Origin of the sequence: Rhizobium sp. NFR12 (assembly GCF_900108545.1) — a bacterium.
Taxonomy (GTDB): Bacteria; Pseudomonadota; Alphaproteobacteria; order Rhizobiales; family Rhizobiaceae; genus Neorhizobium; species Neorhizobium soli.
On record NZ_FNWM01000001.1, the window covers coordinates 903,059 to 959,317 of the forward strand.

A 56,259-nucleotide genomic window follows, 5' to 3' on the forward strand; every position below is an offset into this window, starting at 1 on the left:
ATGCCGCCGATCACGGCGATTGCCATCGGGGCGCGGAACGATCCGCCTTCGCCGATACCCATCGCCGAGGGCAGCATACCGGCCGACATTGCGATAGACGTCATGATGATCGGGCGGGCGCGCTTGCGGCCGGCTTCAACCATGGCGTGAACACGCTCCAGTCCGTGGCGTTTCATCTCGATGGCGAAATCCACGAGCAGGATGGCGTTCTTCGTGACAATCCCCATCAGCATCAAAATACCGATCAGAACCGGCATCGACAGCGCGTTCTGGGTGACGATCAGCGCCACCGCCACGCCGCCGATCGCAAGCGGCAGCGAGAACAGGATGGTCAGCGGCTGGATGACGTCCTTGAACAGCAGGATCAGAACGACCAGAACCAGAAGCAGGCCCATCAGCATGGCGTTGCCGAAGCTCTGGGTCATTTCCGCCTGCACCTTGGCGTCGCCGCTTTCTGCCAGCCGAACCGATGGCGGAAGGTTGGTTTCGTCGACGATGCGTTTGAACTCGGCCGACGACGTGTCGAGTGCCGTGCCGAAGGGCACATCCGAGCCGATCGCCACGACGCGGTTGCGGTCGTTGCGCGTGATCGAACTCGGGCCTTCCGAATAATCCACGTCGGCAACACTGGTGAGCGGCACCGTGGCACCGCTTGCGGTCCTCAGCTTCAACGCCTTGATCGCTGCTAGATCACGCCGCACATCGAGTGAGGTCTGGACACGGATCGGGATCTGCCGGTCATCGAGGTTGATCTTGGCGAGATTGGCGTCGATATCGCCGATGGTCGCGACGCGCACGGTCTCGGAAATTTGCTGCGGCGTAATGCCGAGGCGCGCGGCTTCCGCCATGCGCGGACGGATCTGCAGTTCCGGCCGGGGCAGGGCGCCGTCGGAGGAAACATTGGCAAGGATCGGCGAAGCGCGCAGGCGCGATTCCAGGAGCCCGATCGCATCGTTCAGGTCCGCCTCGTTGTCGGAGAGGAAGTTGAACGCCAGTTCGCGCTCGGCGCGGTCGTTGACCTTCGAGATACGCACGTCCGGGATATCGCGGATTGCGGCAAAGATGTCCTTTTCCACGTCCCATTGCGGACGGGTACGGCCATGTTCTTCCATTTTCGGCAAAGAAGAGCCGATCAGCGGCAGGCTACCCAGCCCCTTGTTGACCAGCGTCTTGATCAGCGAATGGTCGATGTTTTCGAGGATGACACGAACGGTCGAGCGGCGCAGTTCAAGATCGCCCTTGGGCGATGCGCCACCGAGCACGAAGACGCTTTCGACGCCGTCGATATCGCGAACCGCGCGGTCGATCTTTTCAGACGTCTCGGCGGTCTCTTCCAGTGTCGCATTGGGCGGCAACTCGACGGAGAGAACGACGCGCGAGGAATCGTCGGGCGGCAGGAAGCTGCCGGGCACCTTGCTCAGCAGGAAGAGCGAGCCGGCGAGGAAGGCGATGGCGCCAAGAAGCGTCGCATAGCGCCAGTACCATTTGCGGGTCGTGCCGGTGACGAGGCGCGTATAGGCGCGCATGATCCAGCCGTCATTGTCGTGATGGTCTTCCATCCCGTCTTCGGCGCGCATCAGATAGGCTGCCATCAGCGGCGTGATCAGGCGCGCGACCGCCAGCGAGAAGAAGACCGAGAATGCAACGGTGAGGCCGAACTGGATGAAATACTGGCCGGGAACGCCCGGCATGAAGGAGACGGGCACGAACACGGCAATGATCGTGAAGCTCGTTGCGATGACCGCGAGCCCGATCTCGTCGGCCGCCTCGAGTGCGGCCTTGTATGGCGTCTTGCCCATCTTGATATGGCGGGCGATGTTTTCGATCTCGACGATCGCGTCATCCACCAGAATGCCGGTCGCAAGCGTCAGCGCCAGGAACGACACGAGGTTGAGCGAGAAGCCCATCAGGTCCATGACCCAGAAGGTGGGGATAGCCGATAGCGGCAGGGCGACTGCTGCAATCAGCGTCGCGCGCCAGTTGCGCAGGAACAGCATGACGACGATGATGGCAAGGATCGAGCCTTCCACCAGCGTGTGAAGGGCCGCTTCGTAATTGCCGTAGGTGAAATAGACGGAGTCGTCGACCATGGCGATCGCGACATCGGGATGCGCCTTGCGCACGCCATCGAGGCTTTCCGCCACGGTTTCGGCGACCGAGACTTCGCTCGCACCCTTGGCGCGGAAGACGGCAAAGGTGACGGCCGGCGTGCCGTTGAAGCGCGAGAAGGACTTCTGCTCCTCGTAGGTATCGGTGACGGTGCCGAGCTCCGACAGCCGCACGAAACGGTTGTTGGAAAGGCTGATCGACGTCTCGGCCAGTTGCGCCACATCGCGGGCATCGCCAAGCGTGCGGATCGTCTGTTCGTTGCCGGCCACCTGGCCGCGGCCGGAGCCGAGATTGACGTTGGTGCCGCGCAGCTGCTGGTTCACGTCGGCCGCCGTGATGCCATAGGCATCGAGCTTGGCGGGATTGAGCGAGACGCGCACTTCGCGATCCGAGCCGCCGTAACGGTCGATCCGGCCGATCCCGGCCTGGCCTTCCAGCGCCCGCGTCACCGTGTCATCGACGAACCAGGAGAGTTCCTCGAGCGTCATGTTGGGCGATGAGACGGCGAATGTCTGGATCGCCTGTCCTTCGACATCGACCTTGGTGACGATCGGTTCCTCGATGCCGGCCGGCAGGTCGCCGCGGATCTTGTCGATCGCGTCCTTGGTATCCTGCACAGCTTCGGGCGTTGGCTTTTCGATGCGGAAGACGACGACCGTCTGCGACTGGCCATCGGTGATGGTGGACTGGACTTCGTCGATGCCGCTGATCGAGGCAACGGCATCCTCGATCTCCTTGGTCACCTGTACTTCCAGTTCGGCAGGCGAGGCGCCGGACTGGACGACGGTGACGGAGACGACGGGCACGTCGATATTCGGGAAGCGGGTGATCGGCAGCGCATAGAAGGACTGAATGCCGACGTACAGCAACAGGGCAAAGCCGAGAAGCGGCGCGATCGGGTTGCGGATGGACCAGGCGGAGAAGTTCATCTTCGCGTCCTCAATTCGAAACAGCGGCGGGCGGGGCCCGGTCAGCTTCGGCCTTGTCGGCGCCAGCCTTTGAGCCCGGCAGGACCGGGTTGATCTTGTCGCCGTCGCGCACGAAGGCGCCGGCCTTGGCGACGACCCGGTCGCCCTCGGCAATGCCACTGACGATCTGGATAAAGCCGCCATCCTGGATGCCGGTCTCTATCTTGACCTGCTTGACCGTGTCGCCGTCCACCTTGCGGGTGACCGAGCCCGACGGCGCCGTGGTCACGGCCGAGAGCGGCAGGGCCAGCGCCGTCGTTTCGGTGATGACGATCTCCGCACTGCCATACATGCCCGATCGGGCACCACTTTCGTCATCCACGACGATATGCACGGCGCCGAGGCGGGTGGTCGCATCGACGGAGGGCGAAACGATCCGCACCTTGCCTTCGATCTTGCGTGTGCCGCCGGCAATGGTGATGATCGCCTTCTGGCCGAGCTTGACCTTCTGGATGTCTGTTTCCGAAAGATCGGCCACGAGTTCGATCGCGCCGTCCTTGATGATGGTGAAGAGCGGTTCGCCGGCGCCGGCGGCAATCGCGCCGATCCGCGCATTCTTGGCCGTGACGACGCCATCAACCGGGCTTTTGACGCCGGTGCGGGCAAGGTTGAGGTCGACGTCCTTGATCTGCGCATCGACGACCTTGACGTCGGCCTCACCGACGGAAACGGCCTGTTTCGCCGCGTTCAGCCGTGCTTCGGCGACTTCAACCTGGGCCTGCGTCTGTTCGACCTGGCTCTGGCTGCTGGTGCCGTTTTGTCCGAGTTTTCTGGTGCGGTCGCGCTGGCGGATGGCGTCGGCCAGATTGGCTTCGGCCTCGATCACCTGCGCCTTGTATTGCGCGACGCCGGCCTCGGCCTTGGTCCTGTTTGCCTCAAGCTGGCTTTTTTGCAGAATGAGCGAGTCGTCGTTGAGGGTTGCGAGAACCGCGTCCTGCTTCACCTCGTCGCCGACATCGGCATCGACGCTGCGGATAGAGAGACCGTCGACCAGAGGCTGGATGTAGATTTCCTCGATCGGGCGGATCGTACCGGTCGCGATGACCCGATCGGTCATCGGGCGGGTTTTGGCCTCGGTCACGATGATCGACGGAAGGTTCTTCTGCGGTGCGGTCGGCTGTGCTTGCTGCGCCAATGCCGGAAAGGCGAGGAGCGTGATCAGGGCAGGGGCGAGGGACGCCGCCAACAACGCGAGCTTTGACGAAATGCGAAACATGCGACGACTTCCGATGCACCAGAGGGTCTTTATTTCGCTGTCCGGGATCCGCGCCCCTCCCTGCGCAGTTCCTGATGAGGTGGTGACGACCCAAAGCCGCCACAAGTCCGTCACCCGACAAATTCATGTCCCGTGTTTTTACGGCTTCCGTCGCCGCAAATCAATCTGCTCGCGGAAATGCCAAGACCAAGATCAGTGATGGTTACCGCCCCATAAAATATGCCCGGCAGCGCGCCGGGCATATACTGTTTTCGGCAGGTTAGATCGGCTCGATCAGGCCCTGCTTATTTAAGAGCGGCGGTCGTTACATCGGTCGTGTAGCCACCATCCGGCTGCTTGGTGATGATCTTCTGGTCGAGCAGCGCCTTTACCGTGCGCTCGTAGGTCGACATGTCCAGCTTGCCGTCGCCGATCAGCTTTGCCACTTCGCCCATCATGCGCTTCTGGTGGTTCTCGTCCTGGCCGCCATTGTCCATGACGATCTCTGCGGCTTCTTCCGGGTTCTCGATCGCGTATTTCCAGCCCTTCATCGAAGCGCGCACGAACTTGACCATGTTCTCCTTGAACTTCGGATCGGCCAGCTTGGTATCGAGAGCGTAGAGCCCGTCTTCCAGAAGGTCGTTGCCGAGCTTGGTATAGTTGAAGACGACCAGATCTTCGGCCTTGAAGCCGGCGTCGATCGCCTGCCAGTATTCGTTATAGGTCATGACGGAGATGCAGTCCGCCTGCTTCTGGATCAGCGGCTGGACGTCGAAGCTCTGCTTCAGAACCGTCACGCCATCCGTACCGCCCTCGGTCTTCAAGCCGATCTTGTTCATCCAGGCAAAGAACGGATACTCGTTGCCGAAGAACCAGACGCCGAGCGTCTTGCCCTTGAAATCGGCTTCCGTCTTGACCGGGCCGTCCTTCGGGCAAATCAGCTCGAGACCGGACTTGGCGAAAGGCTGGGCGATGTTGGTCAGCGGTACGCCCTTTTCGCGGGCAACCAGCGCGCCGCCCATCCAGTCGACGATCACGTCGGCGCCGCCGCCGGCGATCACCTGTTCCGGAGCGATATCGGGACCACCCGGCTTGATCGTCACGTCGAGGCCTTCCTCCTCGTAGAAGCCCTTGTCCTTGGCCACGAAATAACCGCCGAACTGGCCCTGGGCGACCCATTTCAGCTGCAGCGTCAGCTTGTCGGCGGCGAATGCATTGGATGCGGCAAGCGAGAACGCTCCCGCCATCAGTGCCATGATCATCTTTTTCATTGTCGTTTCCCTCTTTTGTTGCCGCCCCCGTTTTCGGGATGCGGATCGTCAGCGACTAACCCCCACGGTTAGACGGATGCCAGAATGTCGTTGCTCTCTCGGCAAGGGCGACGACGCCATAAAAGAGCGATCCGGCGAGCGCCGCAACCGCGATTTCGGCCCAGACCATGTCGACATTCATGCGCCCGATCTCGGTGGAGATGCGAAAGCCCATGCCGACGATCGGCGTGCCGAAGAATTCCGCGACGATGGCGCCGATCAGCGCCAGGGTGGAATTGATCTTCAGCGCGTTGAAGATGAAGGGCATGGCGGCCGGAAGCCTGAGCTTCATCAGCATCTGCCGGTAATCCGACGCATAGGAGCGCATCAGGTCACGCTCCATCGTTCCGGAGGCGGAAAGCCCGGCCACCGTGTTCACCAGCATCGGGAAGAAGGTCATGATCGTGACGACGGCGGCCTTCGACTGCCAGTCGAAACCGAACCACATGACCATGACCGGTGCGACGCCGATGATCGGCAGCGCCGACATCAGATTGCCGATCGGCATCAGTCCTGCGCGCAGGAAGGCGAAGCGGTCGGCCAGGATCGCCACCACGAAGCCCGCGCTGCAGCCGAGGATGTAACCCGCCAGCACCGCCTTGAAGATGGTCTGCTGCACGTCCGCCCAGAGGATCGACAGCGACGCTGCAATCCGCAGCCCGATCGAGGAGGGCGGCGGCAGGAGGATGAAGGGCACGCCGAAGCCGCGGGTGAGCGCCTCCCACAGGATCAGCAGCCACGCGCCGAAGATCGCCGGGATCGCGAGACCCAGAAGCCCATCCGCAAACCTGGAACGGGTCCGGATCTCCGACAACAGGCTGACGCAGCGCCATGCCAGCAGCCAGTTGGCGGCGATCATCAGGAAAAACGCGGTTGCCGCCTTGCCCTCGTTTCCGGAAAGGCCTGAAATCAGGATGCTGGTCGACAGGTGGCAGAAGACGAAGATCGCTGCCGCGAGAAACAGGGGCGGGAGCGGCAGAAACGAAACGACCGCGCCTGCAATCGACAGAGCGAAGATCGCAAATAGTGCCATCGGTGCAAAACGCGCCACCGCATCGGGATCGAGGAGCGGAAGGGTCGCAAGTGCGGCGAGCGACAGCGCCAGGGACAGCCAGCCCTGCCATGACGTGAGGAGGGAGGTTCGCATCAGCGCGCTCATGTCGGCTTTCCTCCCATGTTGCGGTTGACGATCTTTCCGGCGATCCCGACGACTGCGACCAGAAGCGATGCCAGCACCGAGCCCGCAACCAGCGCCGCCCAGATATCGATCGTCTGGCTGTAATAGGCGCCGGCGAGAAGCTTCGAGCCGATGCCGGCGACAGCACCGGTCGGCAGCTCGCCAACGATGGCACCGACCAAGCTTGCGGCAATCGCCACCTTCATCGAGGTAAACAGGAACGGCACCGAGGCGGGGACACGCAGCTTCCAGAAAGTCTGTGCGGCGCTGGCATGATAGGTGCGCATCAGATCGAGCTGGATCAGTTCCGGCGAGCGCAGGCCCTTCACCATACCGACTGCGACGGGGAAGAACGAGAGGTAGGTGGAGATCACTGCCTTGGGCACCAGACCGGAAATCCCGATCGCGCCGAGCGTGACGATCACCATCGGCGCGACGGCAAGGATCGGCACGGTCTGCGACGCGATGATCCACGGCATCAGGCTGCGGTCGAGCGCGCGCACGTGGACGATGCCGACCGCGATCAGGATGCCGAGAAGCGTTCCGAAACCGAAGCCCGCAAGCGTCGAGGAGAGCGTCACCCAGGCGTGATAGACGAGGCTGCGGTTGGAGTTGAGCTTGCGCAGAAACGTGTTCTCGAAAACATTCGACGCCACCTGATGCGGCGCCGGCAGGATCGGTTTCGGCTGCGACATCGTCTTGCCGAGGAATTCCATCGGCGTCGAGGTCACACTGGCGCGCCGGTCGAGATCGCGCTGGAACGGCGCATTCATGAAATAGGCGCCGACATACCAGACCGCGACGATGACGAGCACGACCGTTGCGACGGGCAGGATGCGGGATTTCAGTGTGTCCTGGGTGGTCATGTCGGCGGCCTTTCCAGAAAAGGCGCGATTAGAGCTTCGATGGTCGTGAAGACGTAATCCGGTCCGTCAATGACCTGATGGTTATCGAAACGCATGACAGTGAAGCCCTGTCCCTTCATGAACGCATCGCGCCGCACGTCGTGAGCCCGACCATGATCGGTTTCATGACTGTCGCCATCCACCTCGATCACGATTCTGGCGGAAAGCCACGCGAAATCAGCAATATAAGGACCGATTGGAGTCTCGCGCCTGAAGCGCGCGCCAAACTGCCGGAAGTCGCGGAGCATAGTCCACATCGCGGATTCGGCTTTGGTCAGTTCGCGGCGAAGCCGTTTGGCGCTTCGTCGTGTCCTGGGATCGATGTTGGAATGCGGCATGCGAATTCCTTTCTCGAAAAACGACAAGACCCCGGCGACATGCTGATGTGATCGGTAAAAGAAAGACCCCCTCTGGCCTGCCGGCCATCTCCCCCACAAGGGGGGAGAGACTACGCTGCACCGCTCAGTCCATATTCCACTGCAGAGACGGTTTTTGGTGAGGGCGCGGCAAGTTAAGCCCTCCCCCTTGTGGGGAGGGTGGGGAGGGGTCTTTTTGCTGACGCAGGTCTTATTCCTCATAGCTGTGCCCTGCGCGTAGACCTTCGCGGACCCGGTGAGCGATCGCCAGGAATTCCGGCGTCTCCCGGATATCCAGCGGGCGCTCCTTCGGCAGGGTCGAGGTGATCACGTCGGTCACCCGTCCGGGCCGCGGCGACATCACCACGATCTTGGTGGAAAGATAGACCGCCTCGGGGATCGAGTGGGTGACGAAGCAGATGGTCTTCTGCGTCCGCTCCCAGAGTTTCAGGAGTTGCTCGTTCAGATGGTCGCGGACGATCTCGTCCAGTGCGCCGAAGGGCTCGTCCATAAGAAGGAGATCGGCATCGAAGGCGAGGGCCCGGGCGATCGAGGCGCGCTGCTGCATGCCGCCGGAAAGCTGCCAAGGATATTTCTTGCCGAAGCCCGAGAGATTGACGAGATCGAGCGTCCGTTCGATGCGGCTTGCGCGTTCCGCTGCCGAATAGCCCATGATTTCCAGCGGCAGGGCGATGTTGTTCTCGATCGTCCGCCACGGATAAAGCGCCGGCGCCTGGAAGACATAGCCATAGGAGCGGCTCTTGCGCGCCTCCTCCGGCGTCATGCCGTTGACGAGGATTTCGCCCGAGGTTGCCCGTTCCAGATCCGCGATTACCCGCAAAAACGTCGTCTTGCCGCAGCCGGAGGGGCCGATGAAGGAAACGAAGTCGCCCTTCTTCACGTCGAGATCGACATCAGACAGCGCATGAACGGGCCCGTCGCCGGTCTCGAAGGTCAGGCCGAGCTTTCGCGCGGAGACGACGGAGTAGGTCATGGGCGCGCTCCGTCGCAAGCGTGGCTGATCGTTTGAAGGGCCGGGTTTTCTGGTATCATGGAGCTGCACATCCGGCCGTCGGCGCCATGAAGGCGGCCGCGGCTCCGCTGGAGAGGGGGAATTTCAATGGACACGTCATCAAGACCGACCTGCCGTATCGTCAGGCCCGATGCCGCCTATGACGGCAAGCAGGGTCTCACCTATGTGCAGGGCATTTCCGCCGAAACGGTCGGCTCCATGGGCATCTGCATGCATCTTCTGACCATTCCGCCGGGGGCAAAAGCCAAGGCCCATCTGCACGAGACCCATGAGACCGCGATCTACATGCTCTCCGGCTCCGCCGACACCTGGTATGGCGACCGGCTGGAGAACCACGTCGTGCTGCATGCGGGCGAGCTGATGTACATCCCGGCCGGTGTTCCGCATCTGCCGGCCAACCGGTCGGGCACGCCCTGCACCGCGATCATCGCGCGCACGGATCCCAACGAGCAGGAAAGCGTGGTCCTGCTGCCGGAACTGGACGCTTTGGTGGACTGAGCCACCGGCCTCCGCCTCATCGGGTATCGCTGTCATCAAGCCGCTCATACGCCTGATGCCGGGATGCCGGAGCGTTCCACCTTGCGCGGCGCGGTGATTTCCTTCCAGGCCGACAGCGCCTTGCTGACGGCAGGGAACGGCGGGCGGGAAACGAACTTGCCGTCGCCCGGCTTCGTGCGGATCTCGTCATTGGCATAGGCGACATTGCCGCGCGACAGCGTGAAGCGCGGCAGGCCGGTCACCTGCTTACCCTCGAACACGTTGTAATCGATCGCCGATTGCTGGGTTGCGGCGGAGATCGTCTTTGAGGCCTTCGGGTCGAGCACCACGATATCCGCGTCGGCTCCAACAAGGATCGCGCCCTTCTTCGGGTAGATGTTGAGGATCTTGGCGATATTGGTGGAGGTGACCGCAACGAACTCGTTCATGGTGATGCGGCCTGTCTCGACGCCGTGCGTCCACAGCATCGGCAGGCGGTCTTCAAGGCCGCCGGTGCCGTTCGGGATCTTGCGGAAATCGCCGCGCCCGGTACGCTTCTGCTCCGTGGTGAAGGCGCAGTGGTCGGTCGCCACCACCTGCAGCGAACCGGACGCCAGGCCCGCCCAAAGCGAATCCTGATGGCGCTTGTCGCGGAACGGCGGCGACATCACGCGGCGGGCTGAGTGATCCCAGTCTGGATGGGCGTATTCGCTCTCATCGAGCGTCAGATGCTGGATCAGCGGTTCGCCATAGACCCGCATGCCGGACTGGCGCGCGCGCCTGATCGCCTCATGCGCCTGTTCGCAGGACGTGTGCACCACATAGAGCGGCACGCCCGCGGTATCGGCGATGATGATGGCCCGGTTGGTCGCCTCGCCCTCGACGGAAGCGGGGCGCGAATAGGCATGCGCCTCTGGCCCGTCATTGCCCGCATCCATCAGCTTCTGCTGCATGGCGGCGACGATATCGCCGTTTTCCGCATGCACGAGGGGCAGGGCGCCAAGCTCGGCGCAGCGCGAGAACGAGGCGAACATCTCGTCGTCATTGACCATCAGCGCGCCCTTGTAGGCCATGAAGTGCTTGAACGTGTTGATGCCATGGTTGCGCACCACCGCCTTCATCTCGTCGAACACCTGCTCGCCCCACCAGGTGATCGCCATGTGGAAGGAATAGTCGCAGTGCGCGCGGGTCGCCTTGTTGTCCCAGCGCTTCAGCGCATCAAGCAGCGACTGGCCCGGCTCGGGCAGGCAGAAATCGACCACCATCGTGGTGCCGCCCGAAAGCGCCGCGCGCGTGCCGCTATCGAAATCGTCGGCCGAATAGGTGCCCATGAACGGCATTTCCAGATGCACATGCGGATCGATCCCGCCCGGCATCACGTAGGCGCCCGACGCATCCAGGACTTCCTCGCCCCGGAGATCCGGCCCGATCTCGACGATACGACCACCCTCGATCTTCACATCCGCCTTGTAGGTGAGGTCGGCTGTCACGACAGTGCCGTTCTTGATGATGGTGGTCATGGCTCGCTCCCTTATTTTATTGTGGCGATTGGCAGCACCGATTGCCGCAGGCCGATAATACTGATCAACGCACTCTCAAGTCGCTGCATCTCGTCGTCACCGAGATGCCCAATGATCTGACGGATCGACGCCTTTCTAAGGTGGGTCATCTTGTCGGTCATGATCTGGGATATTGCCTGCAGCCCGTTCGATGCTGAGGGCGTCAGGGTCGGTCGAAAATCCGGAGAGTCAGAGAGAAACGTCGTCAGCGGGCATAGGAGAAGCGTGACGTGGCCCTCGATGAACTCGTCGGCGTGGACGATGACCGCGGGTCTTGGCTTGCCAAGGACACCCTGAAACGCCGCCGTGACCATGTCGCCTCTTTTCAGGTTCACGGTTTCTCCCAGTCGTCAGCAGGGCTTTCGTCAGTGAATTCTATGATGCCAGCGTTGCGATCCGCCTCTGCCGATGCCTTCGCCTGCAGGGCCGCCCGCAATCGATAGACCTCGCTGGTAAAGTCCGGCACCCAAACCTCGATCGGCCGGTAGCCCTTGCGGATCAGCTCGGCGCGTTCTTCCTCAGAGACTTCGCGTGGCCTGCCCATGTCATCGCCTCCTGTCACTGATGGCGCGATGCCGCGCTATGGACGAGTTTTCCGGATCGGGCGGCAGGTGACGGCCGGCACGCTGTCAGACCCACATTTCCGCGTCGCGCTGACGGCGCGCAGAGGCTCGAAATCAGGGTTTTCCGGTGCTGTTGACATGCGGCTGGCTCCGCTTTTGCTGCCGGCGCCGAGTGTAGCTCGGATCGGCTCACGCCACAATCTCCGCCGTTTCCAGCACCGCGTGCAGCAGCACGTCGCAGCCGGCTGTCGCCCACTCCTTGGAGATCTCTTCGGCCTCGTTGTGCGAGACGCCGTCGACGCAGGGGCAGAAGATCATCGTCGAGGGTGCCAGTCTTGCCGCCCAACACGCATCGTGGCCGGCGCCGGAAATGATGTCCAGGTGGCTGTAGCCGAGCTTGACCGCGGCATTGCGCACCCGGCCGACCAGAACCGGATCGAAGGTGACCGGATCGAAATGACCGACGGCTTCCACCGCGCAGCCGACGCCGAGCGCTTCGCAGATCTCGATTGCGCCCGCCTCGATCTTTTCCCGCATGCGGTCGAGCTTTTCCTGCGTCGGCGTGCGCATGTCGACGGTAAAGACGACCTTGCCGGGCAGCACGTTGCGGGAATTGGGCGAGAAGAATGCCTGGCCGACGCCAGCGACAGCGCCCGGCTGCTCCGCCATCGCCACGTCCTGCACCAGTTCCAGAATGCGGCCGAACGCGAGCCCCGCATTGCAGCGGCGGTCCATCGGCGTCGAGCCGGTATGCGCTTCCTTGCCGGTCAGCGTGAATTCCAGCCACCACAGGCCCTGGCAGTGGGTAACGACGCCGATCTGCTTTTGCTCGGCTTCGAGGATCGGGCCCTGCTCGATATGATATTCGAAATAAGCATGCATCTTGCGGGCGCCGACCTCTTCGTCGCCCAGCCAGCCGATCCGCTTCAGCTCTTCGCCATACGTCTTGCCGTCCGGATCCTTGCGGCTATAGGCGTAGTCGAGCGAATGAACACCGGCAAACACACCGGAAGCGAGCATGGCCGGCGCAAACCGCGCACCTTCCTCGTTCGCCCAGTTGGTAACGACGACAGGATGCTTCGTCTTCACGCCGAGATCGTTCATCGAGCGGATAACTTCGAGCCCCGCCAGGACACCGAGCACGCCGTCATATTTGCCGCCGGTGGGCTGGGTATCGAGGTGGGAGCCGATATAGACCGGCAGCGCATCGGGATCGGTTCCGGCGCGGGTCGCAAACATCGTGCCCATCGTGTCGGTGCCGACTGTCATGCCGGCGTCTTCGCACCAGCGCTTGAACAGGTGGCGGCCTTCGCCGTCCTCGTCGGTCAAGGTCTGGCGGTTGTTGCCGCCGGCAATGCCGGGGCCGATCTTTGCCATCTCCTCCAGCATGTCCCACAGCCGGTCGCCGTTCACACGCATGTTCTCGCCCGGTGCTGCCGCCATCATCTTGTCCTTACCCGTTATGCCTGCAAGAGCCGCGTTCCAGACCCACGTTTGGCCAGATCTGAAACATCGGCATTGCGTTTGTTTTGTCTGTGATCGATAATTTGACCGACTGGTAAAACATACAATTTCCCGACCGCCACTCAAGCCGTAAATCACGAAAAATACTCGCCTATTTTCGCGCCAGATGCCTTGAAAATGGGCCTTGTGACACGAGCCTGGATCAGCGTTTGGGAAGGCAAGGCAGGACACGGATGGCCATTCCACGAGCGGCGAAAACGCAGCGGCGCACCCGCATCCAGGAGGAGAAGGAAGAGGTCATTCTCGAGGCCGCACTTGAGGTGTTTTCGGTCAGCGGTTTCCGCGGCACGACGATCGACCAGATCGCCGAGGCGGCCGGCATGTCGAAGCCGAACCTGCTCTATTATTTCCGCACCAAGGAAGCGATCCATCGCCAGCTGATCGACCGTGTGCTCTCCACCTGGCTGGAGCCGCTCCGCGCTTTCGACGCCACAGGAAATCCGGCATCGGAAATCCGCTCCTACATCCGCCGCAAGCTCGAAATGGCACGGGATTTCCCCCGCGAAAGCCGGCTTTTCGCCAACGAGATCCTGCAGGGCGCGCCGCATATCGAGGACGAACTGAAGGGCCCGCTGAAAGACCTGGTCGATGAAAAGGCCCGCGTCATCCGCGCCTGGTCAAAAGCCGGCAAAATCCGCACCTGCGACCCCTATCACCTGATCTTCTCGATCTGGTCCACCACGCAGCACTACGCCGATTTCGACGTCCAAGTCCGCGCCGTCCTCGGCCGGGACCAGGACGGCGAGGGCCGTTTCGAGGACGCGGCACGGTTTCTGGAGGGGCTGTTTCTGGAGGGGCTGAAGGTTTGAGGGCTTCCTGGAGGGCTTTGCGTCTTAGGCGGCAGCCGATGTTGCATCTCCGGCGGCAGCCGTCTTGGTGAGGCGTCCCTCACACACTCCCTCATTCCTGTGCTTGTCACAGGAATCCAGTCAGCCCAAGTCCTTGGGCTGAGAATACCTTTCCGCGCCGCGGACGCGACGCTACTGGATCCCTGTGGTGAGCAGAGGGATGAAGTCGGAGAGGGCCGAACTCGGGTGGCCGTGCCGGGAGAGGCTCACGTTCAGAACACACAAACGAAAAACGCCGGCGCGAGGCCGGCGTCTTCGTTGTCCTGGGAGGACGTCTGTCCTTGGGAGGACGCTTTGTTTAGGCGGCGGCCGACTTCGCGAGCGGCACTTCCGAGATCGTCTTCAGAACCTGCGAGGCGATCGCGTAGGGGTCGCCCTGGCTGTTCGGACGGCGGTCTTCGAGGTAGCCCTTGTAGCCGTTGTTGACGAAGGAATGCGGCACGCGGATCGAGGCGCCACGGTCGGCAACGCCGTAGGAGAACTTGTTCCACGGCGCCGTTTCGTGCTTGCCGGTCAGACGCAGGTGGTTGTCCGGGCCGTAGACGTCGATATGGTCCTGCAGGTTCTTGTCGAACTGCGCCATCAGCGCCTCGAAATAGTCCTTGCCGCCCACTTCGCGCATGTACTTGGTCGAGAAGTTGCAGTGCATGCCGGAGCCGTTCCAGTCGGTGTCGCCGAGCGGCTTGCAATGGAACTCGATGTCGATGCCGTACTGTTCCGTCAGACGCAGAAGCAGGTAGCGGGCCATCCAGATCTGGTCGGCGGCGCGCTTGGAGCCCTTGCCGAAAATCTGGAATTCCCACTGGCCCTTGGCCACTTCGGCATTGATGCCTTCGTGGTTGATGCCGGCTGCGAGGCACTGGTCGAGATGCTCTTCAACGATTTCGCGGGCAACCGAACCGACGTTCTTGTAGCCGACGCCCGTGTAGTACGGACCCTGCGGAGCGGGGTAGCCGCTTTCCGGGAAGCCGAGCGGACGGCCGTCTTCGTAGAAGAAGTATTCCTGTTCGAAACCGAACCATGCATCTTCGTCGTCGAGGATGGTTGCGCGGCTGTTGGACGCGTGCGGGGTAACGCCATCGGGCATCATCACTTCGCACATGACCAGCGCACCGTTGGTGCGGGCCGGATCCGGATAGATGGCGACCGGCTTCAGCACGCAGTCGGACGAACGGCCTTCGGCCTGATTGGTCGACGAACCGTCGAAGCCCCACAGCGGCAGCTGTTCCAGCGTCGGGAAGGTGTCGAATTCCTTGATCTGCGTCTTGCCACGCAGGTTCGGGACGGGGGTGTAACCGTCGAGCCAGATGTACTCGAGCTTAAACTTGGTCATATTTTATCTCTCAGGCCGTGGTGTTCATGGTTGAGCCATCCAGAGACTGCGACGCGAAAGCGCTGCATCCCGGGCATGAGACATAGAACGCACATACCGTGCCAGTTTTTGTCGTCGCCCAAAAATCCCGATAAAAAAGTCGTATGATTGGCCGGGCTTACATGTCTGTTGGTGGCGACTGTAACGCCATCATCCCAGCCCGTTTGAAAATCAACCGATTTTTCGCGCACCCACCGGGGGTCTTGAAACAAGGAATTCTGCTTCGCGTCTGAGTTCCGCCGACGAAACTATATCGCCCTGAGCTCGTTTGCTTTCATTCGTGCCTAGCGCGGAACAGGCAAATGATGTAAAATAGTGCAGAAAGCACAAAAAATGTGCATATCTCTGGTTGGTATGCGTTTGAGTGCGCATTGAGGAGGAGGCGATAGGATGGTTATTGGCATCCATCGTGAGACAGCGCAGATCCTGCAATTTCCATTGACGCCACGGATCCGTCTTGAGAACGGCGCCACGGTGCCGGTCGGGACCTACCCGGTCGCGGTGCAGGACCACTGCTGGTATCATGAAGAAGCAGTAAGCAGTGCGCTGGTCGACACCAAGCCGGAACAGGGGCCGAAACCCTGCTGAGCGTTGCGGGCCATCGCCGGATGGCCGATCCGAATTGAAAAATCCCGAGAGCATCGCTGCCCCCGGGATTTTACGGTCTGATTGTCCAGGCTTTTATCAGGCCGCGCGCATCCGGCGTGCCATGCCGCCGAGATCGCTGCCGCCTTCCAGCTTGAAGTTGGAAAGAAGCGCCTGAAGCTGCCGGCTTTCGGCTGCAAGCGTCTCGCTCGCCGCCGTCGTTTCTTCCACCATCGCGGCGTTCTTCTGGGTCATCTGGTCCATGTGGTTGACCGAGGAGTTGATCTCGGCCAGCGCCGTCGACTGCTCGCGGGCAGCCGTGGCGATGGATTCCACATGTTCGTTGACCTTGTTGACCAGGCTTTCGATCTCGACAAGTGCTGTACCGGTCGAGCGCACCAGCGAAACGCCGCCTGCGACTTCGGAAGCCGAGGCGCTGATCAGCGTCTTGATTTCCTTTGCCGCATTGGCGGAGCGCTGGGCGAGCTCACGCACTTCCTGAGCGACGACGGCAAAGCCGCGACCGGCTTCGCCAGCGCGGGCGGCTTCGACGCCGGCGTTCAGCGCCAACAGGTTGGTCTGGAAGGCAATCTCGTCGATGACGCCGATGATCTGGCTGATCTTCGTCGAGCTGTCTTCAATGCGGCTCATGGCGGTGACGGCGCTGCGAACAATTTCGCCCGACTTTGCCGCACTCTGCTTGGTCTCATAGACCATGTCGCGGGCTTCGGTGGCGCGGGCAGAGGCGGCACGCACCGTCGTGGTGATCTCGTCGAGGGCGGCTGCCGTTTCTTCAAGCGCTGCAGCCTGCTGCTCGGTCCGCTTGGAGAGGTCGTTTGCCGCCGAAGACAGTTCGGCGGAATTGTCATTGATCGTGCCGGCTGCGCCGCGCACGTTGCTCATCGTGGCGCTGAGACGGTCCATCGTCGAGTTGACGTTGGTCTGAAGCTCGGCAAATGCACCCTGGAACTGGCCGTTCATGCTCTGGGTCAGGTCGGCATCGGCAAGCGCTGCGATGACGCGGCGAACTTCCGTGACGGCATTGTCGACGCTTTCCACCAGCTGGTTGACGCCCGAAGCGAAGCGGTTGAGGTCTTCGTTCTGGTAGTCCTTGCGGATGCGGCCGGAAAAATCGCCGGCGACAGCGGATGCGACAACTTTCGAAATCGACGTCTGCAGGTCGCTGGAACGCTCGTGAAGGGCTGCTTCCTGTGCCTTGAGGTCGGTCATGGCGACAGCGTTGGTATGGAATACCTCGACGGCACGGGCCATCGCGCCGATTTCGTCGCCGCGGCTTGCGTCGACGCCATCGATGTTCATATCGCCCTTGGCAAGGCGGGTCATGGCTTCGGTCAGCTCGCGGATGGGGCGAACGATGCCACGGCGTGCGACGATCGTGCTGATCGTGGCGCCGATGATGATGAAGGCGAGGGCCGACAGCGCCGAAACCAGCATGGCGGTGGTCGAGGACGCAACGGCTTCTTCGCGGGCCACAGCCAGTTCCTTGCCCGAATAGGTGCTGTAGACCTTGACGGAGTCGGTGACGACCTTCTGGCCATCCAGCGCCTTTTTCAGCGCAGCCGAGATGGCGGCGGTGTCGGCTGCATTCTTTTCGGCGGTGTCCACCATGCTGCGGATCGAGACGAAATAGCTGTCGAGGGCGGCTCTCACCGTCTTCAGCTGATCCTGTTCGGCAGCGTCTGCGGTTGCTTCGATCTTCGGCAGGCGCGCCAGCATTTCGCCGGCGCGCTTTTCGGCGTCGATGCGGAAATCCTTGGCTTTGTCCGGCGCCGCGGCCAGCTGATAGGTCATGCGGCTAATTGCGATAATGTCGACCCGAAGATCCATCGCTTCACGAGCGACTTCTTCACGCGCGCCGACTGAAATGATTGCCTTTTGCAGGCCATAGAGCCCGCTTCCCGCAACGCCTGCAATAATAAGAGAAGAAAGGCCCATTACGACGGTAACGAGGCCGAGTTTCTTCGAAATAGCCATATCCCGAATTGCCATAGTGCACACCACTTCAACTTGCCCAACAATACATCCCAACCCGCCAATTCTCGGCATGCGCGAGGACGCCCACCTAACCTATTGCCGTAATTGCGCTAATCGCTGGTTAAAATAGCGGGCGAATATTTGTCCGGACTTGGGCGAAAACTGACAGTACACGCTAGGGTTTGAAATTATTCTCGGTTTTGAGCAAATGCTCAGTATAGGGTACGCTAAAACTGCTGTGAATCCCGAGGCTTCGTTGATCGAGCTGTAAGCCGACGCCGGCCTGCCCTATCAATGCCCCTAAAAACCACGGTCCGCTACCATACGCTACGTGAGCAGAAAAACTGCCATTCGGCGCGCGTGTCGGTCGAAAACGACGCGGGCTGCGTCCCTGAATTAATATGAGTGAAAGAGTCGACTTTAATCTTTACTCTCAAATTCAAGTTTCATATGGTGCGCCAACGACGGGGTTTGCCCCGAATTATTCCGGGCCAATACGGAGAGCATCATGGCGAAGAAACAGAAGCGGAAAAACACGAGTGGCGGCAATGCCGCATCCGATGCTGCGGCATCCTCGAACCGCAGCGCTGCCAATGGCGCCTCCGGGATCGGCGGGGAAGTGGTCGACATCCGCAGCTTTCTCTATGTCGGCGGCCGGGACTGCCAGGTGGCCCATCTGCGCGCCATCGCCACCCGCCACGGCGCGGAACTGATCCATCACGACGGTGGGTTGCGCGAGGCGGTTTCCCGCATCGATACGGTGCTTCCCTCGGTTGACTGCGTGTTCTGCCCGATCGACTGTATCAGCCACGATGCGTGTCTGCGGGTAAAGACCGGATGCAAGAAGTTCGGCGTCACCTTCATCCCCTTGCGCAACGGGTCGAAGTCAAGCCTTGAGCGGGCGCTGCAGACAATCAAGGATCGCAATGATGAAAACAGGTTATCCTGATCAGCCTATTCTCGATCGCGAGGGGCGGGATCTCGACGCGATGGCGGTCCTGCACAAGCTCGCCGAACAGAGCGGCGACGGCATGGCGACCGAGCTTTACCGGCTCGCGATGGACCGCTCGCAGGATACGGCTTTGCCGAGATCGATACCTTCGAGCAAAACCCGGACGTTCTAGCGCCGGGCCTCGGCGCGCAAAAACGCTCCGATCGCGATTGCGAGCCAGCCGAGAATCATAAGATTGCCGCCGAGCGGCGCGGCAAACGGAAAAAGTCGGCTTCCGAGATAATGACGCGCCACCAGATCACCCGCAAACACGATCGTCCCAAGGCCCAGAATGAGACCGGCCAGCGTCGCTGTGCGGATCTGCTGATGTCCGAGATAAACAGCGAGCAGCACCGGCGCGTGCGCCAGGCACATCATCGAGGCAGACCCGAGCAAAAGCGTATCGCCGCCATGACTTGCGGCAGCCGCAAGGCCTACGCCGCAGGCGCCCATCAGACCGCTCGCAAAGAGAATGAACGGCCGCAGTTTATCGAGTCTCGCCAAGGCTCTATTCCCTGTTTTGCATGTGATGAGCCAGCCGCTCGATCGGCGGCCAGATGATGTCGCGCAGGGCCGGGCTTGCGATCGTCTCGTCCATGGCGCGGCGGAAGCACAGCAACCATTCGTCGCGCTCCACCGGTCCGATCTCAGCGCCGAAATGGCGCGAGCGAAGGCGAGGGTGCCCGTGTTTTTCCACATAGACGGGCGGGCCGCCGAGATAGCCGGTCAGGTAGTCATAGAACTTCGCTTCACTTCCCGTCAGACTTTGCTGATGAACGGCTCGGCAGCGGGCAGCTTCCGGCAGCGTATCCATCAGGGTGTAGAAGCGCGCCGCAAGGGCCCGAACCGTCGCATCACCCCCGATCGCCTCGTAAAGAGTAATCGTTTCGCCGGATGTGGTCTGCCTGTCCTCGTCTGCCATCACGGTTTCCATGCCTCACCCATCCGGCGTCTTAGACGGATCAAGGGTGGTTGATCGTTCAAGGCTTGGTAGGCCGGAGCAACCGTCAGGGCAAGACCCGGAATAGGGCCTGAGGCGCAGCGCGATGCCGGGCGACTGTCAGGGAGTATCTTTGCATCGATGGTGCCGCCGACGCGGGGTCGGCGGGCACGATGGAGTGCAGCGGCCTTTTTCAGGCGAGCATTCTGACCTTTTCGGTCACGCCTGCATTCGCATTCGACTCATGGGTCGAATTGAGCTTGCGGGCGACGATGTCGTGGTTGAGCCACACGACAGGACCGGTCGGGTTCGAGGTTTCCGCAAAGATCAGCTGTCCGGTTGCCTCGACGACCAGGGTGCTCAGCAGATCGCTGATCAGAACCTTGCTGTCCTTGTGCATCTGCGTGATCTCGGCCGAGGTGCCGATGGTGAGATCGGACTGTCCCTGGCTGTTTGGCATCGGCCAACGCTTGAAATCGTAGAAGGGCTGCATGACTTCGTCTGCCTGAAGATCGATGATCTTCTGCAGCGTGTCTTCAACCGTGTAGCCGTCTGCCAGGCGCTCCTGGCAGGCCTGCCACAGTTCTTCAGCCCAGGCGCCGCCGCCTTCCTTCTTCAATGCGAGAAGGAGAGGGATGAGCGGCAGTTCGATACCGGCAAACACGTCGGAAGAGTTGGTCCGGATTTCCGGGCAGTTGTAGACGGTCGCCTTGATGCCATCGGCCCAGGCCTTGCGCGCTACATCCTCAAGCCGCATCTTGGCATAGCCCTGCGTGTAGTTGGTATAGGTCTGCCAGCGATATTCGTCGCCGATCAGGATGCCGGTGCCGTGATATCCATAGGCCGTGTAGCGCACCTGGTTGCCCGCTGCTTCGATCCGCGTGCGGATGGCGCTGCTGAGCTCGATCAGGTGGTGATAGGTGTTGGCGGAAACCTCGTCGAAGTTTGCAAGGATCAGCTTGCCCATGTCGCTGTCGAGCAGCGTCTGGGAGGACATGTGGCGGGCGCCGCGGCCCTTGTAGATCCGGTTGGCGATGACGAGAAACGCCTTCGCCTTGGGAATGCCACCCGCCATCGTATGAGCAAAGAAGACATTCTTGCCGGCCGGGATCATGTCTTCGAGGATCGCCATGACTTTCGTCAGCGAATCCCGGAAGCGCTCCACGCCGACTGTGCGGCATGCCTCGATGTGATCCCAGTCCAGTTTGTCGGTCTGCCAGCTTTCGAGCGTCATATCGGCCAGAAGATCGGTCGGGGTCGGCGTGCCGGCCGGTGAGTCGAGATCAAAGCCCCCCATCAGCGGAACGTTGATGATCTTGCCGCCGAGCTGCGTTTCCGCAGCCTGCAGTTCGTCATCGGTCAGCGGACGCAGCGCGTTGTTCTCGTCGCGGCGCCCGACGGTGATGCCGACGATCTTCATGCCCGCACGCTTGGCCTCTTCGATCAGCCCGGTCGCGTAACCGCGCCCGAACAGCTCGCCGAACAGAACAAACACGTCACCTTTGCGAAAGACGACATTTTGGGAAATGCGTTTCAGGGGGATCGGATTTTCCATGGCGCAAACTCTCTCAAAAAGGACCGGAATCGATCCCTCGAATATCTTTGAGACCTAGTGCACCATAAAAACGCGAAATGGGAACTCATTTTGCATGTCCAAGTATGTCGATTCGTGAACTGACGCGGTGATCAGGGCGGTTGTTAAGGCCGATCGTCCGCCTAACAGCTGTGCCGAGACCGTATTCTGATGGCAACCCCTCCGTCTTCCACGACCATCCGCGCCGTGCACAGCGCAACGCCGGCACGTGCGCGAAAAGGCGCGTTGCATCAGATCTTATGAGTTCAGTCTTGGAAGAATCCTGCTGCCGCAGGGCCTATACGCGCTGCATGCGCTCCTGAAGCGCATCAACGACGGCCTGCAGGAACGCCTTGCGCCGCTCGTCCGTCGTTGCGTCAGCCGTGACCTTGAGCGGCCCGCGGATATTGTTCATGAAACCGGAGTGGTTGAAACTGTCGGCGGCCACGTTGACCTCGACCTCGTCCATGTAATGCGACAGCAGGGGCGCCAAAGCGAGGTTGGTGTCCTTCTGGTACTGGTGGGCCATCACCTGAGCAAGCTTACCCATCTGCACGTACGGACCGAATTCGGCGCTCATCTGTCATCGTCTCCTTCAATTCATGGCCTAGGCGCCTAAGGTAGGGTGAACGCGTCGCAACGCAAATGTCGATCGGGGATATGCCCGCGTTTTCCGAAATGGTCGCGAAAAGTTGAACGAATTGGCGCCGTTGCGTGCCACGGATACCCCAACCTCGTCCGAGGTCATTCAGCCTTTTCCGCCGCGGCGCATCGGCATGCGATCGATCAGGTCGAACATCTCGACGTCGCTGACGACCGTATCGCTTTTCAGCTTCACGCCGCCATCCTTGCCGACAAGGACGACATGAAACGCACCGTCCGCAATATTTGCCTCCGCACGCAGCCTGCGCGCGTCGATCCGGTCGGCGTCGCCATAGATCGTCTCCACGACATCTCCGGTAACCTGCAGCACAACCATGTCGCGCTCCGCCAATTCCGCCTTTTGCGATGTCAGGATGCCGACCTGTCTTGCAATCGATGCATCGCCCTTGTCACCGAAAAGGATGAGGACACGCTTTTTCCATTCGAGGTGTGAAAGGCTGTCCATGGCAAACACCTGCGAGGTTGCGAGCGAGAGGGCGAAGGCGATGAGTGTTCGTTTCATGCGGTCATCTCCAGATCTACCGAAGGAACGCAACAAACGCGTGATGGTTCAGGTGCTTCCTGTCTGTACGCCCTCTCTGGATTCTTGAGCTAGTCGCTCCCATCTTATGATCATCAACTGAAATAGGGAGGTTGCGATGGCAGATACCTCTGCGCACGCACGCGATGGCAACGTCATGGAAATTCTGTCTCCCACCCGGGTCGCCGGCCCGGGCTCGCCCATCTGCGACTGCTGTCGACAACCAAGATCCGTGGAGGAGTTCGATCAGGATTGCTGCGGGATCTGCATGACCTGTCTCGAGTGTGACGACATGCTGGTGGATGTGGAGCCTGAGGCATCGCCTCGTACGGCGAGAGGGCGTCCGGTGCCGTGAGCGGCCAGATGGTGGCAATGGTGTAGGGCAGGGTGGTCTCGATACGCGCCACAGCGGAAGCGCGGTGAACCACCGAACGCCTGGTCATGACGATGTCGACCAGAGAATGAAAGGAGGGCTGGATCCGTGAAAGAACTTCGGCCAGCGCTCCAGGTGCGTTCAGGAGTTGAAGAGCTGCATAATCGTCTCGCTGCTGCTATTGGCGATCTGCAACGTCTGAACGGCAAGTTGCTGCTGCGTCTGGATTGCGGACAGCCTAGCAGAGGCTTCCTCCATGTCCGTGTCGACAAGGCGGCTTACACCGCTTTCGATATTGTCCATGAGGGTTGAGTTGAAACTTGTCTGCATGTCGAGACGCTGCTGGAGCGAACCAAGGAACGCGGCGCCGTCGACAACCCTCGATTTCGCGGTTTCGATGTAGCTCAGATAATTGTCGATATTGTCGGGGTTCTCTTCGATGTCGATAAAGTCGAGCGCCGGACGAGGCTCGTTGCTGACGCGGATTTGGCTGAACGTTATGCTTGTTCCGCTTCCCCATTTCCGATCGACTGCGGGATCTGACTTGATGGTGACGTGGGTGGCATCCGTCGCCTCGATGACTAGGTTTGGCCAATCGGCGTCGAGCAGCGAGTGCAGCAGAGTTTCCATCTCCTCTGCGGTCGCGACCGTACCGTCGGTCTTGTTCAGCAGCGTATTCACATAGGTGCGATCAAAGGAATAGGATTTCTGGGACGCACCATTGACCGCGAAATTGAAGTTGATCTCGATACCGTCTTCGTTCTCGCCGTCATTGTATAGAGTGAAGTCTTGGAACTCGAGGCTTAAGCTCGACCCACGTAAGCCATAGGCAGAATTCTCTTTCAAACCACCGTTGCTGACGCCAGTGCTACTCAGGTTCGAGATGCCGACATAGGATCCGTCACCATTTTTCTGGAGCGTCATGATGCTCATTTTCTTGGGATCGTGGACGCGATTTTTTGAATCCGGGGGATCGTACATGAAGGAGTCGGCTGAAACCAAGGCGCCGAGTGGATTCAACTGCCTGTTGAGGACGCCTGCGAACTGCGTGTTGGTCGATATGACTCCACCAAGACTGGCATCATAGGCGTCCACGTCAGCCTTGGTGATTGTGATCGTAGTGCTCACTCCTCCAAAGTAGGGCCCGGGAAGCTGGCTTGGGTCCTCCACTTCCTTGTCAAGCAGGAGTGTGAAGCTGATGTTCGAACCGGCCGTGTTGAAATCGAGAGGCGCTTCATCGGGAAAATTGTTCAGAGCGAAGAGGCCGGCACTGCCGGTGGATCGTTCCGGGGTCATCCAATCCATAGACCCGTCATCGGTATAGTATACCGTCGAGTCGGAGTAGCTGGAATAGGAGGTCGGATAGCGGATTCCGCCGACCGTATAGGCATCGCGCGCATCGGCTTGAAGCAGGCCGCCACCGGTGGTGTTGAACAGAGAAATCGATGAGAGATCAGATTCCATTTTCTGAACTGATACCCCGGATGCAGTCCGGGTGAAGCCTGACACCACGGACGACTTGTTGATCGTGTTGTCATAGATGTCGGCAATGTCGGTGTTCAGCCAGTTTTCTCCGCTGAAACTCGCGCCGTTGGCGATGGAGACGACCTGCTCTTTCAACTTGTCCAATTCGAGCTGGATCTGCCCCTTGTCGACGCTGGTCTCTTTTGCGGTGACGAGTTTGGCTTTGAACTCATCCAGAACATCGATCACGGCCTCCATGCCCTGATAGGCAGTGTCCACCTTGGCGGTGCCGAGCCCGAGCGCATCGCTGGCGGCTGCTATGGCGTCGGTGTCGGACCGCATCGTCGTCGAAATGGACCAGTACGCGACATTGTCGGCGGCGGTCTGAACCCTTAGGCCCGAACTGACTTGCTGTTGCGTGCGCTCCATGTTCGAATTCAGTGTGCGCAAGGTCTGAAGCGCATTTGTTGCAGCGATGTTGGTCAAAATACTGGTCACGTAGAGCCCCACAAGCATGGGCTAGCGCTTCGAACTGCGCCGCAGATCGATGAAAGACTAGCAATGATCGGATCACGTTTACGGTTAACCCCCTCAGGGTGCCTGCCATCATGGCAAGACCGTCCCTATGCCGGAGAGGCTAGGGCTGCTCGAGTGTCGTTATTACAATCTTAGATCGAGCACTTCAGGTATCTATGTGCCGCAAACTTGACTAACGTCAAGTTAATGGTTGTAAAGCAAAACGAGATTTTCACCATAGGCTGGTGGTGACCGATTGCTTCTCATGTGGAGGAACTCAAAGAGAAAATGGCGCACCCGACAGGATTCGAACCTGTGACCTTTGGAATCGGAATCCAACACTCTATCCAGCTGAGCTACGGGTGCATGCCGAAAAGCGATGACTCGCTTCGTCCGATGAGACGGTTCTTAACCCAGGATGCTTGCGGCATCAATTGGCAAAATCGGGAAATCGCAGCCTGTGGGCAAGATAGCGGCCGTGGGCGTCCCGCGGGGCTGCGTCGGGGAGAGGGAAAGTGGGAGTGATCCCTTGCAATTTTCGCTGGGGACAGGGATATCGTCGGGGAAGGGCCGTATCTGGCCGCGAGGGGAGCAGGCACGCATGATCGATCCGAACCACCCGTTTTATGGGCCGCTCTGGCGGCGGATCCTCATTCCGGCGATCTGCTTCGGCTGGGCTGTGTTCGAGCTTTATGCCGGTTCGGTCACCTGGGCGGTCATTTCCGGGGGTCTCGGCCTTTATGCGGCCTACAAGCTGTTCCTCGAAAAGCGGCCGGCTGCACCGGTTACGATGGCCGAGCCTGCACAAGACGAGGATGCGCCGGCCGATGATGCGCAGGTGCGCAATGCGCCTGAGCGGCCTGCCGACAGGACGTTCGACAAGACCTGAACTTTAAAATCAGCCGAACATCCGCGCGTGGATTTCCCGCGCCCTGATCGCCTGGTCGATCAGCAGGTTGGCGATCTGCATCCGCGTGGTCGCCGCCGGACGGAACCGCTCGGCCACGCCGTCCGGATGGTTGGTCTTGGCAAACCGTCTTCGCTTGTCGTTGAGCGTGGCTTCCGTGTCGACGTCGACAATAGCAAGTTCGCCGGCAATCTCATCCGTCGTCAACCGGGTCAGGTGTACAGGTATAGACGGTTCTACCGGATCGACCGGCTGCGGCTGCGGGGGTTCGGATGTGAAATCACCTGGCGAAGGCGGAGCTTGCACCTCCATCTCTTGCTGCGTGCCGGCTCCCGGTTCCAGTTCCGAGATGTCGGCGAGGTCTGCGAAATAGGCGTTGGTGTCGCCAGTCGCACCTGTCTCGGGTTCCTCGTCGGTCGTCGAGACGACGAAACCCGTTCCAAGGCCGCGGACGCGGAAATCCGCTGCCGCCTCGACAGGTTGTTCGTCGTCGCGCTCGCGCTTCAGCCGTGTCAGCACCGACTGGAAGATCGATTGTCCCAGCAGCATTTCCGCTCCCTTGCTATCGGCGCAGACAATCATGCCTGGATGGTGCCGGGCTTGCGGGAGAGTCGGTTAAATTTACGTAAACAACGACGGCTGTCTCAGGCAGCCGATCCTGATGTCACGACTGGCTTTGACCTTGCGTGGTCTGGCTCTGCCCGCCCTGAACCTGGCTCTGTCCACCTTGGCTTTGGCTCTGTCCACCGCTCTGGCTTTGAGAACCCTGGATCTGTGAGCCTTGAGCTTGAGTCTGGCCCTCATCCTCCACCGTCAGCGACACCTTGAGGTTTTCGCCGAACGTCTCGGAGACCCGGCCGATGCGCATGCCGGATATTGGAGCTGCGTCGCGGTAGTCGAGGCCGGTGGCGAGCCGCACATAGCGCTCGTCCGGGCAGACGTCGTTGGCCGCATCGAAGCCCACCCAGCCGAGGCCCGGAATATGCGCCTCCGCCCAGGCATGCGTCGCCACCTGTTCGGTCGTGCCCTCCATAAGCAGATAGCCGGAAACGTAGCGGGCGGGGATATCGCGCAACCGTGCGGCGGCCAGGAAGATGTGGGTGTGGTCCTGGCAGACGCCGGTCTTTGCGGCAAGCGCCTCTTCGGCGGTGGTCTCCGTCGTCGTGGTGCCCGGCGTATAGGCTACGGTCTCGTGGATCGTTTCCATCAGCCCATGCATGCGGGCAAGTTCGCTGTCGCCGGTCAGGCCTTCTGCCAGCGCCTTTACCAGCGGGCCGGCTGCCGTGCGCGGGGTTTCGCGGAGAAACAGCCAGAGCGGGCAGAACCCCTGATGGGTGCCGAAAACGCCGGCCTTGTCCACGGTTTCCACTTCGCCCGAGGCGACGATGCGGATCGTGTTCTCGCCGCCTTCCGACGACACCAGTTCGACGCGGTTGCCGTACTGGTCGGCATAGCCTGCCTCAACCGTGGCGCCGTCCACGCTCACCGTCCAGTTGATGATTTTCTGGGTGGATCCTGCGGTCGGCGTCAGGCGAAGCCGCTGCAGCGAGTAGGGCAGCGGTTCGTCATAGGTATATTCCGTCGTATGGGAAATCTTCAGGCGCATTGTTTCAAATCCTCAAGGGACGCCACTCGGCCCGTCCTACTGGTAAAAGCGATAGCCTTGCGAAATTTCGGCGCTCAACTGGTTGTTGCGCGATACGAATTCCTCGAGAAACTCATGCAGGCCGTGATCCATGATCTCGGTGATCGAGCCCCGCGTCAGCGTCGCGCGGATCGCGTCGGCCGTGTCGTGGGCCGTGTGCCGCTCTGCGTATTCCCGCTGCAGGTAGCCGAGATTGCTGACGATCTTTTCGTAGCAATAGGCAAGCGAGCGCGGCATCTGAACTTTCAGGATCAGGAAGTCGGCGATATTGCCGGCCTGATAGTCGCCGTCATAGACCCAGCCATAGGAGCGGTGTGCGGAAACCGAGCGAAGGATCGATTCCCACTGGAAATTATCAAGCGCGCCGCCGACCTGGCTGACGGAGGGCAGAAGCACGTAATATTTCACGTCGAGAATGCGGCTCGTGTTGTCGGCCCGTTCGATAAAGGTGCCGATGCGCGAAAAATTGTAGAGATCGTTGCGCAGCATGGAGCCGTGAAAGGCACCGCGGATGAGGGCGCAGCGGTGCTTGATGACGTCAATCAGTTCCGGCAGTTCGGTGGCCTTGAGGTTGCGCGCAAGCCGTGCCTTGAGATCGAGCCAGGCTTCGTTGGTGGCCTCCCAGGTTTCGCGCGTCAGGGCAGTTCTGACCATGCGGGCATTGTTGCGGCCCGATTCGATGCACGACAGGACGCTCGACGAATTGGCCGTGTCGCGCAGGAGGTAATCCACAGCGTCGGCTGCCGTCAGCTTGGCATGTACCTGCTTATAGGCATCGCGCACGCCCGCACTTTCCAGAACGCCGTGCCAGTCCTCGTCGGAGGATCCGGCCCGCGTCAGCGAGACGCGCAGGCCGGCATCGACGAGTCGGGCGATGTTTTCGGCACGCTCGATGTAGCGGAACATCCAGTAGAGGCCGTTTGCAGTTCTTCCCAGCATGTTTTACGCCCTCAATCTTCCAGTACCCATGTGTCCTTGGTGCCGCCGCCCTGGCTGGAATTGACCACAAGCGAACCCTGTTTCAGGGCCACGCGTGTCAATCCGCCGGGAATGATCTTCACCTTGTCGGACACGAGGACATAAGGGCGCAGATCGACGTGGCGGGGGGCAACGCCCTTGTTGACGAAGATCGGCACGGTGGACAGAGCCAGCGTCGGCTGGGCGATGTAGTTGGTTGGTCGCGCCTTCAGCTTTGCGGCAAACTCGGCGCGCTCGGCTTTCGTCGCGGTCGGGCCGACCAGCATGCCGTAGCCGCCCGATCCATGCACTTCCTTGATCACGAGTTCCTCGAGGTGCTCGAGCACGTATTTGAGGCTGTCGGCTTCCGAGCAGCGCCAGGTCGGCACGTTTTCCAGAAGCGCCTTGCGGCCGGTATAGAACTCGACGATCTCAGGCATGTAGGAATAGATCGCCTTGTCGTCGCAGATGCCGGTGCCCGGCGCGTTGGCGATGGTGATGTTGCCGGAGCGGTAGACATCCATGATGCCGGGAACGCCAAGCGCCGAATCCGGCCGGAATGTCAGCGGATCGAGGTAGTCGTCATCGACGCGGCGGTAGAGCACGTCGATCGCCTCGTAGCCGCGCGTGGTGCGCATCTTCACCTTGCCATCGATGACGCGAAGGTCGGATCCCTCAACCAGCTCGACGCCCATCTGGTCGGCCAGGAACGAGTGCTCGTAATAGGCGGAATTGTAGATGCCGGGTGTCAGTACCGCGACACGCGGCCGTCCCTTGCAGCCGGGCGGGGCGAGCGAGGCCAGCGACTGGCGCAGCTGGCGCGGATAATCCTCGACGCGCTGCACCTTGTTCAGGGTAAACAGCTCGGGGAACATCTGCATCATCGTTTCGCGGTTCTCCAGCATGTAGGAGACGCCGGACGGGGTGCGGGCGTTGTCTTCCAGCACGTAGAACTGGTCCTCGCCGGTGCGCACGATATCGGTGCCGACAATGTGCGTATAGACGCCGCCCGGCGGCTTGAAGCCGATCATTTCGGGCAGAAAGGCCACGTTCTTCTCGATCAGCTCGCGCGGAATGCGGCCGGCCTTGATGATTTCCTGCTTGTGGTAGATGTCGTCGAGAAAGGCATTAAGCGCCACGACGCGCTGCTCGATGCCTTGCGCGAGCTTGCGCCATTCACGGGCGGCAATGATGCGGGGAATGATGTCGAAGGGGATGAGTTTTTCGGAACTGTCGGCGTGACCATAGACCGCGAAGGTGATGCCGGTCTTGCGGAAGATGTTTTCGGCATCCTGCGTCTTGCGGATCAGATGCGCCGTATCCTGGCTGGCATACCAATCGTGGTAGGTCTTATAGGGCAGACGCGGCTGGTCGTCCGCGGTTAACATTTCATCAAATGCCAAAGGTATGTTCCCCATTTTTGGTCATAAGAATACAACGGCATTGGCAATGCAAGAACCATGCTCAGTTGCGTATGACAAATATACGACCCGTCCTGATGCGGTGAGATAGGGCCTGAACGACGATCAAAAAGGGCAACTGCCGATGGAATTAGCGACGGCTCATCTTCGGTCGTAGAAAGACCGCTCGTCAAAACAGCAACTGCCTCATCGCTGATCACACCGGAGACCGGATCTTAGTCGCACACCGTCAGATGCGCTGATGGGAACGGTGAGTATTTCTACTTTGACCGCGTCGCCGCCACAGCCTAATCAGACGCCGGATCATTTCCCGTCCACTGGCCTTGTCAAAGCCACTCTCCGGAACATTCCGATGCTCGACCGTCTGGCTCCGGCCGTTTTTGTTTTCCTGTGGTCGACCGGGTGGATCGTCGCCAAATATGCGTCCGCCCATGCGGACCCCGTGACTTTTCTGGCCGCCCGGCATGCACTGGCGGCCGTCGTCTTCCTTTGTCTCGGGCTTGCTCTGCGGGTCACGTGGCCAAAGACCGGACGCGAGATCGGCCATGCGGTGCTTTCAGGCATTTTTCTGCACGGGCTTTATCTCGCCGGCGTCTGGTATGCGATCGGGCAGGGCGTGCCCTCGGGGCTGTCGGGCATCATTGCCGGGCTGCAGCCGCTGATGACGGCGGCGGTCGCGCCGTTCCTGCTTAGCGAAACGCTTTCCCGCCGGCAGAAGCTCGGCCTCGCGCTCGGCTTTGCCGGTATCTTCATCGCCATCTCGCCGCAGCTTTTTAGAAGCCTGTCGGCCGGCATGACCGGGCTCGGCCTGCCGCTTCTCCTCAATCTCATGGCGATGGGGTCGGTCACCTACGGCACGATCTACCAGAAGCGCTACCTGCAGCAGGGCAACCTCGTTGCCATCGGCACGCTGCAATATGTCGGAGCGTTCATCGTGACGCTGCCGGTCGCCTATCTGATCGAGCCCATGCGCTTCGACTGGACCACCCAGGCACTCGCCGCCATGGCCTGGTCCGTCATCGGCATCTCGCTCGGCGCAGTGGCGCTGCTCCTCTATCTCATCCGCCGCGGCCAGGTCTCACGGGCCGCCTCGCTGATCTACCTCGTGCCGCCGGTCGTTGCCGTGGAAGCGGCAATCCTGTTTCACGAACCACTGACGCTCCCCATGATCGCCGGCACCGCGATCGTAGTTCTCGGCGTGTATCTGGTGAACCGCAAGGCGAGGGCGGTGTGAGGGCCCTTTGAGGCTGGGCCTCTCCGGCTCCTCCACTGCGTCAACATGGCGGATGTTGCGCGCAGCCGTTCTGTTGTACTGCTCCGCCACGCTCGTTAGTTCAATCAAAGCCTGGATATCACCGAAATGTGGGATTGGTTCCCGATCGTCTTCTTCCCGCTCAAGATCATCGTGCTCGGCACCGGCATGTTCTTCGCCATCAAGTGGCATAGGGATCAAGAGAAGAAGAAGTAGTGGAATAGGAAGCTGGCTTCTGTGCAAGCAGCCCGATCGCTGGCGGGTATGGGGAGTGAGCCGGGGGCAGCTTTGCGCCAATTGCGGAAGTGAAACGTATTCAAGCTTGATCCAATACGTCAATGACCGGATCATGACTGCTCCTAAAAGCAACCTCGAGTCACTTTTTTGGTCAGTTGTGAATCGTCATCGGTTTTTCTGGCCTTATATCACGGACCGGAGGCGCTCCTCGCTTCTGAGGCTCTGCGCTCAAGGGCGCGTTTTATTGCGTGATTAAGAAAGGCAAGGTCGTCGAAACTGTTACTATCTTCCTCAGGCACACTTTCGCGAATGCCTTTAACCGATTCTCCTGCGCGAAGGCGCTGAGCGATTTCGATGCCGCGCGCTGCACGTTTACGCTCCGACTCCCGCCAAAATGCCGTATTCTCGAGATTGCTGAAGTTGTACGGCTTTCTTCCCGCCCCGGAGAGTACTGCTTCTGAAAAGTGAGCGAACGTATTGTCGTCGACAACAACCGCCCAGTAGATCGTTCGCGCCCTCACGTAGAGATCGCGGTCCAGGAGGCAAGCGGCAAGGCGATCCGCAAAGGCATCGCTATAGAGCCGGGAGTTTGTCACATAAGCCACAAACCGCCAACGGCAGTGGCCCACGGGGTCATCGGCCAGCTTGATCACAACGTCGGCCATACGGTCCGCAGGCGGGTCAGCCTCATCAAGATAAAAAGCCCCGCGCTCGCGCTCGCCCGATTTCTCCGATTGAAGAAGTGCGATGAGCGGCTCTAGGTCAATCCCCTTGCGCCATCGTCCAAACACGGTTCCCCAAAGCGCATTGTAAGCAAAGTCTTTCCCATGGTATTCTCCGTCATATATCATGCGAAGAAGATCATTGGTGCTGTAGGCAGTAAAATCTGAAGACATTGAATAAGCGGCGGTCGCGCCACGCGCATTTTGTTGATGCAAGCGCCACTTGTGCTCAACTGCGACACCTAAGTCAATCTGAACGCAAAAGTTAGCCTGTCGGTGGGCAAACGCGCTGCCTACAGGGATAAACAAAATCCGGTTGCAGCCAACCGAGAATCTATTTGTCAACAAAACCTAGGGAAACGTATTCGACTGCAATGGCCGAAATCCGAACTCGGTAGCTTTGCGCCAGAAACGGTCATGATCGTTTGGGCCGAACTCTTCCCATATGATCCAATTCTTTGACCCGCTTGCCAGGAATTCCACGGAATTGGTCGATGCAAGTTCGGCCTTGATTGTCTTCCGTCGTAACGCTGAAGCCGCGCAGATCGCCTTGCCCCGAAAACCGAGCCGAGAGTCTGCGGAAGTCTTGCGCCGTAATCCCATGCCGGTCACAAAGATGCGGTAGTTCTTTTTGGTATTCCTTTACGGCATTTGCAAAGGATTGACTGACCAATCCGCCAGACGTTCCTCCGGATAAGAAGTCTACGTCAATATAACCCTCAGGGGCGGACGCAACTTCAGCGTAAACATCCGTCATATAAACGCCGATCATAAGGCCCATCCCAGACGCCAATGAGTCCGCGATGTTATGACCTACGGCTTTAAGCTTATCGAATTTCGACATCCTTATTTTCCTAATATCACACGCATTGGGTGGTCATGGGCGATCTTACTACCCGCAGTGATGACGGCTATGGGCCAGAAGGAGAGTTAGGGAGCTATGTGCTCGAAGTGGACTGGAGGCGTCGAGCTTGGCCGCTAGAACGACGTCAGCGTTTCAATGTACCCCTGTGAAGAAATAGACGCCGCCGAATGGGTTGTATTTGAAGTCGTCTTCTTCATATTCGTTGATGGCCTTCAACTCCGCGCCGTAGCGTGCGACTACTGCTTCTACGCCGTCCGCTGCCATCTCGTCTGCGACGCTGTCGATCATCGCACTGAGTGCCAGCTCATCTACGGATGAGTTGCTCCGTACGAACACCTCCGGTAGACCTACAAGATGAAAGCCCACGCTAGATAAGTAGTATCCATCGGTAAGCGGCCTCTTTGCAAAGGCTAGACGGCACGCTCTAGTAGCCGCGCCAGGTTCCGCGCCTTCCGCTTCCTGCGCCAGCTGCCGCCACCGGGCGGCTCCATGCGCGACGCCAGCGCTTTCCCCCTTCGCAGCGGTCGCGCCAGCCGCAAGCAATCGCTCCACCAGCCTAAGAGCTGTCAGCGAAACGGCAGGAGCTTCCGCAGCCTCCATGTGCGGACCGACGACATAAACGACGCATCCATGGCTGATAACCGCCTCGACGTCATGTTGGTGCCACGCGTCTTCGTGTACCTGATCCCAAAAAACCGCGAAGCTCTCGCTCATGCGGACGTCCGGAGCGTCCTGAGTGGATTCCATGTCGATTTCGAAATCCGTAGCAAAGTCTTTGATGGCGTCTTTTGCAGCCTGCAGTAAATCCTGGAACCCGTCTACGGATCCAAGGAAGCAAAGTACATTCCGCGGCCTGTATTCGGAGAAAGGCGTATGGTGCATTGTATTCTTCGCAAACAATTGGGAATTAGGTAGATGATGCGAAACCCACCGCACCGTTTACGTGCAAATGCGCTCGCAATGATGATAGGTCGATGTCAGCTTAGGGCCGGAAGGCGAGCTTGCCAGCTTTGCTCCGTGATGAGAACGTTTCGTTGCAGCAGCTAGGAGGGTGCGTAACAATTTTAATTCCGATCGGCGACTCTGTCGATGCAATAGTTCGAGGAGTAAGCCATCGAAAATGCTAAATACTGATGCTCACTCATGTCTAAAATTATTGCTTACTTTATTCGTATGCGAAGAAATCCCTCAAGCAATGCCCAAGCAAACGCCGCTGCTAAAAACATGATGATACCAACATTGCCGTGTGCGAAACCACCAGGTGAGACAACCGCCTTAAAGCTTTGACCTACGATAAATATTATTGGGAAAATTACAATTGCCCATCTTATTTCTTTAAGCCTGATGTCAGGATCGTTTTTATTTGAAAATGGTGTATATGTATAACGTGCGTGCCTTATTCGGAGAGTGACAACAGCTGCTATACTCGCCAATCCACTAAGGTATATGATATTCGTGTACTGCTTGAAAAACGATAATACCATTATCGCTTCTACCAAAACGATAGTGTAAGTGATCGTATCTTTAACGCCAGGTATAAGCATGGTTTCTCGTTCCATTAGCAGTGGTAGATCGCGGCGATGATGCGGTCTGATCAGAAACTTTGTCTCCGGTTTGCGACCCATCGAGCTTGTTTGTAGCGGCATTTGCCTTACCTGCAGCGTGGGTCTTCTCCATACTCTATGGAGAAAGTAAGGAATGCACAAATTTCAGCAACCCCAATGACTGCTTGTGGCCGTCACCGCACCAGCCGACCACATCAATCCGGGACGCCGTTTGGAAACAACGTCCGCACGTCGGAAGAGCGGTACGTTTTGGAGCCGCAGTCATCGGCAAAGGCAAGATATTCCGCAAAGAAGTTGGCTCGTAGCCGCAAGAATTCGCGTGTGTTTTTTGTCAAATCGTTCTGTTCGGCAACCGATTTCTCGATCTCGTCCAGTTGCATGTCCAAACTGTCTTTCGGAGCACTCTTTTGACGCTGCTTGTTGACGACACCGTGTGATTCGTCGACAGCTAGCGCCAAGCGCTTGATGCTCAGCTGGAGCCGCTCCTTTTCGACAGCAGCATATCTGATGATGCAGGCTCGCAGCTCTTCCGGGGCGAGAATCGCTGACCGACCGTCGGCAAACTCAGCAGGAACGCCAAACGGAAGCAAATCTCTCGAAATCGAAAAACGGTCCGAGCTCATGTCCGTTGAAAACAGTGCGAAAATCAAAAGCGGGCCAAGCAAGATTTCCTCCCGATTGTCTATGCGGCAGTCATTTGCGGGATACTATTGTACATGAAATCCATTTGAAAGACGCCGTTGCGTCATATCTGCTGGACGAGGATTGAAGTCGATCGGCACCGAAATGCATCTGTCGCTTCGTGGCAGGACGCTGAGAAGAGACGGCTCGCGCCACCCCCAATACCAATACCCCACACAAAAACGGCCGAGATCTCTCCCGGCCGTCTGAACTCTCTCAACCGCTTCTCGCGTTAAGCGCGCGTGGTGCGCTTGCGGCCCTGATGGCCGGCGGCGCGGTGGTCGGTGGGGGCCTGGCCGCGGTTGTCGTTGCCGAAGCGGACCGGGCCGCGACCGTCGCCCTTGGGGGCTGCGGCCGGTGTGTGGCGGTTTGGCTTGGCTTCGCCGGATGCGGCGGCCGCATTGCCCTGATGGGCCTTGCGCTGGCTGCCGGCTTCATGCGCGCCGTGGCTCGCATGGTCGCGGTTGCCGGAACCGGCTGGCTTGGCTGAGCCACGGTTGTCAGGACGACCGCCAGTCTTTGCGCCCGGGTTGCCGAACTGCTTCTTGACCGGACGGAAATCCGAAGTCGAGGACAGATCGTTGTCGGGCGCTACGCTTGCCGCTGCCGGCCGTGCAGCCTGCGAACGGGGAGCCTGGCTTCTTGGCGCTTCTGCACCGTCACCAGCGAAGAACGGCTTGCGGGCCGGACGTTCGCGGCGCGGGCCCCGGGCTTCGCCGGCAGCACCGGCACCGCGGCCTTCGCCGCCGCCGCCATTGCCGCGTGGCTGGCCGCCACGGCCGCCCTTGTTGCCGCCGCGGGCATTGGCGCCGCCACGGTTGTTGTTGCCGTTGGCGCGAACCGGACGGTTCATCGTCTCAGGGCGCTCGCCGGTCAGCGTCTTGATCTCGATGTTCATCAGCTTTTCGATGTCGCGCAGCAGCATCGTTTCGTCCGGTGCGCAGAAGGCGATCGCGATGCCTTCGCGGCCGGCACGGGCCGTGCGGCCGATGCGGTGAATATAGGCTTCCGCGACGTCAGGCAGATCGTAGTTGTAGACGTGGCTGACGGCCGGGATATCGATGCCGCGGGCCGCGACGTCGGTCGCAATCAGCGTCTTGATCTCGCCATCACGGAAACCCTTGAGTGCCCGTTCGCGCTGGCCCTGGCTTTTGTTGCCGTGGATCGAGGCGACCGAGAAACCGATGTTTTCAAAGTGCTTCATCAGCTTTTCAGCGGTGTGCTTGGTGCGCATGAAGACGATCGAGCGGCCATCCGGATTGTCGAGCAGCGACTTGCGAAGAAGGTCGGTCTTGTCACCCTTGCCGGCCACGAAGTGGACGAACTGGTCCACCTTGTCGGCTGCCTTACCCGCAGGCGTCACTTCCACCTTGACCGGGTCGGTCAGGAAGTCGGCGGCCAGATCGGCGATCGCCTTCGGCATGGTGGCCGAAAACAGCATGGTCTGGCGCTTCTTCGGCACCATCTTCGAAATCTTGCGCAGGTCATGCACAAAGCCGAGGTCGAGCATCTGGTCGGCTTCGTCGAGCACGAGGAAGCGAACCGTCGTCAGACCGATCGCGCGGCGCGAGATCAGGTCGAGCAGGCGGCCAGGGGTGGCGACCAGGATGTCGGTGCCCTTTTCCAGCTGCAGCTGCTGCTTGTTGATCGAGACACCGCCGACGACGAGATTGATCTTGAGCGGGCGGCCCTTGATGAAGGTCTTCAGGTTGGCGGCGATCTGGTTGACCAGTTCGCGGGTCGGCGCAAGGATCAGCGCGCGGGTGGTGCGGTTGTCGGGGCGGGTCGCGTCGGCCATCAGGCGCTCGATCAGCGGGAGGCCGAAAGCTGCGGTCTTGCCGGTGCCGGTCTGCGCAAGGCCGATCAGGTCGCGGCCTTCGAGGAGAAGCGGAATTGCCTGGGCCTGGATCGGCGTCGGGGTTTCAAAACCAAGCTCGGTGAGCGTGGCGACGATCTGCTTGGACACGCCAAGAGATTCAAAATTCGTCAAGTCGAATACCTTTCGGGGCGCCAAAAGCGGACGCTCCGAAATGGCACCATGCCATCCGGGCTGCTTGTGGCGTCAAGAACCCCGCGTGATTTGGGAACTTGTGTGTTGGAAATTACTTTCCAGCGCTTGAACCCTCATCCCGAGGGCGATCTATCTGTGCGCCTTGTTCCTTCTTCGCGCTGTCAGTATGGACGCGGGGCAGCTCACGCGGCTGCCGGAAGGTGAAAGCTGGCATGCATTTGGTTGATTTGCCGTCGAAAGTCAAGGTTCTTCTGCAAAACGACGCAGGCTGTCCGCTAGCTGCGACCCGGTAGGCACTCACGTCACAGGGGATTTTCTCGCGTCGTCAGCCCTCCGAGCGGCAGCCACACGGACGGCGATCCCCAAGGTAATGGTCGCGCAGAGTGGCGGCCCAAAACGAAAAACGGCGGTGCATCGCACCGCCATATCGCAAATCTTGATGGACGCCTGGACGCTCTAGTAGCAGACCCGTGCGCGGTAGGCTTCGCCATACTCGTTTTCCACCCATTCATGGTGGCAACGCGGCGGTGGTGGCGGTGCGGCATAATAGGCGCGACGATAGACGACCGGCGGCGGTGGCGGCGGAGCATATTCGTACTGCGGCTCCACATAGACCGGACGCTGCGATCCGGACACGATCGCGCCGCCGATCAGGCCGCCGGCAATCCCTGCCGCGGCACCCAGCAGCACATCGTCGCCGTGGTGACGGTAGTGATCGCGGGCCTGCGCTGCCGGTGCCGTCGCAGCAAGTGCGCCGGCGACTGAGAGAGCCGCAATGCCAGCAGTAATGGTCTTCTTCATGATCGACATGCCTGGTTCCTTTCCCCGTGGTGTTTCGAGGTACGATCAGAGCGTCGCTCTCAATCACGGCGGATTGATGGAGGTTTTATCGCCGTAGTCTGAACGCCTATTCAGACTACACCGTGGAAAAATTGCTTTTCGAAAGGTGTCGGCAACCCAGGGTCTGCCCGGACATTGAATTGCGGCGAAAACCCGGCAATTTGCGGGAGGAATTGTGGCTCGAGCTGTCTGGCGGTTTTGGCGGGCAAGAAAAAGCGCCGGGTCTGAACCCGGCGCCGGAGATGATCAGCAGTTGTTCGTCGTGGTGCCGGAACCGTCGGTCGAACCGCTGGTTGCCGAAGGTGCGCCACCGACACCCGTCGTGTCGCAGCCGCCTTTGCTCGTGCCGTTTCCGGTCGTCATGCTCTTGGAATCCGTGCTGCCCGTGGTCGTCCCATCGTTGGCGCTATTGGACGGCGTTTTGGACGGTGTGTTGGACGGCGTCTGGCCGGTTGTGCCGCTGCTCGTTCCGGATGCAGCGCCTGCGCCAGACGCGCCGGAACCTGCGGATCCACCGGATGCACCTTGAGCGAATGCCGATGTTGCAAGGCCAAGCGTCAGCGTGGCAATCGTCACAAGTTTCATCATCGAAAATTTCCTTTGTTCGCTTCACGTCAGGGTTAACCGGCGTCGGCGTCCAAGGTTTCCTGATGCTGCCGATTTAGTGTCATTGCGTTGATCCTCGATGCGTGAAACGCCCCCGGCCGCACTCCATTCGAACTTGCGAAAACGCAAATATTAAACAACCCTGTGTTCCGGGCAACGTGTTGTTAATACTCGCTATGGTGTTATCGGGTCGGTTTCCGAAAAATGGTGGGATCCCGCATGCGCGGGAGTGAGCGGGGCAGGGTGCACACGAAGAGCGAACGCCTGGAAAGCAAGTTTCTGGAGCGGGCCTGCGCCCGCATCGTGGATCTCCCCGAACCCGCCTATATCAAGAACTGCCGGCTCGCATACGTCGCCGTCAACCCCGCCTATGCGGCCATGGTCGGCGCTCGCCCGGAGGAGCTCGTCGGCCAGACAAGCCGCAGCCTCGGCAGCGATGGCGAAAAGGACGAGCGCAAGGAAAAGGAATGCCGCGCCCTGGTGTTCGGTGCCGAAGAAAAGGCGCTGGCGTTCAACGCCGACGGGATTTTCTCCCACGAGATCCATATCGAACGGTTTCTGACGGAAGACGATCAATCCTACGTCTTCGGCCATTTCCTGCCGGTCGGCGCTGCATCGCGCCCAACGGGTAATGGCGTCCCTGCGCCGCTCGAGACGGCGGCGAAGCCGTTTTCGCTGTTTGAGAACAGTCTTCTCGACGACGCGATCGACATGCTCGAAATGGGCATCGGCATCTACGACCGCGACAATGTGCTCGTTTACTGCAATTCGCAGCTTGTCGACCATTTCGATGCCTGTGGCATCGTCATCAAGCCGGGCATAGCGCTGGAGGACATCATCCACCGCGCCTATGATCAGCGGGAACGTGCGGCAAGCGGCAATGCGTCCGTAACGCTTGCGCCGCGCGAGAAGTGGGTGGAACAGCGTCTCCGTGCCTTCCTCGTTCCCTATCACGAGCGGATCGACAAGCTGCCGGATGGGCGCTGGATGCGCAGTCTCAACAAACGGCTGGAAAACGGCCTGCTGATCGCCATCCGCCACGACGTCACCGACTTCAAGGACCAGGAGATGCTGCTGCGCAGCCAGGTGGCGGAGACCGGGCTTTTCCGCGCCATCCTGGAAGATCTGCCGGCCCCCGTGTTCGTTCGCAACGAAAAGCACGAGCTGACCTATGCCAACCACGCCTACGAGCAAATGCTGGGCAGCGAACGGGAAAACTATCTCGGCAAGACGGAAGCCCAGATGTTTCCCTGGGCGGCGGAGCGGTTCTGGAATGAAAACGCCCGCGTGCTGGACGGTGAGGCGATCGACAAGTCGGAGGATATGACCTTCCCCGACGGTTCGGTCATTCCGGTTCTTACACGCCTGCGCTCGATCGAGGTCGACGACGGCAGCCGCTATCTGGTTTGCTCGCGCACGGACGTGTCGCTGATCAAGGAAGCGCAGCAAAAGGCGGAAAAGGTCAGCCAGGATCTGCAGACGATCCTGTCGGCCCAGCCGGTCGGCATCGGTATTCTCGATGCGGATCTGGTGTTCGAATACGCCAATCCCGCCTTCTATACATCCTGGGATACGGACAAGCGCTTCGATCTCGCCGGCCGTTCCTACCGGGATTTCATGAAGGTCAATTACGACAACGGTATCTATGCCGGCTCGGACCTGGATTTCGATGCGATCTACAATGCCCGCATCGCCGCACTGACAGCCAGCAACGATCATCCGCCGATCGAGATCCGCACCCATGGCGGTCACTACCTGCTGATCTCCGGCACGCAGCTGACCGATGGCAAGATCCTCATCAGCCATACCGATATCACCGCGATGCGCCAGCGCGATGCGGACATCCGGCAAGCGCAGGAAGCGCTGCAGAAACACGGCGCGCTGATGCGCGACGCAACCAGCGCAATGTCTCAAGGGCTGCTCATCCTGCATGACGGCGCGATTATCTTTTCAAACGATGCGCTTGCCGCCATGCTGGAGATGCCGGCCGACATGCTGTCGATCGGCAAAAGCTGGCGCAACGTCTTTGGCTATTGCGCAAAACGCGGCGATCTTGGCGATGCGCGCACCTCGACCGCGGCGCTGCGCGAATGGGAAGCAAGCGTTGCCTCTGGAGAGCCGGTATTTACCTCGTTCCGCGTCGAGGACCGCCGCTGGATCCAGCTCGAGGCCCGCCCGACCGGGGACGACCACTGGCTTGCCGTCTTCACGGATGTCACCGAGAGCAAGGAACGCGAGGCGGACCTGACGCGCCTGCTCAACCGGGCGGAAGCGGCCGACCGGGCGAAGTCGGAATTCCTTGCCAACATGAGCCACGAGATCCGCACGCCGATGAACGGCGTGCTCGGCATGGCCGAACTGCTCGCCAAGTCCAGCCTCGATACCCGCCAGAAGACCTTCGTCGACATCATCGTCAAATCCGGCAATGCGCTCTTGACGATCATCAACGACATTCTCGATTTCTCCAAGATCGATGCCGGCCAGATGAAGCTGCGCAAGGCGCCGTTCGATCCTGTCGAGGCAATCGAGGACGTGGCGACGCTTCTGTCGTCGGCCGCCGCCGACAAGGATATCGAACTGATCGTCCGCGGCGAGGTGTCTGTGCGCGAAACGGTGCTCGGCGATGCCGGCCGCTTCCGCCAGATCGTCACCAATCTGGTCGGCAATGCCGTCAAATTTACCGAAAAGGGCCATGTCTTCATCGACTTGAAGTCGCGGCCGATCGATGGTGACCAGCTGATGCTGTCGATCCGCATCGAGGATACCGGCCTTGGCATTCCCGAAGAAAAGCTTCGGTCGGTGTTTGAAAAGTTCAGCCAGGTGGATACGTCGTCCACCCGCCGTCATGAAGGCACCGGGCTTGGTCTTGCGATCACGTCTGGTCTGGTCGAGCTGTTCGGCGGTTCCGTCGAGGTCGAGAGCGAGCTTGGCCGCGGTTCGGTCTTTACCGTCAACCTGCCGTTTGCCGTGGTTGCCGAACGCAAGATGGAAGTGACGCTGCCGGTCAGCACCAGCGGTGCCCGGGTGCTCGTGATCGACGACAACGCTGTGAACCGCCGCATCCTCACCGAGCAGCTGAGCATGTGGGGCTTCGAGACCGTTGCCGCTGAAAACGGGGCGGAGGGTCTTGCCTTCCTTCACGAAGCAACCAGGCTCGGCATCGTCATCGATGTGGTCGTGCTGGATTATCACATGCCGGAGATGAACGGGTTCGACTGCGCCAAGGCGATCCGGCGCGACAGGCGCTTCGATTTCACCGGCATCGTCTTCCTGACGTCGATGGACATGGCAAACGACGAGACGATGTTTGCCGAGCTCAATGTTCAGGCGCATCTGATGAAGCCCGCCCGCGCAGCCCTTTTGCGCAGCACGATCATCGACGTCGTCCGCGTCATCCGCACCCGGCGCCGCGCATCCGGGCAGGCGGTGCCGCTCATTGCGTCGTCTACTCCAGCCGTCGACACAGCTGGCTCAAAGCCTGCAGAACCGGTGGCGCAACAAAACACCGTCGCTCCCATCGTCAAACCAACGCTCGATGTTCTCGTGGCTGAGGACAACGAGGTCAACCAGATCGTCTTTACCCAGATCCTGCAGATGACCGGATGGCTGTTCCAGATCGTCAAGAACGGGGCGGAAGCCGTCGAGGCCTGGCAGAAGTATGATCCGGCAGTGATCATCATGGACGTGTCGATGCCGGTGATGAACGGCCATCAGGCGACCCGCAAGATCCGCGGACTCGAGACATCGACCGGCACGCATGTCCCGATCATCGGCGTCACGGCCCACGCGCTCGAAAGCGACCGCGAGCTCTGCTTCCAGGTCGGCATGGACGATTATCTGTCGAAGCCAATTAGCCCTGAAGCGCTGGAGAACAAGATCCGTCACTGGCTGGATGGGGCAGTCGTCGTTTCGGCGCTCGACGGCAATTGAGGTCTTGGAGCCTCAGCCCTTGCGTCCGCTCAGCATCTCTCGCTTTCCGGCAAAACCGGGTTGGCGCTCCACGGTGAAGCCGGCCGCCGCCAGATTGCGCCGGACGAAGCCTGCTGCCGCATAGGTTCCGAACGTGCCGCCGATGCGGGTCTTGTCGAACAGCGCCTGCATCAGCTCCGGCGACCACATGTCCGGATTGCGCGACGGCGCAAAGCCATCGAGGAACCACGCGTCGAACTCGTCTCCCGCAGCCGTGACGCCGTCGAGCGCCGGGCCGCAGACAACCGTCAGCGTCGTCTGATCGTCGAGGTCGATGATGATCCGGCCGCTCGGCTCATCCGGCCATGCTTGCGTCAGTGCCTGCCGTTGCGCATCGATTTCCGGCCACCGCGCCAGTGCCCGCCCGATCTCGTCGCGCTGCATTGGATAGAGCTCGAACGATGTGAAATGCAGCCGCGTGCCGGGTTTGCGGAAAAGCGCCCACTGGCGCCAGGTCTCGCAGGCGTTGAGGCCGGTGCCGAAACCGAGTTCGCCGATCCGGAACGTGTCTCCAGCTGGCGACATCTCGGTCCAGCGCTCCGGCAGGCCGTTTCCGGCCAGAAACACATGGCCGCATTCCAGGCGGCCATCGGTGCGGCAATAAAAGTGGTCGCCAAATTCCGTCGAATACGGCATATCGCCGTCATGCCAGTCGAGCGCCGGGGCTTCAGGCGTGGCGTCGTCTTTTACAATTTCGGGATCGTGATTGCTCATGGAAGATGCGGATAATCCTCGAGGTCCCCGGGGTCAATCGCCAGCGATGCCGCATCTCCCCGGCGATCATGTCGATCTCCTGATCATCGGCGGCGGCATCATGGGCCTCTGGGCTGCGGTCAAGGCGGAACGGCTTGGCATCCGCACCCTTTTGGTCGAAGCGGGACGGTTGGGGCAGGGTGCCAGCGGCGGCATTCTGGGTGCGCTGATGTCGCATGTGCCCGACCGCTGGAACGACAAAAAACAGGCGCAGTTCGATGCGCTGGTCGCCCTCGAAGACGAAGTTTCTAGGCTCGAAGGCGAGACCGGGCTGTCCTGCGGTTATCGCCGCTCCGGTCGGCTGATCCCGCTGCCGAAACCGCATCTCAGACCCATCGCCCTACGCCATCAGCAGGAGGCGGAGGTCAACTGGCGGCACGACGGCGATCCGTTCCACTGGCATGTGCTCGATGCGTCCCCCTTCGCATGTTGGCCGGATCCGGCCTTTACCGAAGCCGGCATCGTGCACGACACGTTTGCTGCCCGCGTTTCCCCCCGACATCTCATGGCAGCGCTCGCCGCCGTCCTTGGCAACGCCCGGCATGTCAGCGTGATCGAAGGACTGCCGGCGGAGCGGATCGACCCGGTGGCGAACCGCGTCGAATTTGCCGATGGGCGCTCGATCGGTTTTGGCCATTGCATGATTGCGGCCGGCCCGCAGTCGTTTCCGCTGCTTGGTCCCCTGTCTCCATCCATCTCGGTTCCGCTGGGACAGCCGGTGAAGGGGCAGGCGGCGCTGTTGAAGGCCGATATCGATCCGGCGCTGCCGATCCTGTTTCTCAACGGGCTCTATGTGATCGCCCATGACGATGGCCACGTGGCGGTCGGCAGCACCAGCGAGGAGGAATTCGACGCGCCGTTTGCCACCGATGCCAAGCTCGACGATCTCCTGGTCCGCGCCCGCGCGCTCGTGCCGGCACTTTCCGGTGCGGAAGTGGTGGAGCGCTGGGCCGGGCTACGGCCGAAGGCGATCGGTCGGGAGCCGATGGTCGGTCCGCATCCCGACCATCCGCGCGTCATTGCTCTCACCGGCGGCTTCAAGGTCAGCTTCGGGCTTGCCCACAGGCTTGCAGATGCTGCGCTCGGTTTCGTCATCGGCCAGGAGCACTCGCTACCCGAGAGTTTTATACTTTCGGATCATCTTGCGGTTGCTACGCGTTAAACGCGCGTTTCGGCCCTTTCTCGTCGTTAATCTGTCACGCAAATCGCGTAACCCAATTCGTGGGGTTGATGAGCATGCGTGAATAAACGAACAGGGGCAGAAAAGGTGACGCATGCGCTACGCACTCTATTTTACGCCACCTGCGCATGATCCGCTGACGCTTGCCGCGGCGCAATGGCTCGGCCGCAGTGCCTATTCCGGTGAGGCGATGGAGCCGCCCGAGATCTGCAACCTAGGTTTGCATGAGATCGCCTATCATACCGCGCTGCCGCGTCGCTGCGGTTTTCACGCCACGCTGAAGGCGCCGTTCCGGCTGGCGCCTGAAATCACCGAACAGATGCTGCTGCGCCATCTGATGCGCTTTGCCGGTGCCCATGATCCGTTCGAACTGCCGCCTCTCGAAGTGGCCCGGCTCGGCAATTATTTCGGCCTTGTGCCGGCGCTTCCCTGCGAGCGGATGCGGTTTCTCGCCTGCGCCGTCGTGCAGGAATTCGATGCGTTTCGGGCGCCGCTCTCGGAAGGCGAACTGGAACGCGCCGATCCCGGCGATCTCTCGGCACCGCAGTTTTCCAATCTTCATCGCTGGGGCAACCCTTACGTGATGGAAGAATACCGCTTTCACATGACGCTGACGGGCCCGATGACAGCGGCCGAGATGCCGCGTTTCGAAACGGCCTTGCGCGCCCATTTCAATCCGTATCTGCTGCGTCCCTTGGAAATCGCCAACATCGCGCTGTTCGTCGAAAATGAGCCCGGTGCGCCGTTCCATGTCCATTCGCTGCATCCGATGGGGCGCGTTTCCGCCCGCAAGATCGCCTGAGCGATCACGTTCCGTCTCGACATCGGCGGAAAGGCTGGGCTACCTTCCACAAGAGATAATCGAGGTGGACCATGCCCATAACCATAAAAGACTATCCCCGCGATCTCGTCGGCTATGGCCGCCACACGCCCGATCCGAAATGGCCCGGCGGCGCCAATATCGCCGTGCAGTTCGTGATCAACTACGAGGAGGGCGGCGAAAGCTCGATCCTCGACGATGATCCGGCGTCAGAAAACCTGTTGTCAGAGATCGTCGGCGCCGCCGCCTGGCCGGGCCAGCGCAATCTCAACATGGAATCGATCTACGAATACGGTTCTCGCGCCGGCTTCTGGCGGCTGCACCGGCTGTTTACCGAACTCAACGTGCAGACCACCGTCTATGGCGTCACGCTTGCCATGGCCCGCAATCCAGAGGCCGTCTCAGCCATGAAGGAAGCGGGCTGGGAGATCGCCAGCCACGGTTATCGCTGGCTGGAATACAAGGATTTCGATGAAGCGCGGGAACGCGAACACATCCTTGAGGCGGTGCGCCTGCATACGGAGCTTACCGGCGAGCGTCCCTACGGCATGTATCAGGGCAAGCCTTCCGACAACACGCTGAAGCTTGTCATGGAAGAGGGCGGTTTCCTCTATTCATCCGACAGCTATGCCGACGATCTGCCCTATTGGGTGCCGGGGCTGGATGGCAAGCCGTTCCTGATAATCCCTTATACGCTGGAAACCAACGACATGCGCTTTGCCACGCCGCAGGGTTTCAACACCGGCGATCAGTTCTTCACCTATCTCAAGGATGCGTTCGACACGCTTTACCGGGAAGGCGAGGAGGGGGCGGCAAAGATGCTGTCGGTCGGTCTCCATTGCCGCCTCGTCGGGCGTCCGGGTCGCGTGGCGGCGCTGCGCCGTTTCATGGAATACGTGCTCTCCCACGACAAGGTCTGGCTGCCGCAACGCATCGAGATCGCCCGCCACTGGCACGCCCATCACAAGCCATCGGATGCGTCTGTGACCAGCATGGTGACCGATCGATGACCGCCCGCAACGATTTCGTCGCGACCTTCGGTGGCGTGTTCGAACATTCGCCCTTTATCGCCGAGCGCGCCTATGACGGCGGCATGATCTTCGTGCCGTTGACGGCGAAGGGCGTGCATGAAGCGATGGTGGCGGTCTTTCGCGCCGCGGACCCGCAGGAGAAGTTCGGCATCCTCAACGCCCATCCGGACCTTGCCGGCAAGCTCGCCATCGCCGGCGGATTGACTGAAGAGAGCAAAAGCGAACAGGCCGGCGCCGGTCTCGATCGTCTGAGCCCAGATGAGCACGCACGCTTCACCGAACTCAACGCCGCCTATGTCGCAAAATTCGGCTTCCCCTTCATCATCGCCGTGAAAGGCCTGACAAAGGACGACATCCTCGCCGCCTTCGAGACCCGCGTCGGCAACGACGCCGATGAGGAGTTCAAGACCGCCTGCGCCCAGGTGGAAAGGATCGCGCATCTGCGGCTGCTTGCGCTTTTGCCGGAGACGTGAGGGGGTTGCTTTCTTCGCCGTCGCTTGTGGCCTATATTGGATGGATAACGAGTGGTGGCCACATGAGACCGTCGGAAGCGCTGGAGAAGAACAGGGGAGTGATCCGGGAGATTGTCGCCCGTCGGCAGGTCTTCAACGCGCGCGTCTACGGTTCCGTCCTGCGGGGCGAGGATCATGCCGGAAGCGATCTGGATATTCTGGTCGACCCGTCGCCGAACACATCGCTTTTTACTCTTGGCGGGCTGCAATGGGAGCTCGAAGAAGCACTCGGCGTTCCCGTCGATATCAAGGTGCCCGGCGACTTTCCTCCCAATTTGCGCAAGCGCATCGTTTCTGAAGCGCTTGCCATATGACGGGCGGTCGGCTGGAGCTCTACGTAGAGCGCATGTCAGTCGCGGGATCACGCGCTATTGCTTATGTCGACGGTGCTGACCGCGTATCATTCGGAGCGGACCAGCGGACGCAGGATGCGGTAATCGCCAACATCGCTGCGATCGGCGAATGCGTGACGAGAATCATGGACAGGTTTCCCGAATTCGCCGCCGCTCACCCGGAGGTGCCGTGGCAGGATATCAGGGCAATGCGCAATCGGGTCGCGCATCAGTATTTCGATATCGACGTCGATACGGTGTGGCGCACGGTGACGATCGATCTTCCCGACCTTCTCGACCAACTCCAATCTCTGCGCAACTTCCATGCCCAAGGCGAATGATTTGACCGACCCCGAACCCCTCCACATCCTCCCGCTCACCAAAGCAGCATTCGCAGCCTATGGCGACGTGATCGAGGCCGATCCGGCGACGATGCGGCTGATCAACAACGGCACGACGGAGCGCTACCATGGGCTGGCCTCACCGGTCGTAGTCGGGGCCCCGGAGCGGCTGATCTTCAACATTTTTCGCGGCCAGCCGCGGAGTTTCCCGCACGAGGTCGGGATGATGGAGCGGCATCCGTTCGGCAGCCAGAGTTTCATGCCACTCTCCGGGCGGCCGTTTCTGGTGGGCGTTTCCGACGACGAGGACGGCCGGCCGGGGCGTCCGAAAGTCTTTCTGGCGCAGCCGCATCAGGGCGTGAACTATTTCGCCAATACCTGGCATCATCCGCTGATGGCCCTAAGCGAGGTCAGCGACTTCCTCGTCGTCGACCGGGACAACACGGCGGCAAACCTCGAGGAATTCTTCTTCGACAAACCCTATCGCATCACGGAGCCCAGCCTATGACCGGCCTCACCACCCATGTGCTCGATACCGCGAGCGGTGCGCCTGCCTCGGGGCTCGTCATCGACCTCTACCGCATCGACGGCGACGTTCGCGAAAAACTCATGACGGTCACGACCAATGCCGATGGCCGCATCGATGGCGGACCGATCCTTTCCGGCGACACCTTCATTGTAGGAACCTACGAGCTCGTCTTCCATGCCGGCGATTATCTGCGTGCCCGCGGTGTCTCGCTGACCGAGCCGGCATTTCTCGACGTCATCCCGATCCGCTTCGGCATGTCCGATGTCTCGGCCCATTACCATGTGCCGCTGCTGATCTCGCCCTATGGCTATTCCACCTACAGGGGAAGCTGATGCGCTTTGCAGCGATCGCCGATATTCACGGAAACTGCGCCGCACTCCAGGCGGTGCTTGACGATATCGCCAGCCTCGGCATCCGCGACATCGTCAATCTCGGCGATTGTTTCAGCGGCCCGCTGGAGGCGGACCGGACCGGTGACCTGCTGCTGCTTCTCGATGAGGCCGCAGCGCAGACCGTGCGCGGCAACCACGATCGCTACCTCCTGGAAACGCCACCCGACGCCTTGGCGGCCTCGGATCGGCACGCGCACGGGCAGCTGGCACGGCGGCATTTCGAATGGCTGCGCAAACTGCCATTCACCAAGGTCTGGCGCGACGACGTTTACCTGTGCCATGCGACGCCGGAGAACGACAATCTCTACTGGCTCGAAACGGTGTCCTCGGACGGCCACGTGACGCTGCGGCCGCAAGCCGAGATCGAAGCGCTGGCCGAAGGCATCGCGGAATCGCTGATCCTCTGCGGTCACAGCCATGTCGCCCGGATCGTTCAGCTTTCCGATGGCCGGCTGATCGTCAATCCCGGCAGCGTCGGCCAGCCCGCCTATGACGACGATGCCCCCGTCTATCACAAGGTCGAAACGGGCCACGCTTTGGCGTCCTACGCAGTAATCGAAAAGACCGACAAAGGCTTTGCGCCGACACTGCGCACCGTTGCCTACGACCACATGGCAATGTCGCGGCTTGCCGCGAAAAACGACCGTCCCGACTGGGCAAGCGCGCTCGCGACCGGCAGGGTGTGAGGGGCGGCCGGCTCCCCCTCCAGTCTTCATCCACTGCAAAAATTCCGACGGAAACCATTCCGCAAGGCTTCTTCCAGATACTCCCCTGCGACGAGACAGGGGATGATTCGATGGCTCAATCACGCGCAAAACCGGCTGCGAAGCGCAAGCGCAGCGCCGAGAACAAACGCTCTTCCTCGCGTTCGGGCGGTTCGCTCTGGCTTTGGGGGGCAGCCCTTGTCGTGGTCGGCGGCTCGATCGCGCTTTATGATCATTCGACTGCCGCGCGCCGGTTCGTGACCAGTCTCACCACCACGAAGCCGGTTCAGACGGCATCACGGCCCACCCAGCGCGACGATCATCCAGTGCCGCCGAAACCGGTCGTCGCCGCTGCGCCCCTGCATCGCCCGGTCACGCCGCGGCCGGCCGCTGCGATAGACCAGAGCCAGACGGCCGCAATCATTCCGCCGGCGCCGATCGGCAAGCCGGGGCTGGACGCGGTTGCCGCACAGTCGGCGACTCAGCCGGGGGCGCCGAGAGTGGGCGAGAAGCTCGCAGGCGCCTATGAGGCAAAGTTCTTTCTCTGCGGCACCGCCAAGCAGGACGACTGCGTCGTGTCCGCCGACCGGTTCGTCTTCCATGGCCAGAAGATCCGGCTGGTCGGCGTCGAAGTCCCCAATATCGCCAAGCCCCGCTGCGAGGCCGAGCGGATCAAGGCGAGCGATGCCAAGCTCCGAGTCCGCGCATTTCTCGATTCCGGCCCGTTCGACCTGATGAGCTGGCGCGGCAACGATGCGGCGGTCGATGGTCACCAGTTGCGCGAAGTCACCCGCAACGGCCGCTCGCTTGCCGATATCCTCGTCAACGAGGGATTGGCGAAGCGCCCGGGCGCCGGCAAATCCGGCTGGTGCTCCTGAGCCTCAGCCGCTTTTCGCCGTGGCCTCTGCCTTACTTCGAAGGCTGGCCGTTGGAGGCAGAGATTCCACCATCGACCGGCAGGTTGACGCCCGTCACGAAGCGCGCATCGTCGCTCGCCAGAAACGCGATCACGGCGGCGACATCGGCCGGCTCGCAGGGGCCTTCCAGCGCAAAGCGCGCGTTGAACTGGGCCAGCCGTTCCTGGTTGTCCATGATGCTGTCCGTCATGCCGCTGCGGGTCAGGCTCGGGCAGACCGCGTTGACGCGGATGCCGTCCTTGCCGTGATCCAGCGCCATCGCCCGGGTGAGATTGACGACACCACCCTTGGCGGCATTGTAGGCCGCCATGCCCCAGTCGCCACCGGTGCCGGAAACAGACGCGACGTTGACGATCGAGCCTCTGGTCGTCTTCAAATGCGGGATTGCCGCGCGGCTTGCGAAGAACACGCCGTCGAGATCGGTCGCCATCACCTTGCGCCAGTCGCTGGTCGACAGCGATGACACATCGCCCTGCACCGCTACACCTGCATTGTTGACGAGAGTGTCCACGCGACCGAACGTCTTGACCGCGGCCTCGACCAGATCGTTCACCTGGTCCTCGTCCGCCATGTCGCAGGCCTGCACGAGAACGCGGTCCTCGGGGTAGGGCGCTGCAACCGCCTCGAGCTTTTCGGGGGTGCGGCCGGCGATCACGACGAAGGCGCCCTCATCCAGAAACCGTTCTGCGGTCGCCTTGCCGATGCCCGATCCCGCGCCCGTGACGATGACGACTTTTTCGCTGAAGCGCTGCATGAAATTCTCCTTGTAAGCGATGCTGTTAGGGCCATCCTCCAAGGCTTCGAACGGGCAGGAACGGGGCGCGGTTCCACCGGCGGACGCGGCGAATATGCGATTGTTCGCATTTTATTAATATTGTTAGCAAAGACTGACGGACGGGACACATCGAAATCAGATGGCAGGCGTTGAGGGAGCGAACTACATCGGAGGCGAACATGGCTTTGTATCAGCGTACCGTGCTTGTCGTAGAAGATGAGCCCCTAATCCGGCTGCATCTGGCAGACACTTTGGAGGATGCCGGCTATACGGTTCTCGAGGCATCGAACGTGCTCGAGGCGGTGGCCGTCCTTGGGCAGTCCCGATCCGTTGACGCGGTCATTACCGATATCGACATGCCCGGCGCCCTCGACGGTTTCGACCTGATGAAGCTGATCTGCAGCTGCTACCGGGATACCGCCGTCATCGTCACGTCAGGCGGTCATGTCCTGTGCGAAGCCGAGCTTCAACCCGGCTGCGCCTTCATTGCCAAACCCTATGACCTGCCGAAAATGCTCGACATGCTCGCGGCACGGATCGCCCAGGCCTCCACGCGGTCGTCCCAGGCATGGCCCTGCGGCAGACTGTGGGCCTAGGCTCAGAAGAAGAAATCAGAACCTCACGTCGGCGATGATGTCGCGGCCGCAGGTTTCGATATCGCGCTTCCCGCACAAGGCCATCGAGATGTCCATTTCCTTGCGGATGATTTCGAGTGCTGCGGTGACGCCCGGCTTGCCCATCGCGCCGAGGCCATAGAGGAAGGGGCGGCCGATATAGGTGCCCTTGGCTCCGAGCGCCACGGCTTTGAGCACATCCTGACCGGAGCGGATCCCGCCGTCGAAATGCACCTCGATGCGGTCGCCGACGGCTTCGACGATCTTCGGCAGCATGCTGATCGAGGAGGGGGCGCCATCCAGCTGGCGGCCGCCGTGGTTGGAGACAATGATCGCATCGGCGCCGGTGTCGGCGGCGGCCCGCGCGTCTTCCTCGTCGAGAATGCCCTTGATGATCAGCTTGCCGCCCCACAGGTCCTTGATCCAGCGGATATCGTCCCAGGAGAGGCGCGGGTCGAACTGTTCGGCGGTCCAGGCACCAAGCGACGACAGGTCCGAAACGTTGCTCGCATGTCCGACGATATTGCCGAAACCGCGACGCTTGGTGCGCAGCATTTCCAGGCACCATTGCGGCCTGGTCGCCAGCTGCAGGGCACTGTTGAGCGTCCACTTCGGCGGCGCCGACAGGCCGTTTCTGATGTCCTTGTGGCGCTGGCCGAGGATCTGCAGATCGGCGGTGACGACCAGCGCCGAGCAGCCGGCCTGCTTGGCGCGGCCGATCAGCCGTTCGATAAAGCCACGGTCTTTGAGCACATAGAGCTGGAACCAGAATGGCTTGGTGGTGACCGAGCGCACATCCTCGATCGAGCAGATGCTCATGGTGGACAGCGTGAAGGGAACGCCGAATTCTTCGGCCGCCTGCGCCGCCAGCATCTCACCATCGGCATGCTGCATGCCGGTCATTCCGGTTGGCGCGAGTGCCACGGGCATCGCCGCTGCCTGTCCCACCATCGTCGTTGCCAGCGACCGGTTGGTCATGTCGACAAGCACCCGCTGGCGCAGCTTGATCCTGGAAAAGTCTTCCTCGTTGGCACGGTATGTGCCTTCGGTCCAGGCACCGCTATCGGCATAATCGAAGAACATCTTGGGCACACGACGGCGAGCCATGGTCTTCAGATCGGCAATGGTCAGCGGCTTGGACATGCGCAAAACTTCCTCCTCGATGGTTGTCCGACAACTACCATATCCGGGCGACCTTGCCAGCGGAAACGTCGGTTTGGGGGAGCAGTTTTCTCAACTGCACCGCAGGTGTCGCGCCACAACGGAAAACGGGCGGCCAAGGCCGCCCGTCGTAGTTTACTCAATCTGTGGCCGGGTTTTGTGGATGGGCCTCAGAATTCTTCCCAGGACTGGGCCTGTGCCGCGGCCGATGACGAACCGCCGCCGAAGGCTGAAGCGATGCGGTTGCCGAGTGCTCGTGCCGGCGATGGTGTCTGGCGCGAGGCCGGCGATACGGCCATCGGAGCCGACGGAGCATGGCCGCGACGGCCGTTCGATGTGGAGCGGTTTTCGCCCTGGCCGAGGTTGAAGCGCGACAGGAGGTCGTTCAGCGAGGCTGCTTCCTTGGCAAGGGAGTGGCTGGCCGCTGTCGATTCTTCCACCATGGCGGCGTTCTGCTGGGTGCCCTGGTCCATCGTGTTGACCGCCGTGTTGATCTCCTGCAGCCCGACCGCCTGTTCGCGCGCGGAGTCGACGATCGCGTTGACGTGGCGGTTGATCTCCTGAACTTCGGCGACGATGACTTCCAGCGCCTTGCCGGTCTCGCCGACGAGGTGGACGCCGGAGCGGACATGCTCGCTTGATGCGGTGATCAGTTCCTTGATCTCCTTGGCGGCCTTGGCAGACCGCTGTGCGAGTTCGCGGACTTCCTGTGCGACGACGGCAAAACCCTTGCCCGCTTCACCGGCACGCGCGGCTTCGACACCGGCGTTTAGGGCCAAAAGGTTGGTCTGGAAGGCGATTTCGTCGATGACACCGATGATGCTGGAGATCTCGCCCGAGGACTTTTCGATCCCCTGCATGGCGGTAACCGCATCGCGGACGACTGCGCCGGAACGCTCGGCGCCGGCACGGGCCTTGGTGACGAGGTTGCCGACTTCTTCGGCGCGCTTGCTGGAATCCTTCACCGTGGTGGTGATCTGCTCCAGGGCGGCTGCGGTTTCTTCGACCGAAGCTGCCTGCTGTTCGGTGCGCTTGGAAAGATCGTCGGCGGCCGCACGGATCTCATTGGCGCCGCCGTCGATGCCGCGGGCATTGTTGCCGACGGCCTGCAGGGTTTCCTGAAGGTTGGCAACCGAATCGTTGAAGTTGTTGCGCAGCGCATCAAGATGCGCGACGAACGGCGTGTCGAGGCGGTAGGCGACATCACCCTGCGCAAGCTTTGCCAGCCCGCCGGCAAGCTGGTCCACCGCGAACTGTGTGTCAGCTGCGTCCTTTGCCTTTTGCGCGTCGCGTTCGATGCGTTCGCGATCGGACAGGCTCCGGTTGGCATCGGCTTCGCGTTCGAGGCGGATGCGCTCCAGCGCGTTGTCGCGGAACACGGCAACGGCTGCCGCCATGGCGCCAAGCTCGTCGCGGCGATCCTGACCTTCGATCGGTGCCTCTGTTTCACCCCGTGCCAACGACGCCATGCGTTCGCGCAGGTTGGCAATCGGCTTGGTGATGCCCTTGGCGGAGACGAGGAGCGCTCCGACGATACCGGCCGAAAACACGACTGCGAGAACGAGCAGTGCGTTGAAGATCGTCGAGTTCGTTTCGTCGGTGATCGCGTTGCTCTTGGTATTCACATCTGCGCTCAACCGCTCGAGGAATGCCGCGAGGTCCTTCGCCAGCGGCAGAACCTGCTGATCGACCTTCACAAGAGCTGCCTTGGCGATTTCGTCCTGGTCGTTTTCACCGAGGGCAACAGCCTCGTCAGTCAGCGTGAGGACTGCCTTGACGCGGGTCACGAGCGGGTCGAGGTCTGCCGCTCTGGTTGGCACGAGTGTACGGATATGCTCGAGACGCACCATCAGGTTGGTTTTGCTTTCCTTGTAGAAAGCAGTGGCAGCCGTCATCCCCTCGCTGCCCCTGGGATAGGCAAGGGTCTGGTAGGCGGCATAGCCCGTCGCCGCAAGATTGCGGTTGGCGCGGGCCATTTCCACAGCCGCAACGGTGTCTGTCGAAATAAAATCGGAGTAGCTGGTATCGGCAGCCTTGTAGCGGCTTGCAACGAAGCTTGTAGCGCCCAGGCCAACGACGCAGAGCGGGATAAGGACAGACAGTATCTTGGTGCGAATACTCGCATTTTTCAAAAACGACATAGAACCCCTCGTGGAGTAGCGGAGAAGCCTCCATTCCATCAGCGTTGCTGGCGCCAGCCGGGATCGCTGGAGCGCATGCAAACTGATCGATTGGTCAGGCAAACTTGTGTGGCATGACAGCTGCGCTCTGCCTTCATGGCTGCCAGGGGATATTCTGTCGCAGACAGGCGTAATAAGTTATAGTTTAAATATAATTAAGCGCTGATATTACAGTGAAAATGCATCACGACTGGATTCTAGACTTGGTGTTTCGTTCGCCGGTTGCGCCCGGAGGGATGGGGTATCCTGTCCCGACAGCCCGGCTACTTCGAGACGTCAGGCCTCCACGGCACCAGTCTGCATTTCATCGCCGCCCAGCCCCGTCTTCATCGCCTTGCCCGCAACATAGGTTTCCACCACCGCGCGGTCGTCGCCCATGGTCTGCAGCAGGAACAGCTCTTCGGGCAGGGTCTTCACCGTTTCCATCCGAAGCCGCATTGCGGGTGTCGATCCGGCGTCGAGGATGACGAGGTCGGCCATCGATCCGATGTCGAGCGTGCCGATGTCGGCCTCCATGCCCAGCGCCTCGGCATTGCCGCGGGTCATCAGGTAGTAGCTTTCGAGCGGATTGAGACGTTCGCCCAGCAGTTGCTGTATCTTGTAGGCCTCGTCCATGGTCTTCAGCATCGAATAGCTGGAACCGCCGCCGATATCGGTCGCGACGGAAACACGGACGGGCTTTTCGCGCCTCCTCAAGGCTTTCAGCGGAAACAGGCCGGAACCGAGGAACAGGTTGGAGGTCGGGCAATGCACGGCAATGCTGCCGGCTTCCGACAGCGCATCTGCCTCACGCTCGGAGAGATGGATGGCGTGGCCGAGCAGCGTCTTTTTCCCCAGCAGGCCGTAACGGGCATAGATGTCGGTATAGTCCGTCGCTTCCGGATAGAGCTCGGCGGTGTATTTGATTTCGTCGTGGTTTTCCGAAAGGTGGGTCTGGATGAACAGGTCGGGGAATTCCTGCGCCAACGCTTCCGCCGCCTTCATCTGGCCCGGCGTCGAGGTGATGGCAAAGCGCGGCGTGATGGCGACGTGGTTGCGGCCCTTTCCGTGCCATTCGGCAATCACGGCTCTGGTTTCGTCATAGCCCATCTCGGCGGTATCGAGCAGGCCCTGCGGCGCATTGCGATCCATCATCACCTTGCCGCCGACCATGCACATGTTGCGCTTCATCGCCTCGGCGAAAAAGGCGTCGGCGGAGGTCTTGTGCACCGAGCAATAGGCGACGGCTGTCGTCGTGCCGTGGCGCAGGAACTCGTCGTAGAGATGCGTGGCGATGCGCGTCGCGTGGTCGCTCTCCACGAAGCGGCATTCCTCGGGGAATGTG

Annotated in this window: 52 protein-coding genes, 1 tRNA gene and 3 pseudogenes (2 of these 56 only partly in view); 19 read left to right on the forward strand and 37 right to left on the reverse strand. The window is 60.7% G+C overall.

Annotation, left to right across the window (positions count from 1 at the left end; genetic code table 11):
- The 7 genes from BLW69_RS04375 to BLW69_RS04405 form a co-directional block, all read right to left on the reverse strand.
- Positions 1-3,038 carry the 5' portion of an efflux RND transporter permease subunit gene (locus tag BLW69_RS04375; RefSeq protein ID WP_092660157.1) on the reverse strand. Its footprint begins 274 nt before the window's first position, so only the first 3,038 of its 3,312 coding nucleotides appear in the window; its start codon is at positions 3,036-3,038; its stop codon lies beyond the left edge, outside the window.
- Positions 3,039-3,048: 10 nt separating this feature from the next.
- Positions 3,049-4,293: an efflux RND transporter periplasmic adaptor subunit gene (locus BLW69_RS04380; protein ID WP_092660159.1), complete on the reverse strand. Its 1,245-nt coding sequence runs from the start codon at positions 4,291-4,293 to the stop codon at positions 3,049-3,051.
- A 284-nt stretch (positions 4,294-4,577) separates the two neighbouring features.
- Complete coding sequence (locus tag BLW69_RS04385; RefSeq protein WP_092660161.1) at positions 4,578-5,543, reverse strand: ABC transporter substrate-binding protein; 966 nt, start codon at positions 5,541-5,543, stop codon at positions 4,578-4,580.
- A 55-nt stretch (positions 5,544-5,598) separates the two neighbouring features.
- Entirely contained in the window at positions 5,599-6,729 is a 1,131-nt protein-coding gene (locus BLW69_RS04390) for an ABC transporter permease (protein ID WP_092661040.1), read from the reverse strand.
- Between the two features lie 8 nt (positions 6,730-6,737).
- Positions 6,738-7,625, reverse strand: coding sequence for an ABC transporter permease (locus BLW69_RS04395; RefSeq protein WP_092660163.1), 888 nt, complete (start codon positions 7,623-7,625; stop codon positions 6,738-6,740).
- A complete protein-coding gene (locus BLW69_RS04400; protein ID WP_062455266.1) occupies positions 7,622-8,002 on the reverse strand; it encodes an endonuclease domain-containing protein in 381 nt (126 codons plus the stop codon). The genes BLW69_RS04395 and BLW69_RS04400 overlap by 4 nt, the downstream gene beginning before the upstream one ends.
- Before the next feature lie 229 nt (positions 8,003-8,231).
- Positions 8,232-9,014, reverse strand: a complete 783-nt coding sequence (locus BLW69_RS04405; RefSeq protein ID WP_062582706.1) for an ABC transporter ATP-binding protein — start codon at positions 9,012-9,014, stop codon at positions 8,232-8,234.
- A gap of 126 nt (positions 9,015-9,140) precedes the next feature.
- Between BLW69_RS04405 and BLW69_RS04410 the strand changes: the two genes are divergently transcribed.
- Positions 9,141-9,551 (forward strand): cupin domain-containing protein, encoded by a 411-nt coding sequence (locus BLW69_RS04410; RefSeq protein WP_062582708.1) that lies wholly within the window; start codon positions 9,141-9,143, stop codon positions 9,549-9,551.
- Positions 9,552-9,595: 44 nt separating this feature from the next.
- On the opposite strand, the gene hydA is transcribed toward BLW69_RS04410, so the two are convergent.
- The 4 genes from hydA to BLW69_RS04430 all read right to left on the reverse strand — a co-directional run bounded on the left by hydA (position 9,596) and on the right by BLW69_RS04430 (position 13,095).
- On the reverse strand, positions 9,596-11,050 hold the full coding sequence (hydA, locus tag BLW69_RS04415; protein ID WP_092660167.1) for a dihydropyrimidinase: 1,455 nt from the start codon (positions 11,048-11,050) through the stop codon (positions 9,596-9,598).
- An 11-nt stretch (positions 11,051-11,061) separates the two neighbouring features.
- A complete protein-coding gene (locus BLW69_RS04420) occupies positions 11,062-11,424 on the reverse strand; it encodes a type II toxin-antitoxin system PemK/MazF family toxin (RefSeq protein ID WP_092660169.1) in 363 nt (120 codons plus the stop codon).
- Complete coding sequence (locus BLW69_RS04425) at positions 11,421-11,633, reverse strand: antitoxin MazE-like protein (RefSeq protein ID WP_092660171.1); 213 nt, start codon at positions 11,631-11,633, stop codon at positions 11,421-11,423. Before BLW69_RS04425 ends, BLW69_RS04420 begins: the two co-directional genes overlap by 4 nt.
- Positions 11,634-11,841: 208 nt before the next feature.
- Positions 11,842-13,095 carry a Zn-dependent hydrolase gene (locus BLW69_RS04430; RefSeq protein WP_092660173.1) on the reverse strand — a complete coding sequence of 418 codons (1,254 nt, stop codon included), beginning with the start codon at positions 13,093-13,095 and terminating at the stop codon, positions 11,842-11,844.
- A gap of 254 nt (positions 13,096-13,349) precedes the next feature.
- Here BLW69_RS04430 and BLW69_RS04435 point away from each other — a divergent pair, with 254 nt between their 5' ends.
- On the forward strand, positions 13,350-13,985 hold the full coding sequence (locus BLW69_RS04435) for a TetR family transcriptional regulator C-terminal domain-containing protein (protein ID WP_092660175.1): 636 nt from the start codon (positions 13,350-13,352) through the stop codon (positions 13,983-13,985).
- Positions 13,986-14,322: 337 nt separating this feature from the next.
- On the opposite strand, the gene BLW69_RS04440 is transcribed toward BLW69_RS04435, so the two are convergent.
- Positions 14,323-15,357 carry a glutamine synthetase beta-grasp domain-containing protein gene (locus BLW69_RS04440; protein ID WP_062582719.1) on the reverse strand — a complete coding sequence of 345 codons (1,035 nt, stop codon included), beginning with the start codon at positions 15,355-15,357 and terminating at the stop codon, positions 14,323-14,325.
- A gap of 429 nt (positions 15,358-15,786) precedes the next feature.
- Between BLW69_RS04440 and BLW69_RS04445 the strand changes: the two genes are divergently transcribed.
- Positions 15,787-15,984, forward strand: coding sequence for a DUF2735 domain-containing protein (locus BLW69_RS04445; protein WP_062455286.1), 198 nt, complete (start codon positions 15,787-15,789; stop codon positions 15,982-15,984).
- Between the two features lie 96 nt (positions 15,985-16,080).
- On the opposite strand, the gene BLW69_RS04450 is transcribed toward BLW69_RS04445, so the two are convergent.
- On the reverse strand, positions 16,081-17,991 hold the full coding sequence (locus tag BLW69_RS04450) for a methyl-accepting chemotaxis protein (RefSeq protein WP_062582721.1): 1,911 nt from the start codon (positions 17,989-17,991) through the stop codon (positions 16,081-16,083).
- A gap of 607 nt (positions 17,992-18,598) precedes the next feature.
- On the opposite strand from BLW69_RS04450, the pseudogene BLW69_RS04455 reads away from it, so the two are divergent.
- Together BLW69_RS04455 and BLW69_RS04460 are read left to right on the forward strand one after the other, a co-directional pair.
- A pseudogene (locus tag BLW69_RS04455) lies at positions 18,599-18,925 on the forward strand (DUF2325 domain-containing protein); the annotation flags it as partial.
- Entirely contained in the window at positions 18,906-19,100 is a 195-nt protein-coding gene (locus BLW69_RS04460) for a hypothetical protein (RefSeq protein WP_092660177.1), read from the forward strand. The pseudogene BLW69_RS04455 and the gene BLW69_RS04460, both read left to right, overlap by 20 nt.
- On the opposite strand, the gene BLW69_RS04465 is transcribed toward BLW69_RS04460, so the two are convergent.
- The 7 genes from BLW69_RS04465 to BLW69_RS04495 all read right to left on the reverse strand — a co-directional run bounded on the left by BLW69_RS04465 (position 19,097) and on the right by BLW69_RS04495 (position 25,382).
- A complete protein-coding gene (locus tag BLW69_RS04465) occupies positions 19,097-19,420 on the reverse strand; it encodes a DUF423 domain-containing protein (protein WP_092661042.1) in 324 nt (107 codons plus the stop codon). The genes BLW69_RS04460 and BLW69_RS04465 overlap by 4 nt on opposite strands.
- Positions 19,421-19,475: 55 nt before the next feature.
- Positions 19,476-19,901 carry a group II truncated hemoglobin gene (locus tag BLW69_RS04470; RefSeq protein ID WP_244508738.1) on the reverse strand — a complete coding sequence of 142 codons (426 nt, stop codon included), beginning with the start codon at positions 19,899-19,901 and terminating at the stop codon, positions 19,476-19,478.
- A gap of 199 nt (positions 19,902-20,100) precedes the next feature.
- Entirely contained in the window at positions 20,101-21,462 is a 1,362-nt protein-coding gene (locus BLW69_RS04475; protein WP_092660179.1) for an enoyl ACP reductase FabMG family protein, read from the reverse strand.
- 316 nt (positions 21,463-21,778) lie between these two features.
- Entirely contained in the window at positions 21,779-22,060 is a 282-nt protein-coding gene (locus tag BLW69_RS04480) for a hypothetical protein (RefSeq protein WP_062455296.1), read from the reverse strand.
- A 168-nt stretch (positions 22,061-22,228) separates the two neighbouring features.
- A complete protein-coding gene (locus BLW69_RS04485) occupies positions 22,229-22,645 on the reverse strand; it encodes a DUF4174 domain-containing protein (protein ID WP_092660181.1) in 417 nt (138 codons plus the stop codon).
- Between the two features lie 532 nt (positions 22,646-23,177).
- Positions 23,178-24,998: a flagellin N-terminal helical domain-containing protein gene (locus BLW69_RS04490; RefSeq protein WP_092661045.1), complete on the reverse strand. Its 1,821-nt coding sequence runs from the start codon at positions 24,996-24,998 to the stop codon at positions 23,178-23,180.
- A gap of 307 nt (positions 24,999-25,305) precedes the next feature.
- A tRNA-Arg gene (locus BLW69_RS04495) sits at positions 25,306-25,382 on the reverse strand.
- 235 nt (positions 25,383-25,617) lie between these two features.
- On the opposite strand from BLW69_RS04495, the gene BLW69_RS22685 reads away from it, so the two are divergent.
- A complete protein-coding gene (locus tag BLW69_RS22685) occupies positions 25,618-25,905 on the forward strand; it encodes a DUF3329 domain-containing protein (protein WP_175487240.1) in 288 nt (95 codons plus the stop codon).
- A 9-nt stretch (positions 25,906-25,914) separates the two neighbouring features.
- Here BLW69_RS22685 and BLW69_RS04505 read toward each other — a convergent pair whose 3' ends face one another.
- The 4 genes and pseudogenes from BLW69_RS04505 to BLW69_RS04520 all read right to left on the reverse strand — a co-directional run bounded on the left by BLW69_RS04505 (position 25,915) and on the right by BLW69_RS04520 (position 29,928).
- Positions 25,915-26,472, reverse strand: a complete 558-nt coding sequence (locus BLW69_RS04505; RefSeq protein ID WP_092661047.1) for a hypothetical protein — start codon at positions 26,470-26,472, stop codon at positions 25,915-25,917.
- Positions 26,473-26,704: 232 nt separating this feature from the next.
- Positions 26,705-27,529, reverse strand: a pseudogene (locus BLW69_RS04510) (transglutaminase family protein); the annotation flags it as partial.
- 36 nt (positions 27,530-27,565) lie between these two features.
- Entirely contained in the window at positions 27,566-28,507 is a 942-nt protein-coding gene (locus BLW69_RS04515; RefSeq protein ID WP_062455418.1) for an alpha-E domain-containing protein, read from the reverse strand.
- Between the two features lie 11 nt (positions 28,508-28,518).
- Positions 28,519-29,928, reverse strand: coding sequence for a circularly permuted type 2 ATP-grasp protein (locus BLW69_RS04520; RefSeq protein ID WP_092660185.1), 1,410 nt, complete (start codon positions 29,926-29,928; stop codon positions 28,519-28,521).
- A gap of 370 nt (positions 29,929-30,298) precedes the next feature.
- Between BLW69_RS04520 and BLW69_RS04525 the strand changes: the two genes are divergently transcribed.
- Positions 30,299-31,180: a DMT family transporter gene (locus BLW69_RS04525; protein WP_092660187.1), complete on the forward strand. Its 882-nt coding sequence runs from the start codon at positions 30,299-30,301 to the stop codon at positions 31,178-31,180.
- Positions 31,181-31,623: 443 nt separating this feature from the next.
- Here BLW69_RS04525 and BLW69_RS04535 read toward each other — a convergent pair whose 3' ends face one another.
- The 8 genes and pseudogenes from BLW69_RS04535 to BLW69_RS04570 form a co-directional block, all read right to left on the reverse strand.
- The gene (locus BLW69_RS04535) at positions 31,624-32,373 is read right to left on the reverse strand and encodes a hypothetical protein (RefSeq protein ID WP_139283789.1); all 750 of its coding nucleotides are present in this window, start codon (positions 32,371-32,373) and stop codon (positions 31,624-31,626) included.
- Between the two features lie 199 nt (positions 32,374-32,572).
- Positions 32,573-33,001 (reverse strand): hypothetical protein, encoded by a 429-nt coding sequence (locus BLW69_RS04540; protein WP_092660193.1) that lies wholly within the window; start codon positions 32,999-33,001, stop codon positions 32,573-32,575.
- 153 nt (positions 33,002-33,154) lie between these two features.
- Entirely contained in the window at positions 33,155-33,904 is a 750-nt protein-coding gene (locus BLW69_RS04545; protein ID WP_092660195.1) for a hypothetical protein, read from the reverse strand.
- A gap of 278 nt (positions 33,905-34,182) precedes the next feature.
- Positions 34,183-34,668 carry a hypothetical protein gene (locus BLW69_RS04550; protein WP_113469203.1) on the reverse strand — a complete coding sequence of 162 codons (486 nt, stop codon included), beginning with the start codon at positions 34,666-34,668 and terminating at the stop codon, positions 34,183-34,185.
- A 113-nt stretch (positions 34,669-34,781) separates the two neighbouring features.
- The gene (locus BLW69_RS04555) at positions 34,782-35,252 is read right to left on the reverse strand and encodes a hypothetical protein (RefSeq protein ID WP_092660199.1); all 471 of its coding nucleotides are present in this window, start codon (positions 35,250-35,252) and stop codon (positions 34,782-34,784) included.
- Between the two features lie 566 nt (positions 35,253-35,818).
- Positions 35,819-37,308 (reverse strand): annotated as a pseudogene (locus BLW69_RS04560) (DEAD/DEAH box helicase); the annotation flags it as partial.
- A 427-nt stretch (positions 37,309-37,735) separates the two neighbouring features.
- Entirely contained in the window at positions 37,736-38,089 is a 354-nt protein-coding gene (locus BLW69_RS04565; protein ID WP_062455439.1) for a hypothetical protein, read from the reverse strand.
- Between the two features lie 276 nt (positions 38,090-38,365).
- The gene (locus BLW69_RS04570; protein WP_062455440.1) at positions 38,366-38,707 is read right to left on the reverse strand and encodes a hypothetical protein; all 342 of its coding nucleotides are present in this window, start codon (positions 38,705-38,707) and stop codon (positions 38,366-38,368) included.
- A gap of 237 nt (positions 38,708-38,944) precedes the next feature.
- Here BLW69_RS04570 and BLW69_RS04575 point away from each other — a divergent pair, with 237 nt between their 5' ends.
- Positions 38,945-42,655, forward strand: coding sequence for a response regulator (locus BLW69_RS04575; RefSeq protein WP_092660201.1), 3,711 nt, complete (start codon positions 38,945-38,947; stop codon positions 42,653-42,655).
- Positions 42,656-42,667: 12 nt separating this feature from the next.
- Here BLW69_RS04575 and mnmD read toward each other — a convergent pair whose 3' ends face one another.
- Positions 42,668-43,408: a tRNA (5-methylaminomethyl-2-thiouridine)(34)-methyltransferase MnmC2 gene (gene mnmD / locus BLW69_RS04580; RefSeq protein WP_092660203.1), complete on the reverse strand. Its 741-nt coding sequence runs from the start codon at positions 43,406-43,408 to the stop codon at positions 42,668-42,670.
- Positions 43,409-43,454: 46 nt separating this feature from the next.
- On the opposite strand from mnmD, the gene BLW69_RS04585 reads away from it, so the two are divergent.
- The 10 genes from BLW69_RS04585 to BLW69_RS04630 all read left to right on the forward strand — a co-directional run bounded on the left by BLW69_RS04585 (position 43,455) and on the right by BLW69_RS04630 (position 50,166).
- Complete coding sequence (locus tag BLW69_RS04585; protein ID WP_244508740.1) at positions 43,455-44,609, forward strand: NAD(P)/FAD-dependent oxidoreductase; 1,155 nt, start codon at positions 43,455-43,457, stop codon at positions 44,607-44,609.
- A 112-nt stretch (positions 44,610-44,721) separates the two neighbouring features.
- Complete coding sequence (locus BLW69_RS04590; protein ID WP_092660207.1) at positions 44,722-45,429, forward strand: DUF1045 domain-containing protein; 708 nt, start codon at positions 44,722-44,724, stop codon at positions 45,427-45,429.
- A gap of 77 nt (positions 45,430-45,506) precedes the next feature.
- On the forward strand, positions 45,507-46,457 hold the full coding sequence (gene puuE, locus BLW69_RS04595) for an allantoinase PuuE (protein WP_092661049.1): 951 nt from the start codon (positions 45,507-45,509) through the stop codon (positions 46,455-46,457).
- The gene (gene uraD / locus BLW69_RS04600) at positions 46,454-46,951 is read left to right on the forward strand and encodes a 2-oxo-4-hydroxy-4-carboxy-5-ureidoimidazoline decarboxylase (RefSeq protein WP_092660209.1); all 498 of its coding nucleotides are present in this window, start codon (positions 46,454-46,456) and stop codon (positions 46,949-46,951) included. Before puuE ends, uraD begins: the two co-directional genes overlap by 4 nt.
- 62 nt (positions 46,952-47,013) lie before the next feature.
- The gene (locus BLW69_RS04605) at positions 47,014-47,304 is read left to right on the forward strand and encodes a nucleotidyltransferase family protein (RefSeq protein ID WP_092660211.1); all 291 of its coding nucleotides are present in this window, start codon (positions 47,014-47,016) and stop codon (positions 47,302-47,304) included.
- Positions 47,301-47,663, forward strand: a complete 363-nt coding sequence (locus tag BLW69_RS04610; protein ID WP_092660213.1) for a HepT-like ribonuclease domain-containing protein — start codon at positions 47,301-47,303, stop codon at positions 47,661-47,663. Before BLW69_RS04605 ends, BLW69_RS04610 begins: the two co-directional genes overlap by 4 nt.
- Entirely contained in the window at positions 47,647-48,171 is a 525-nt protein-coding gene (locus BLW69_RS04615) for an ureidoglycolate lyase (protein WP_092660215.1), read from the forward strand. Before BLW69_RS04610 ends, BLW69_RS04615 begins: the two co-directional genes overlap by 17 nt.
- The gene (uraH, locus tag BLW69_RS04620; protein ID WP_092660217.1) at positions 48,168-48,524 is read left to right on the forward strand and encodes a hydroxyisourate hydrolase; all 357 of its coding nucleotides are present in this window, start codon (positions 48,168-48,170) and stop codon (positions 48,522-48,524) included. Before BLW69_RS04615 ends, uraH begins: the two co-directional genes overlap by 4 nt.
- Positions 48,524-49,270, forward strand: a complete 747-nt coding sequence (locus BLW69_RS04625) for a metallophosphoesterase family protein (protein ID WP_092660219.1) — start codon at positions 48,524-48,526, stop codon at positions 49,268-49,270. The genes uraH and BLW69_RS04625 overlap by 1 nt, the downstream gene beginning before the upstream one ends.
- A gap of 110 nt (positions 49,271-49,380) precedes the next feature.
- Positions 49,381-50,166, forward strand: coding sequence for a hypothetical protein (locus BLW69_RS04630; protein WP_092660221.1), 786 nt, complete (start codon positions 49,381-49,383; stop codon positions 50,164-50,166).
- A gap of 31 nt (positions 50,167-50,197) precedes the next feature.
- Here BLW69_RS04630 and BLW69_RS04635 read toward each other — a convergent pair whose 3' ends face one another.
- A complete protein-coding gene (locus BLW69_RS04635) occupies positions 50,198-50,959 on the reverse strand; it encodes a meso-2,3-butanediol dehydrogenase (protein ID WP_062455476.1) in 762 nt (253 codons plus the stop codon).
- Between the two features lie 200 nt (positions 50,960-51,159).
- Between BLW69_RS04635 and BLW69_RS04640 the strand changes: the two genes are divergently transcribed.
- A complete protein-coding gene (locus BLW69_RS04640; RefSeq protein ID WP_244508741.1) occupies positions 51,160-51,576 on the forward strand; it encodes a response regulator in 417 nt (138 codons plus the stop codon).
- A gap of 15 nt (positions 51,577-51,591) precedes the next feature.
- On the opposite strand, the gene BLW69_RS04645 is transcribed toward BLW69_RS04640, so the two are convergent.
- The 3 genes from BLW69_RS04645 to guaD all read right to left on the reverse strand — a co-directional run.
- A complete protein-coding gene (locus BLW69_RS04645) occupies positions 51,592-52,737 on the reverse strand; it encodes an alpha-hydroxy acid oxidase (RefSeq protein ID WP_092660223.1) in 1,146 nt (381 codons plus the stop codon).
- Between the two features lie 188 nt (positions 52,738-52,925).
- Positions 52,926-54,896 (reverse strand): methyl-accepting chemotaxis protein, encoded by a 1,971-nt coding sequence (locus BLW69_RS04650; RefSeq protein WP_092660224.1) that lies wholly within the window; start codon positions 54,894-54,896, stop codon positions 52,926-52,928.
- Between the two features lie 315 nt (positions 54,897-55,211).
- Positions 55,212-56,259, reverse strand: partial view of a guanine deaminase gene (guaD, locus tag BLW69_RS04655; RefSeq protein ID WP_092660226.1) — the 3' portion only. Its footprint extends 296 nt past the window's final position; only the last 1,048 of its 1,344 coding nucleotides appear in the window; the start codon falls outside the window, past its right edge; it ends in the stop codon at positions 55,212-55,214.

Excerpts from the sequence above, each read along its gene's own strand:
- BLW69_RS04380 (WP_092660159.1), bottom strand. The coding sequence starts at position 4,293 with ATGTTTCGCATTTCGTCAAAGCTCGCGTTGTTGGCGGCGTCCCTCGCC.
- BLW69_RS04385 (WP_092660161.1), bottom strand. The coding sequence starts at position 5,543 with ATGAAAAAGATGATCATGGCACTGATGGCGGGAGCGTTCTCGCTTGCC.
- BLW69_RS04390 (WP_092661040.1), bottom strand. The coding sequence starts at position 6,729 with ATGCGAACCTCCCTCCTCACGTCATGGCAGGGCTGGCTGTCCCTGGCG.
- BLW69_RS04395 (WP_092660163.1), bottom strand. The coding sequence starts at position 7,625 with ATGACCACCCAGGACACACTGAAATCCCGCATCCTGCCCGTCGCAACG.
- BLW69_RS04400 (WP_062455266.1), bottom strand. The coding sequence starts at position 8,002 with ATGCCGCATTCCAACATCGATCCCAGGACACGACGAAGCGCCAAACGG.
- BLW69_RS04405 (WP_062582706.1), bottom strand. The coding sequence starts at position 9,014 with ATGACCTACTCCGTCGTCTCCGCGCGAAAGCTCGGCCTGACCTTCGAG.
- BLW69_RS04410 (WP_062582708.1), top strand. The coding sequence starts at position 9,141 with ATGGACACGTCATCAAGACCGACCTGCCGTATCGTCAGGCCCGATGCC.
- hydA (WP_092660167.1), bottom strand. The coding sequence starts at position 11,050 with ATGACCACCATCATCAAGAACGGCACTGTCGTGACAGCCGACCTCACC.
- BLW69_RS04425 (WP_092660171.1), bottom strand. The coding sequence starts at position 11,633 with ATGGGCAGGCCACGCGAAGTCTCTGAGGAAGAACGCGCCGAGCTGATC.
- BLW69_RS04430 (WP_092660173.1), bottom strand. The coding sequence starts at position 13,095 with ATGGCGGCAGCACCGGGCGAGAACATGCGTGTGAACGGCGACCGGCTG.
- BLW69_RS04435 (WP_092660175.1), top strand. The coding sequence starts at position 13,350 with ATGGCCATTCCACGAGCGGCGAAAACGCAGCGGCGCACCCGCATCCAG.
- BLW69_RS04440 (WP_062582719.1), bottom strand. The coding sequence starts at position 15,357 with ATGACCAAGTTTAAGCTCGAGTACATCTGGCTCGACGGTTACACCCCC.
- BLW69_RS04445 (WP_062455286.1), top strand. The coding sequence starts at position 15,787 with ATGGTTATTGGCATCCATCGTGAGACAGCGCAGATCCTGCAATTTCCA.
- BLW69_RS04450 (WP_062582721.1), bottom strand. The coding sequence starts at position 17,991 with ATGGCAATTCGGGATATGGCTATTTCGAAGAAACTCGGCCTCGTTACC.
- BLW69_RS04460 (WP_092660177.1), top strand. The coding sequence starts at position 18,906 with ATGAAAACAGGTTATCCTGATCAGCCTATTCTCGATCGCGAGGGGCGG.
- BLW69_RS04465 (WP_092661042.1), bottom strand. The coding sequence starts at position 19,420 with ATGGGCGCCTGCGGCGTAGGCCTTGCGGCTGCCGCAAGTCATGGCGGC.
- BLW69_RS04470 (WP_244508738.1), bottom strand. The coding sequence starts at position 19,901 with ATGGAAACCGTGATGGCAGACGAGGACAGGCAGACCACATCCGGCGAA.
- BLW69_RS04475 (WP_092660179.1), bottom strand. The coding sequence starts at position 21,462 with ATGGAAAATCCGATCCCCCTGAAACGCATTTCCCAAAATGTCGTCTTT.
- BLW69_RS04480 (WP_062455296.1), bottom strand. The coding sequence starts at position 22,060 with ATGAGCGCCGAATTCGGTCCGTACGTGCAGATGGGTAAGCTTGCTCAG.
- BLW69_RS04485 (WP_092660181.1), bottom strand. The coding sequence starts at position 22,645 with ATGAAACGAACACTCATCGCCTTCGCCCTCTCGCTCGCAACCTCGCAG.
- BLW69_RS22685 (WP_175487240.1), top strand. The coding sequence starts at position 25,618 with ATGATCGATCCGAACCACCCGTTTTATGGGCCGCTCTGGCGGCGGATC.
- BLW69_RS04505 (WP_092661047.1), bottom strand. The coding sequence starts at position 26,472 with ATGCTGCTGGGACAATCGATCTTCCAGTCGGTGCTGACACGGCTGAAG.
- BLW69_RS04515 (WP_062455418.1), bottom strand. The coding sequence starts at position 28,507 with ATGCTGGGAAGAACTGCAAACGGCCTCTACTGGATGTTCCGCTACATC.
- BLW69_RS04525 (WP_092660187.1), top strand. The coding sequence starts at position 30,299 with ATGCTCGACCGTCTGGCTCCGGCCGTTTTTGTTTTCCTGTGGTCGACC.
- BLW69_RS04540 (WP_092660193.1), bottom strand. The coding sequence starts at position 33,001 with ATGTCGAAATTCGATAAGCTTAAAGCCGTAGGTCATAACATCGCGGAC.
- BLW69_RS04545 (WP_092660195.1), bottom strand. The coding sequence starts at position 33,904 with ATGCACCATACGCCTTTCTCCGAATACAGGCCGCGGAATGTACTTTGC.
- BLW69_RS04550 (WP_113469203.1), bottom strand. The coding sequence starts at position 34,668 with ATGCCGCTACAAACAAGCTCGATGGGTCGCAAACCGGAGACAAAGTTT.
- BLW69_RS04565 (WP_062455439.1), bottom strand. The coding sequence starts at position 38,089 with ATGTCGATCATGAAGAAGACCATTACTGCTGGCATTGCGGCTCTCTCA.
- BLW69_RS04570 (WP_062455440.1), bottom strand. The coding sequence starts at position 38,707 with ATGATGAAACTTGTGACGATTGCCACGCTGACGCTTGGCCTTGCAACA.
- BLW69_RS04575 (WP_092660201.1), top strand. The coding sequence starts at position 38,945 with ATGCGCGGGAGTGAGCGGGGCAGGGTGCACACGAAGAGCGAACGCCTG.
- mnmD (WP_092660203.1), bottom strand. The coding sequence starts at position 43,408 with ATGAGCAATCACGATCCCGAAATTGTAAAAGACGACGCCACGCCTGAA.
- BLW69_RS04585 (WP_244508740.1), top strand. The coding sequence starts at position 43,455 with ATGCCGCATCTCCCCGGCGATCATGTCGATCTCCTGATCATCGGCGGC.
- BLW69_RS04590 (WP_092660207.1), top strand. The coding sequence starts at position 44,722 with ATGCGCTACGCACTCTATTTTACGCCACCTGCGCATGATCCGCTGACG.
- uraD (WP_092660209.1), top strand. The coding sequence starts at position 46,454 with ATGACCGCCCGCAACGATTTCGTCGCGACCTTCGGTGGCGTGTTCGAA.
- BLW69_RS04605 (WP_092660211.1), top strand. The coding sequence starts at position 47,014 with ATGAGACCGTCGGAAGCGCTGGAGAAGAACAGGGGAGTGATCCGGGAG.
- BLW69_RS04610 (WP_092660213.1), top strand. The coding sequence starts at position 47,301 with ATGACGGGCGGTCGGCTGGAGCTCTACGTAGAGCGCATGTCAGTCGCG.
- BLW69_RS04615 (WP_092660215.1), top strand. The coding sequence starts at position 47,647 with ATGCCCAAGGCGAATGATTTGACCGACCCCGAACCCCTCCACATCCTC.
- uraH (WP_092660217.1), top strand. The coding sequence starts at position 48,168 with ATGACCGGCCTCACCACCCATGTGCTCGATACCGCGAGCGGTGCGCCT.
- BLW69_RS04625 (WP_092660219.1), top strand. The coding sequence starts at position 48,524 with ATGCGCTTTGCAGCGATCGCCGATATTCACGGAAACTGCGCCGCACTC.
- BLW69_RS04630 (WP_092660221.1), top strand. The coding sequence starts at position 49,381 with ATGGCTCAATCACGCGCAAAACCGGCTGCGAAGCGCAAGCGCAGCGCC.
- BLW69_RS04635 (WP_062455476.1), bottom strand. The coding sequence starts at position 50,959 with ATGCAGCGCTTCAGCGAAAAAGTCGTCATCGTCACGGGCGCGGGATCG.
- BLW69_RS04640 (WP_244508741.1), top strand. The coding sequence starts at position 51,160 with ATGGCTTTGTATCAGCGTACCGTGCTTGTCGTAGAAGATGAGCCCCTA.
- BLW69_RS04645 (WP_092660223.1), bottom strand. The coding sequence starts at position 52,737 with ATGTCCAAGCCGCTGACCATTGCCGATCTGAAGACCATGGCTCGCCGT.
- BLW69_RS04650 (WP_092660224.1), bottom strand. The coding sequence starts at position 54,896 with ATGTCGTTTTTGAAAAATGCGAGTATTCGCACCAAGATACTGTCTGTC.